Genomic DNA, 48,039 nt, shown 5'->3' with positions numbered 1-48,039 from the left:
AATCTATAGAGATCAGGGCTTTATTTGTCTATAACGTGACCATTATCCAGAGTAATTTTCTAACTGTAATGGCCGCGGTGAAATAGTACTGCGTTTCTCCATTCCATTGAGCTTAAAAGTCTCAACAGCACTGCGTAATTTTGCTGCTTGTTCACTTAACGAGTCAGCGGCTGAAGATGCCTGTTCAACCATTGCTGCGTTTTGCTGGGTGACTCCTTCCATCTGGTTTACGGCAATATTGATTTGTGCAATGCCTCGGCTTTGTTCCTCTGAAGCCAATGACACCTCATTGATCAGGTCTGACACGTTCTTAATGACGTCTTTAACATCGATAATAGAGTCCCGAACTGCGCTGGCTTGAGAGGAGCCATTTTTAACCGCCAACTGCGCATTATCTATCAGGGTTTTGATTTCTTTTGCTGCGGAAGATGAGCGTTGTGAAAGTGTTCTAACCTCACTGGCGACGACGGCAAAGCCACGGCCGTGTTCACCCGCTCGCGCGGCTTCAACGGCTGCATTCAGTGCCAAGATATTGGTTTGAAAAGCGATGCCTTCTATTAGCGTGGTGATTTCGGCAACCTTGGAGGAACCGCTGGCGATTTCCTCCATTGCTTGAATCATCCGGGAAACGGCAGCATCACCATGCTCAACCACATCATTGGCTTTTTTACCCAGTTGATTAGCTTGCATCATATTATCAACATTACTTTCCACCGTTGACGACAGTTCATGCATACTGGCGGCGGTCTGAGCAAGCGAGGAAGCCTGCTCTTCTGTTCTTGAGGAGAGGTCAATATTCGCCGATGCGATCTCGCTTGAGGATATCGCCACATTCTCGCTTGAAGCACGGACATGGCTCAACACATCAGAAAAACGCGTGATCAATGCGTTGAAGGCTTGTGCTGTTTGGCCTATCTCATCATTACGTTGTGCATCAGCTTGTTGAGTTAAATCCAGCGTTTCGCTGATGGTTGTCAATTTTGCTCGTAAATTATTCAGGTTTTGTCGAACATAGCGCAGAATCATGGTAGAGAATGTGCCTGCCAAAACCAATGCGCCAATGATGAGTCCGGTTAGCATCCATGCTGTTAAGTTAAAGTTATCACTGTTTTCTTTTTGGAGTTTCTTCGCCAAATCTAAATTATAGCGATATTGATCTTGAAATCCTTGGAATAGTGTTTTCTCTATATCGATAATGTTCCCCTGCTCCAAGGAAGAATTATCAGTAGTTGCCCCCTCTTGAATGAGTGGAGTAATGACACTGCGGTAACTATTGAAGGCTTCGATATTCTTTTTAGACAGATTCAGATCGTTGTCGTCTGAAATGTCATTTTTCATATAGTCGTTAATGCTTTTTTCTGTTTCATTTAATGCATTTACTATTTCTTGCCTTTTTTCTTTCTTCTTTTGAGGATCAGAAATGAGAATAAACTGTAGTAGATACGTTCTGGCATTGCTAATAGCGTCATTGGCAGTGTTCAGTTTGCCTATACTAGGCAACGTATTGGTCATCACGTACTCGAAGCGATCTTTTGATGAACTCAGTGCGTTCAGCCCAAATCCCCCGACACAGATCAACGCCAGAGCGAAGATGCTCATCGCCAGAACCAGTTTTTTTACAATTGTCATGTTAGAGTTCTCCGTCGGTAGATATATATTTTTTATATGACATTGAAATGTTGTCTGTTCGCCATTATCAGGCAATAACATTAAGATTACATTAATAATAACCTGAACCTCAGAAGTTGCTTGTTTTATCTGGTTATGATTATCGATCGCCTCTAAACATAAAATCATATGTGATGCTGTTGTGATGTTTTTTTATTATAATGGATGGTTTTTACTAGAATATTTAGCGTGCTATTTTATTATCGGGTTTCTGATGCATCTCATGGAGATAACGGTCACATTTTTAAAATAAATACCAACGGAATTAATAATAGCGGTGAAGTTAATAACTGTTCGGTACTTTTAAAGGGCGTTATCTGCTTAATTAGGCTGATGGAGTAAAGATGTTACTTTGTTTAAGTCCGCTGCGGAGCGTGTTTTTTGTCAATAGATGGTCATTGCGACGAGACTTCCTTACTGGCTTCCATAAAAGAAAGCGTCCCTGACGTACGTCAAGGGCGGCTGGTATGAGTATGCCATAGGAATTGACTCGCGGTGTTCTGCCGCTCGCCCTGTGGGCCGCCGTTGGCGGTCCAAAACGCCAGTCCTCGCGTTTTGTCGAACCTTGTCAAAGTTTCTCATCCGTTCCAACGATATAAAAGAAAACGCCCTTAACGTAAGTTAAGGGCGTTTTCTTTTATATGGCGGTGAGGAAGGGATTCGAACCCTTGATACGTTTTCACGTATACACACTTTCCAGGCGTGCTCCTTCAGCCTCTCGGACACCTCACCGGGGGTTGCCTACAAGGGGCAACGGGGCGCTACTATAGGGAGTCACTTAGCTCCGGTCAAGCAGTATTTAGCGCGAACGATGCGTCTGGCTAAGCATTGAACGGTAACGGATAGTCCGCGTAACGGTGTCGTTAAAATGTAGGCAAAAAGGGGGGGAATAGGCATAAAAAAACCACAGACCGTGATGGCCTGTGGTTTTTTATCAGCTGTAGGGCGATTACGCCAGCAGCGTTTTGATGTAGCTGGTCAGTGCTTCGTCTTTGCTGTTAGCAAAGAAGTATTCCTGGAATTTAGGACCAGCAACGGCGCCTTTAACCAGATCCTGATCGAGACCTTTCAGAATGGTGATCAGGTCGTTGTAGGTCACTTCTTTTACGGCATCCAGGATTTTCTTGTTACGTTGTTGAGGAACAACGCGATCGCTCGGATAGCCACGGCCGCCTTCTTCTTTGAACAACTGGGTAAACAGGTTTTCCAGATTCAGTTCAGCGCCCCAGCCAAAGCCTTTAGCGTAAGGAACGGATACGGCGTTACCGTTGTTGATCTGAGAGAACAGGTAAGCATCAGATGGGTCAACAACCAGACCACAGATTACGCCTGGGAAAGAGTTACAAGCCAGCATGGCGCCTTGGCCAGTACCGCAGCCAGTCACAACGAAATCAGCAGCGCCAGAGTTCAGCAGGATAGCAGCCAGAATACCGTTCTGGATGTAGGTCAGCTGTGCGGCATCTTCAACGGCATATTGACCGTAGTTGTGTACAGTGTGGCCCAACGGTGCAACCGCTTTGGTCAGAGACTCGGCGATGATGGCGTTTTTGGCAGCCTGGCTGTTCTCGTTAATCAGTGCAATTTTCATGTTCGTTCCTTTTCTGTGACGGACAAATACATTTTTTAAAACTGTATTTCAATTTGATGTGTGCAGTATACCGTTTCAAAAATAAAGCGCAAATCGTGGAAGCAAAGAATGCGGCATAGCCCATAGATTCAGGAAAAACACCATGAACGGAAAAGGGACAATAAAGACATAACACATTGAAAAATGGCGCTGTATTTCAGCGCCATAGGGAGTTATGCATCTGGGAAGGTTAGCGTATTGCCGGGCGCTTCTCGATTAAGATGAAGAAAATTCAGGTGGCGTTCGTACTGATCCAAAATGTCGTTAATCACCTGTTCCTTGCTGTAGTCCATCAGATCATTTCCCTGACTTCCTTCCAACAGGAAGGTTTCAAGGCGGTAATAATCCGATTTCCCCGAGCGGGCCCGGTAGGTAAACGCTGGGACGCTATAGCGCTGTGGCCAAATTTGGTAGAGGAAATTCTGCTCATCACCCAAATCCACCAACAGTTCGAGGTGATTCAGACGTTCATCTTCGACAGGCGGTAATTCGTTGACTTCAACGTTGGCACCGCGCAGGCGCAGTTCGCGCGCGACATCCTCCATGGCCGCTTTACAGACGTTATCCAGCATTTTCTGCGTATGCGTTGTGCCAGGGAAATTCATGACGCGTGAGATGCGCTGTTTCCAGTTCAGGCGATCGTCGCCTGAGATTGGCATCGGCGCCGAGGTTTGCAAGGAGCTGGCTTTACGGTAATCTTCGACCCGCAGTGATTTATATAACCCCGCCATAATAAAGAACATCACAAAGCTAAACGGCAGCCCCATGATGACCGTGGTGTTCTGTAATGCTGACACGCCGTTTGTCATCAACATACCCAGCGTCAACAGGCCAATCGCGACTGACCAAAAAATCCGTAGCCAGTTTGGCGCATCATTGTTGATGTCGCCGAGGCGAGAAGTGAAGTTGCCCAGCACCAGCGAACCGGAATCGGCAGAGGTAACATAAAACAGCAAGCCGGTAATGGTCGCGACAGACGCGCTCAGACTGAAGCCAGGATACTGTGCCAGCAGGCTGTAGAACCCACGCTCCGGGTGCTGCATGACTTCGGTCGCAAAGTCCAGATTGCCGTGGATTACCTGATAAAGTGCGCTGTTGCCAAAAATGGAGAGCCACAGCAGGGTAAAGACAAACGGGATGATCAGCGTGCCGACGACAAACTGCCGAATCGTTCTGCCGCGCGATATACGTGCCAGAAACAGCCCGACAAACGGTGCCCACGCGACCCACCACGCCCAGAAGAACAGCGTCCAGCTATTCATCCACTCGGTCGGGCGATCGAACGCAAAGCTATTGAGCGTCATACCGGTAAAACGGTTGATGTAATCCCCGACGTTCAGCACCAGCGCGTTTAGCAGAAACTCGGTATCCCCCCAGAAGAGCAGAAAGAGAATCAAACCGAGTGCAAGCAGGACGTTAAGCTCGGAAAGGAAGCGAATGCCGCGATTGACCCCAGACGTTACGGAAACGGTCGCCATGATTACGGAAAGCAGGATGAGTGAGGCCTGAACGGTAAGGTTCTCAGGAATCTGGAACAGGACTTTCAGCCCGTAATTAAGCTGAACGACGCCGATACCGAGCGTGGTGGCGATACCGAAGATGGTTCCGAGTACGGCGGCGATATCAACACTGTGTCCAATCGGACCATTGATGCGTTTACCAAAAATAGGATACAGGGCAGAGCGAATCGTCAGCGGTAAATTATACCGGTAGCTGAAGTAGCCCAAAGCGATACCCATCAGCGCGTACATTGACCAACCTGTTAGCCCGTAGTGAAACAGCGTCCAGACCATAGCCTGCCGCGCCGCTTCCATCGTTTGGCCCTGTCCTTCCGGCGGCATCATATATTGCGTAATGGGTTCCGCGACGGAAAAGAACATTAAATCGATGCCGATCCCTGCAGCAAACAGCATTGCAGCCCAGCTCATCAAGCTAAATTCAGGTTTCGACTGCTCCGGCCCGAGCTTGATCGAACCAAAGCGGGAGGAGGCGATGAAGATGACGAAAACGATGTAGAGCGTGGCGGCGAGCAGGTAGTACCAACCAAAGGTGGCTGAAACCCAGTTAAGTGCGTGGGTAATCCAGGCATTTGCCTCTTTGTTAAACAACATGGTCAGCAGCGAGAAGGTCAGGATGAGTCCCGCTGATGTGTAGAACACGACAGGATTCAGGCGATCCTGTTGGGTGGTCGTTTCTGATGCTGGCATGGTTATCCCTTGCGTTACGTGAACAGACAATCTGATTCCTCTCTCCACGAAGTGTGCTTAGCGCATACCAAGAATGGGGCGCAGGACATCCGCTGAGTACGCTTTCCGTTGAAGAAGGTCGTCAGAACAAAAAAGAAATTATTCTTTTTAAGGTGGAGTTATCGTCTGAACTCACACCATTTTTCATGATAATTGATACAGATTTTTAACCTTTCAGCAATAAAAGATATTCATTTTTTATTGAACGTTCAATCAAAAAAAAGTTTAATGGGACAAATCGGATCATGAATCATCGTCTTTTACCGTGATTCATCACGCAAAATGAAGGGAAGAAAATGAAGGGGAAGTGCAGTGCCTAAAGTGGGAATGCAGCCTATCAGACGACAACAGCTCATCGACGCGACGCTGGCAGCAATTAACGATGTGGGGATGCATGACGCCTCGATCGTACAGATTGCCCGACGTGCGGGGGTGTCGAATGGGATCATCAGCCATTACTTCCGCGATAAAAATGGCTTACTGGAAGCGACGATGCGCTATCTGATTAGTCATCTGGGGCTGGCGGTGAAATCAAGATTGCTGAGCCTGACAGACAACACGCCTCGTGCGCGTTTGCGGGCGATTGTTCAGGGCAATTTTGATGATAGTCAGACGAATAGCGCGGCGATGAAAACCTGGCTGGCGTTTTGGGCCAGTAGCCTGCATTCCCCCATGCTCCATCGGCTACAGCAGGTTAACGATAGGCGGCTTTACTCCAACCTGTGCGTCGAGTTTAGCCATTGCTTGCCGAAAGATAACGCACGTATTGCGGCAAAAGGGTTGGCAGGCTTGATCGATGGACTGTGGCTGCGCGGTGCGCTAAGTCATGACGCCTTCAACCGCGAAGAAGCGCTGAGCATTGCCTACGACTATATCGAGCAGCAGCTCACTCGCACGTAATCCTTCCTTATCGCTTTGCTTTTTCTTTTTCTGCCCGGAACGTGTGTCCGGGCAGCCATCAGACAGGAGAATTTATGTCTCGCTACGGTTTACAACAGCTTTATATCAACGGCACATATGTCGATAGCACGGGTGACGATACGTTTGATGCGATAAACCCCGCGAATGGAGACATCATCGCCCAGCTTCAGTCAGCCACTGCCGCTGATGTTGACCGAGCGGTTAGCGCAGCAACCGCAGGGCAGAAAATATGGGCGGCCATGACAGCGATGGAGCGCTCGCGTATTTTACGCCGTGCTGTCGATATCCTGCGTGAGCGCAATGATGAACTCGCATTGCTTGAAACGCACGACACCGGCAAGCCGCTCTCAGAAACGCGCACCGTCGATATCGTGACCGGTGCGGATGTTCTGGAATATTACGCGGGGTTGGTTCCCATGCTCGAAGGGCAGCAGATCCCCCTACGTGATACTTCGTTCGCCTATACCCGCCGGGAACCGCTTGGCGTGGTCGCTGGCATCGGTGCCTGGAACTATCCCATTCAGATCGCATTGTGGAAATCGGCCCCTGCACTGGCGGCGGGCAATGCGATGATCTTCAAGCCCAGTGAGGTCACGTCGCTTACCGCGCTGAAGCTGGCAGAAATCTATACCGAGGCTGGGTTACCGGCGGGCGTATTCACTGTGCTGACGGGTGCGGGACAATCCGTTGGTCAGGCGCTGACCATGCATCCCGGTATTGCCAAAGTCTCTTTCACGGGAGGGATCGCCAGCGGGAAAACGGTAATGGCCAATGCCGCAGGTTCGACCCTGAAAGAGGTCACGATGGAGTTGGGTGGAAAATCGCCGTTGATCATTTTCGCTGATGCCGATCTGGATAAGGCGGCGGATATCGCCATGATGGCGAATTTCTTCAGCTCAGGGCAGGTGTGTACTAACGGTACGCGCGTCTTTGTTCCACAGGCATTGCAGACGCAGTTTGAGGAAAAAATTCTGGCGCGCGTTCAGCGCATCCGTATCGGTGACCCGACTGACGAGCAGGTGAATTTTGGTCCGCTGATCAGCTTCCCGCACAGAGAATCCGTACTGCGTTACATCGAAAGTGGAAAACGCGAAGGCGCTCGCGTGCTGGTGGGTGGCGAACCGATGGCTGACGAGAAATATGCACAAGGCGCATACGTTGCCCCTACGGTGTTCACGGATTGCCGGGACGATATGAAGATTGTGCGGGAAGAAATCTTTGGCCCGGTCATGAGCATTCTGACGTATCAGGATGAGGATGAAGTCATCCGTCGCGCCAATGATAGCGAGTATGGGCTGGCGGCCGGCATCGTGACCTGCGATCTGAATCGGGCACATCGGGTTATTCATCAGCTTGAGGCTGGGATTTGCTGGATCAACACCTGGGGGGAATCCCCGGCTGAAATGCCTGTGGGCGGCTACAAACATTCGGGTGTCGGACGTGAAAACGGCATAACAACATTGGAACACTATACGCAAATCAAGTCTGTACAGGTTGAACTGGGTGAATTCCGCTCGGTATTTTAAACGAAGGGGAGAAAGCCTAATGGAATATGATTACATCATTATCGGAGCCGGTTCTGCCGGCAATGTGCTGGCAACGCGTCTCACAGAAGAAAGCGACGTCAGCGTGCTGCTGCTCGAAGCCGGTGGCCCGGACTATCGGTTGGATTTTCGCACGCAAATGCCTGCGGCACTCGCTTTCCCACTACAGGGGAAGCGTTATAACTGGGCGTATGAGACTGACCCAGAACCTCATATGAATAACCGCCGTATGGAATGCGGTCGTGGCAAAGGGCTGGGTGGCTCATCACTGATTAACGGCATGTGCTACATCCGTGGCAATGCGATGGATTTTGATAACTGGGCGACGATGCCCGGTCTGGAAGACTGGAGTTACCTTGATTGTCTGCCGTATTTCCGCAAAGCGGAAACGCGGGATGTAGGATCGAATGACTATCATGGCGCGACGGGCCCTGTGTCGGTGACCACGCCGAAGATGGGAAACAACGAACTGTTTCACGCTATGGTTGAAGCGGGCGTACAAGCCGGTTATCCACGTACGGACGATCTTAACGGCTATCAGCAGGAAGGGTTTGGGCCGATGGACAGGACCGTTACGCCGAAGGGGCGTCGCGCCAGTACCGCCCGAGGCTATCTGGATCAGGCGAAAGGTCGTAAAAATCTGACCATCGTGACGTATGCCTTAACCGACAGGATTCTCTTTGACGGAAAACGTGCCGTCGGCGTCGCTTACTTTAAAGGCGAAAGTGCGCAGACGGCGAAGGCTCGTCGCGAGGTGCTGCTATGTGCCGGTGCGATCGCCTCGCCGCAGATCCTGCAACGCTCTGGCGTGGGGCCGAAAGCGCTGCTTCAGGCGCTCGATATTCCAGTCGTGCACGCGTTGCCCGGCGTCGGCGAGAATTTGCAGGACCATCTGGAAATGTATTTGCAATACGCCTGCAAAGAACCGGTGTCGCTGTATCCAGCGCTACAGTGGTTTAATCAGCCGAAAATCGGGGCGGAATGGTTGTTCAACGGCACAGGCATTGGTGCGAGTAACCAGTTTGAAGCGGGGGGGTTTATTCGTAGCAGTGATGAATTCGCCTGGCCGAACATTCAATACCATTTTCTCCCTGTCGCGATTAACTACAACGGCAGTAACGCGGTAAAAGAGCATGGGTTTCAGGCGCATGTGGGCTCCATGCGCTCACTTAGCCGAGGGCGTGTGCAGGTGCGTTCCAAAGACGCCCGTGAGCACCCCAGCATCCTGTTCAACTATATGTCGACAGAACAGGATTGGCAGGAGTTTCGCGATGCAATCCGCATTACGCGTGAAATCATGGCGCAGCCTGCGCTGGATAAATACCGTGGTCGAGAAATCAGTCCCGGGCTGGAGGTGCAGACCGATGAGGAACTGGATGAATTTATCCGTACCCACGCTGAGACGGCATTCCATCCCTCTTGTTCCTGTAAGATGGGAGAGGACGAGATGGCGGTGGTTGATGGGCAAGGTCGGGTCCACGGGATGGAAGGGCTGCGCGTAGTGGATGCCTCCATTATGCCGCAGATTATTACTGGTAACCTGAACGCGACAACCATCATGATTGCCGAGAAGATTGCCGACCGAATCCGCCGTCGCCAGCCGCTGCCGCGCAGCAAAGCGCGCTACTATGTGTCCGGAAATACCCCGGTGAGAAAAGCACCGCTAAAACCAGCCTCGTAACGTTCTCCGCATAGCCAGATGGACCGCCCAGAAAGGGCGGTCCATACTTTTCATTGCTATACACAATCTGACAAACAAACGCCTTCCGCACCATTACTATGGGTGATAACACCATCAGTGATGTCACTTTTCCTCGAGGAATGAAAATGAATAATTGGCTGCAACAGATTCAGGGCTTATTAAACTCCGGTAGCAAGCAGGGAAATCATCATCAAGGGGGTAAAAACGGCAATTTGGGCGACATGCTGAAGCCCGCGGCGCTGGGCGGTTTGGCTGGCGTCTTGTTGTCGAATAAATCCACTCGGAAGATCATGGGCTCATTGGGTAAAAATGCGTTGATCATTGGCGGCAGCGCCGCGGCGGGTGTGGTGTTGTGGAACCAGTACAAGAAACGCGTTCGCGACACGCATCAGGACGATCCTCAGTTTGGTACTCAGTCCTCAGCCGACAATATTCGCGCCCGTCGTCTGATTCAGGCTCTGGTTTTTGCTGCTAAAAGTGACGGCCATATTGATGCTACAGAGAAACAGCGTATCGATGAGAACATTCAGCAACTGCAACTGGGCAGTGAAGCACATCGTTGGGTGCAGGAAGCCATAGAACAACCGCTTGACCCGGTTCTGCTGGCTAAAGACGTGAAGAATGAGGAAGAGGCGCTTGAGATCTACTTCCTGAGCTGTGCGGTTATTGACGTCGATCACTTCATGGAGAAAAGCTATCTGGATGCGTTAGCGACCGAATTGAAGATACCGCAAGATGTACGGCAGTCGATCACCAATGAGCTGACAAGCCCGTCATGATAGGGCGAGTGATTTAAGTCAGGGTGAGAGCGCGTCGAAGAGATAAAATGGATAACGCGGGCGAAAGGTGTTTCGCCCGCAGTGCTATCTGACGCTTAGAAAGAGCTGGTGTCTTTGAACAGACCCACTTTCAGTTCGTCAGCGGTATAGATTTGCTGACCGTCAACCAGTACTTCGCCATCAGCAATCCCCATCACCAGACGGCGATTGATCACACGTTTGAAGTGAATGCGATAAGTCACTTTCTTCGCCGTCGGCAGCACTTGTCCAGTGAATTTGACTTCACCCACGCCGAGTGCGCGGCCTTTACCTTCGCCACCTAACCAGCCCAGATAGAAGCCGACGAGCTGCCACATAGCATCCAGACCGAGGCAACCTGGCATCACTGGATCGCCGATGAAATGGCAACCGAAGAACCACAGGTCAGGCGTGATATCCAATTCGGCTTCCACATAGCCTTTGCCATACTTACCGCCGTCTTCTGTCATCTTAACGACGCGGTCCATCATGAGCATGTTAGGGGCGGGTAACTGAGGGCCTTGCGGGCCAAACAGCTCACCACGACTGGAGGCAAGGAGGTCTTCTTTTGTATAGGATTCGCGTTTATCTACCATGGTCTCTGTAAGCCTTATTTTAATGAAGCACGCAGGTTAGCGTACACCTGTACGCTGGGCAAGTCTGTTGCGTCTGGTTGAACCAGTTGGTTTAACGGAAAAACCAAGGGAAACGTCTGCGTTCCTGTGGTGCAAGTTGTCCAATTCGCTCGCGAATCGCGGTCAGCAGATTTGGCTGTTGCTCATCGTCATACGCGAAGTTGGTCAATAATGACAACGCTTCTGGCGCAGCTTCCACTGGGAAAAGATGGAATTTTCCTTCGCGTACGGCTTCAACGACATCTTCCTGTAAACAGAGATGGCGTAGGTTAGCCGCAGGTAAAATCACGCCCTGTGTTCCCGTCAATCCGCGACGCTGGCAGACCTCAAAGAAACCTTCGATCTTCTCATTTACGCCGCCAATTGGCTGCACACGACCAAACTGATCGACGGAACCTGTCACGGCGAACTGTTGATTGATTGGTCGCAAGGAGAGGGCGCTGACTAACGCACACAGTTCTGCCAGAGAGGCACTGTCACCGTCAACTTCGCTGTATGATTGCTCGAAGACCATGGAAGCGGAGAAGGGAAGCTGTTGATCGAGCTCCAGCTCCGTAATCAGGAACGCCTGCATGATCATCATGCCCTTCGCGTGCAAATTGCCAGCCAGTTCGGCTTTGCGCTCGACGTCGGTGAATTCACCGTCGCCAGCATGAACGACACAGCTGATACGCGCTGGTTCGCCAAAGGCAACAGGGTAGCCAGGGAATTCGAGTACGGACAGGCCGTTAACCTGGCCGACGACTTCGCCTTCCGTTTCGATCAGGATCTGGCCTAATTCGATTTCATCCTGCATGCGCTCACGAAGGTAGCCTTCACGCCATTGACGAGCGGCAACGGCATCAACCAGCGCCTGCTCCGTGATCTGACCATCTCTGGCATACAGCGAAGCATATTTTAACTGACTGGTTAACCAGCGTGGGCATAATGGCAAATTGCCCTGATCGCCGCTGTAGCGTACTGCAACGTTTACTAAGGCTGGCCAAGCATCGGCGTCCAGTAGCGGCAGTTGATTCTCGCTGCATAGTGCATTGATGTAGGCGCACCAGCGGGCCATGTCATCCGTTTCAATCAACTGTAATTGCGCTTCAAATTCGCCGTAAATCGCGTGCTCGCCTAATTCCGGCTCCATATCATGAATATCAGCCAGACTCTCGCGGTCACCGAGAATAATCAGGCGAATATCAAGCGGCATCGGTGGCACATCAACGGGCAGTGGCTTGCGCTCATCTGGTGATAACCAACGATAGAGTCCATCAGCCATAATCTGCTTCAGACGCAGCCACATTAAGGGCTGGGCCAACAGTGCTCTGGCCGAGAGGATCAGCGTACCGCCATTAACCTGATGAATCAGTCCTGGATGCAGCGTGATTTCATCGTGGAAACTGCGCACACAGCCGAAGAGTTGCTCAGGTTCGATCCATTCCTGATAGCCACAGGACTGCTGTGCGGCAAAATTATCCGCAGGGTGTGTGGCTGGCTCGACCCGGATGTGACGACCCTCAATGATATATTTACTGCCATGTATCGCCCCGGAGTCTGGCCTGATTGCGCTTAGCGCACGGGCGATCAATGCCATATATTCATCGTTTTCCTGCGCTTTCAACAGCATAAAGCGGGAAGGAGATCGAGGGTGGCAAAAGAGCGTCAGACTGTCTGACAGACGCGACTGAATAGCGGAGAATTCAGCAGGAGCAAGCTGAGCTGCCTGAGTGAATAGCGTTTGATAAGGCGTATTATTGGGCAGTAAATGCTGCCATGAGAGTCGGTTACTGGTCAAAGTATCAATGTAATCGTCTAATGGAAAAGCGTGATTATACAAGAATAATGTCGAGTGCGCATAAGGAGAGTCATCTCTCCGTCATCTTTAACAGACTGAAGCCCGAACGGCGTTGAGCTGATTGTCTTAAAAGCTGTCAAAAAACCGCCAGAAAGCGGTCAAAATCAGGGAAAACTGTTATGCTGAAAGTAACGTTACGCGGTCACTGAAGAATTTAATATGAAATATCAACAACTAGAAAATCTTGAGTGCGGGTGGAAATGGAAGTACCTGGTGAAAAAACATCGGGAGGGAGAAGAGATCACGCGCTTTCTGGAGCAAAGTGCCGCGGACGAAGCGGTACAGACATTGCTTAAAATGGAAAACCAGCCAGTGAAAGTGTTGGAGTGGATTGCGCAATGTATGAATCCCACCTTAGAAAATCGGATGAAGCAGACGATCCGTGCACGGCGTAAACGTCATTTCAATGCAGAACACCAACATACGCGCAAGAAATCGATCGATCTGGAATATTTGGTCTGGCATCGTCTTGCGGCTCTGGCCCAAAGACGTGGTGTGACCTTGTCAGAAACGATTGTGCAGCTGATTGAAGATGCTGAGCATAAAGAGAAATACGCCAGCCAGATGTCGTTGCTCAAGCAGGATCTCAAAGCCATTCTGAATAACGACGAGATGTGACCGGGCTTGTTCATTTATCTTGCCGATAGCGATAAGCAGGCATAAAAAACGCGAGGGGCGTTTTTCAACGTTGCGCAGCAACGTTAGGGTAGCGGACAACGATGTCGAGCATAAAAAAACCTCGCCGGAGCGAGGTTTTTTTCGTTAATAACTTAAGCCTGAGGCTGAGTTACAACGTCTTTGATGCCTTTAACTTCGATCTCTACGCGACGATCTGGTGCCAGGCAGTCGATCAGCGCAGCACGAGGTTTCACGTTGTCACAGGTAGAACCGGTAACAGGGTGAGATTTACCCTGGCCACGAGCAGAGATTTTGTTCGCAGGGATACCTTTAGAAACCAGGTAATCCACGACGCTCTGTGCACGTTTTTCAGACAGGGCTTGGTTGTATTGGTCTGAACCTAAACGGTCAGTGAAGCCTAGAACAACAACAGAACCATCTTTCGGATCCAGAGAGCTCAGCTGAGTGTACAGTTGATCCAGTGATTGCTGGCCTTCTGCTTTCAGCGTTGCTTTGTTGAAGTTGAACAGGACGTCAGATTTCAGCGTGAAACGCTTGGTTTCAACAACTGGAGCCGGAGCTGGGGTTGGGGCCGGAGCAACAACTGGCGCTACTACACGGTCATCTTGGCCGAAACGGTAAGACAGGCCAACGCTCATCAGCAGGTTGTCTGGACGGGCACCAACGGTACCTGCATCACCAATGTTGCTTACCCATTGGTAGTCAACACGTGCAGCCCAGTTTTTGTCGATAGCGTATTCAACACCGATCGCAGCCAGCGGAGAAACGCCAGTGTCGTCATTGTTGATGTCGCCGCCGTTGATGGCCGCGTGGCTGTCTGCGCGCCATACGATGCCGCCCAGACGGCTATAAACGTCCAGATCAGGCATAACAGGGTAGCTCAGTTTAGCAGCCAGTTGGATGCCCTGTGCCTTGAAGCTCGCGCTGTCTGCTGCGTTAGCAGTAGAACCTGCATACTTCATGCGGCCCAGCCAGTCGTAGCCCAGTTCAAAGCCCAGGTACGGGTTGGCTTGATAACCAACAAATGCACCAGCGCCTAACTTGCTTTTGATCGGGTTGTTAACGATACCGGTGTAACCATTGCCGTAGAAACCCGTATCGTGGAATTGAGACACACCCAGTTTACCACCGGTGTACCAGGTATTGTCTTTAGGAGCTGCTTGCGCGACGGTCGCGAAGCTAGCCAGTGCCACTGCAACTGCGATAGCTGTTTTTTTCATTTTACGCCTCATTATCATCCAAATCGGTAATTAACCTGATGGGCTAATAAACCTTTGGTTAAAATCCTTTGGTTGGAGACTTTGCCCTTATTTATGACTCACTGTCAGTCAACTGACGTTATAAAAGAGCAACTCCAGCGAGTTAAAGTCTACAACGTGATGAGAAAGTTACAAGTATGATGTGATTTGCGTCATAAGAAAACCGCACGATTCATACATACTTGCTAACAAATGGTAGATGCTTTTGACAGATCTTACGCCTTTTAGCTGTATTAAATATACCCAAAAAGCCCGCAGAATACCGCTCTGCGGCGATCTCTATAGCACATAACCAGATAGGGCTGAGAAAATTCTTAATTTACTTAATGATACAATGTCGAATGAATTTTAAGGCTGGGAAATAGTCTATAGGCGTCACCGCCAGTACTTTCTGGCCGCATAATAAAGCCGTATGTATTTCCTGCCTGTGCGGCGTGGCGTAGCCGAACCTTCTCTTCTTCCGTTAATTCGTGCGGTAACCAGCACAACACTGCGCTGTAGTTTCCTGTCAGCAGAGCTCTCTCCATGGCATCAACCGTAAACAGCGGATTGATATGGTGAAGTTGCACCATTTTATCCAGCGGTAACCCAGATTGCTGTACCCAGGGACGGCTCAATTTTTGCTGAGGAGAAAGCCATAGCAACCAACGGGATTGCGTACCTAACTGCTGTAAGAGCGGTAATAGCAGGTGTGTGACTATGGGCTGATCGGCGTTGTACACGATTTCGCTGATAATTCCGCCCGCGCTGCCTGAGGTTTCCGCAGCATGCTGACTCGCAGAAAACGATGACGACTGAACGTTGTGAGAGCTGATTGATTGCGTACGCATAATGAGTGCTACCCATAGTGTTACTGTATGAACATACAGTATCTACTGTGTGCGTGAAAATCAACCTGATTTTTTGAAAGCGCTTCGCATATTCCTTATGCAAGAGACAGTAAACACATTTACTGTTTGAAGCCGCATCGGGGCTGTGTTTAATTATTTGTTCCTGCTACAGATATTTTTAATTGTTCAGGAAGAGATCATTTCAATACTAAGGATTATGGCAATGAAGCAATTATGCAAAAAAAGGATTTTGCAATCTCAGCATTCTTTTTCATCTTTGGGGGACATCACTTCACGTTCCCAATTCGGTGGCTACAGCATCGCAGCAAATAAAACGATTTTTGGACTGGTGTCGGAAGGGGAGCTTTATCTTCGCGCCAGTAAGAAAGATGAAAGATATTTTCAGCAGCGCGATATGCCTCATCTGATTTATACCAAACGCGGGATGCCGTTACCGCTGAACTACTTCCTTGTCGATGAAGCATTGTGGCAAGAACCGCAAACGCTATTATATTTTGCCCGACTGGCGTTGGCCGGTGCGCAGCATGATCAGGCTCTCAAATGTACGAGCGGGCGTTTAAAAGATCTCCCGAATCTTAACCACGATATTGAACGACTATTGTGGAAAGCGGGGATAAGGAATGTTGATGAATTACAGCATTATGGCGCTAAAAATAGCTATCTCGAATTGCGGAAGGTTCGCGCTAATCTGAGTGTCAACGTGCTCTTGGCGCTTGCCGGTGCCATTTGCGGCACGCATCAGGCGGCACTTCCTCGTGGTATCCGCAATGAATTGTTGGAATGGTATAAGAACAATGCGGTCTCCAAAGGATCAAAACACTAAAAAATACGCGCTATTTTCACTGTGTAATCATGTCATTTTTTAGCTGTACGAGTTCAGGCAGGAGACCGAGCAGCAGGCCGATTTGCTGAATAATTAAGGATTCTTTACTGTCCGACTCGGGTGAAAGGGATTGAATGCTGGCAGTAATAGTTTTCAATCCCTGATTGATTCGCAAACTTTCCTCTTCGCTACAGTGTAGCGCGTCATCAACATGGCAAACGGCATCATCCAGCAACTGTAGCGTTTCCGATGAGGTAATTTTCCCGCGGTGTGCGCCGAGCGTTGAAATGTAGCTTAACAACGTATGATTCAGACACATGAAGCGAAATGCGCTGTCTAATTTGTTTCGGGTCGCATGGGGTTCTGAAGACATATTCGATACGACGGACGCCAGTTCTGCATCGCAGTTATGCGCATCTCGGCGGGCAATGCGATAAGGCAGGCTATTATCTTTCCCCTGATGATATTGCACCATAATCGCATCAAGATAACGGCAATTGGCGTCCAATGTCTTATTGATAACGGTTGGCAGGCCGCGAAAACGCCAGTCTGGCCAGATAAAACTGACCGCAGCCCATGCGATGGCACACCCCAGCAAGGTATCGATAATACGTGGCACCGCGACTTCAAAACCTTCGCCCAACAGATTGAAACAAAGCAGGACAAGCAGCGTAATAAACATAGTTGCGTGTGCGTACTGTACGTTGCGAAAGGCGAAAAACAGTACGCCGCTAATGACGATTAACGTGAGCTGTCCTTCTAGTGAAGGGACGAAATATAAGACTGGCAAGCCGAGTAAAATACCGGTCAATGTGCCAATAATCCTCAACGTCAGCCGTCGTCGGGTGGCGTTATAGTTGGGCTGACAAACAAACAGGCTGGTCAGCAGAATCCAGTAACCGTGCTGCATCCCCGTGACCTGAATCAACGCGTAGCCGCTACACAGCAGTACGGACATACGAATAGCATGACGGAACAGCGCCGACTGGGGTGTCAGGTGGCGGCTAATGCGCAAGCGGATGTCGCTCCATCCCGTGATTTTGTCATCTGCCAGCGTGTTTTCCGGGTTATTTTCTTGCTCAATGGCCTGTTCGGATTCGATCGTTGCCAACTGGGCATCAATCGCGCGCAGGTTATTTAATAAATAAGTGAGCGCTTTGATTTGCGCAGCGTCTGCCATGTTGTTGGCCGCGATGCGCGCAATAGCGGATTCAAGATGCACGAAAGCTCGCTCAAGGCGGCTGTCATGCTGATATTTTTGCTGCAGCAGAATGGATTGCGACAGCTGCTGACAGGCTTTGGCCTGCATGCTCAGCAGGCGTTGAAAGCGGAACAAGACGTCGCTATAGCGCAGCTTTTCGCGCAGTTGCGGATAGTAAACATGCGACGAACTGGCCCGTTCGTGAATATCCTGAGCGACAAAATAGTAGTGCAGCGTTTGACGCGTCCCGCGTTGTCCGCGATCGCCACGCAGACGCGTTAACAGCGAGGACTTGGTCTGGTTGAGTATCGCAACCAGCTGGCTGTTTGCCATCGCGACATCAATCAAGGGTTTGTCGGTTTCTTCTTCAATATCGGGGTCGAATAGGTTGGCTTTTGCATCCAGATAGCGAGCCAACTGCTGATAACACTGTGCGAGATTGTCCTGTAACGGGCGGATAGGGAATATCAGATGGTCGAACAGCGTAAGCAGGTTGTACCACGATGCCCCGATCAGCAGCATGATGGGCTGCTGATACCAGTTGTCGTAAAGAGAGATTCCCAGCATGGTGTAAATCGCAATCAGCAGTGCGCCGAAGGCGATAGTCGCATAGCGCTGTCCTAATGCGCCGAGCAGAATAAAGCCGCAGGTCGATATAGCCAGACCAAACCCGAATAGCCAGGGATAGGGAAAAAGCAGTTCGATCGAGATGGAGGCGACAAAAAAACAGGCCAACGTAATGAACAGATTACGCAGACGTCCGGTGAGGCGATCGTCAAGGTCAGTGAGGGCGGCCGCGACGACGCCAAGCGTAACGGGAATAGTCGATGTTGGCTGGCCGAGCCACCAGGGAACTGCCGCCGCACCGCTGAGCGCAATGAGGATACGAATGGTGTACAGCCAACTGCTGTTGTACACATAGCGACGAATTCCCGGGGCAAAGGTGAGCAACGTAATATCCTTAGATGCCGTTAGCGAAAGTGGCGGCGGGCATTGTTTTCCCGCGCAGCCTGTGCAAGTTCGACGGAAACCACGCGACGCCCTACTGGCCACAGCGCGATGGCAGCAATTTTAAAATTGGCGATGCCAACAGGAATGCCAATGATCGTAATACACTGCGCGATACCGGTAATGATGTGCGACAGGCAAAGCCACCAGCCAAAGAAAATAAACCAGAAGATATTCAGCAGAGAACCGCCGGCGTTGAGAATCGTGCTCTTTTCATCCGGGCGTAGCTCATCAACATGGATAGCCTCATTGCCATAAGGCAAGAGCGACAGCTTAGTGATTTCCCAACATGAGCGTGTGAGCGGTAAGGTAAAAATCAACAGCACGCTGACAACAGTCGCCAGAAGCCAGGCTAGTGTGGTGAAGAAACCACCTAATACGAAGTTAAGGATATTCAACACAGTGCGCATAGTCTCTCCTGTACTTGTAAGGTAACCCGATAGAGTAACCAAACTTGCTGATGGTAAAAGAATTATCACATTAAGCATCAGGATATCCTAACCTGTTTTTAAGGCTAGAGCGTGAAGTCCGATAACGGGTAAACTAGGAACAGATAAACGACAAAGAATGGACGAATAACCTCTCACATAGTCATGGCGCGAACATCATGGAACTGAAATCTACCTCGTTAGGTAAACATCTGGCCCAGCATCCTTACAACCGGGTGCGGTTACTGAATGCCGGTGTCGAAGTGAGTGGCGATAAACATCAATACCTGATCCCCTTTAATCAGCTGCTGGGTATTCACTGTAAAAGAGGGCTGGTCTGGGGAGAGCTGGAATTTGAACTACCTGCCGGGAAAGTGGTGCGCTTGCACGGAACAGAGTGGCAGGAAACGCAGGCTTTTTACCGCCATCTGTTTAAATCCTGGCTTGATTGGAGTGAGGAGATGAGTCTGATTAGCGCGGAGGTTTTACAGCGCCAAACGGACAGCATTCAAACACTGACGCAGCAGGATAAATGGTTTAGCCGACAGGCGCTGTCAACGTTGCAGAAGGCCGTCCGCGACTCTCTGGAAGCGCTGCCTTTGCCTGTTTCCAGACTTGAAACCTTTGACAACTGCCGTGATAACTACCGGGACTGCCTGCGCTGGCTTGAGCAGGGCGATGAGATGCGCACTGCGGTGAATCAGGCCTGGATGGATCGCACGTTGGCGGCAGAACAGCCTTTCTTTGAAACGGTGGAGAGTTCGCCATTAAACGTGTCGCAGAGTAAAGCTGTAATCAATGGCGAAGAGGGCGTACTGGTGCTGGCGGGCGCAGGTAGCGGGAAAACCTCAGTGCTGGTGGCCCGAGCGGCGTGGTTAATGCATCGGCAGGAGGCCACACCCGATCAAATTTTGCTACTGGCGTTTGGTCGTAAAGCGGCAGAAGAGATGAACGAGCGCATTCAGGAACGACTCCACACAGATGAGATTCAGGCCAAGACGTTCCATGCGCTGGCATTGCACATCATTCAGCAGGCTAGCCGCAAGGCACCGATGATAAGCCAGTTGGAAAGCGATGCGAAACAGCGTCGGGCACTGCTGATTTCTCACTGGCAGCAGCAGTGTGCCGAGAAAAAAACGCAGGCTAACGGGTGGCGGCGCTGGTTAATAGAAGAGCTGGAGTGGGATGTGCCAGAAGGCGACTTCTGGCATGACTCGAAGCTGGCGGGTCGACTGGCCGGGCGACTGGAGCGCTGGTTAGGGTTGATGCGTATGCACGGCGGTAGCCAGAGCGACATGGTTGAGCAGGCACCAGAATCCATTCGGACCGAATTTCAGCAGCGTGTTCGCCTGATGGCGCCACTGTTGAAAGCCTGGAAAAAGGCACTTAAGGATGAAAACGCGGTCGATTTCTCCGGCCTCATCCATCAGGCCGTAAACCTGCTGGATAAAGGGCGTTTTGTTAGCCCCTGGAAACACATTCTGGTGGACGAATTCCAGGATATTTCGCCACAGCGTGCGAACCTGCTGGCAGCACTGCGTCGACAGAATAGCCGTACCTGTCTTTTTGCTGTAGGGGATGACTGGCAGGCAATTTACCGCTTTAGCGGTGCTGAACTGACGTTGACGACGGGCTTTGAAGAGCATTTCGGCGTAGGTGAGCAGTGCGCGCTGGATACTACCTATCGTTTTAATGAGCGTATTGGTGAAATTGCCAACACGTTCATACAGCAAAATCCTTATCAGTTGAAGAAACCGCTTAATAGCCTGAGTAAGGGGGATAAAAAAGCGGTGACGATCCTACCTCAGGAGCAGCTTGAGCCACTTTTGGATAAATTGAGCGGTTTTGTGAAAGCGGATGAGCGCATTCTCGTGCTTGCCCGCTACCATCATTTACGTCCTGCTATTTTGGATAAGGCAGCGACCAAATGGCCGAATTTGCACATTGATTTCATGACCGTACATGCCAGTAAAGGGCAGCAGGCGGAGTACGTCATCATTGTGGGTATGCATGAAGGGAAAGACGGCTTCCCAGCGCCGGCAAGAGAATCTGTGATTGAGGCGGTACTGTTACCTGAACCGGAAGATTTCCCCGATGCGGAAGAACGTCGCCTACTGTATGTGGCGTTGACGAGAGCGAAACATCGCGTCTGGTTGCTACAGGATGTGGCGAATCCATCGGTGTTTATTGAACATCTTCATCGCTTAGGCGTACCGACGCAGCGTAAGCCGGGATAACGAAAAGCAAAAGTAGATAAGCGGTGCAGCAGAGACCAGCGTCGACGGTGTGGCACGCCGCTGGTCCATGGTGATGCGCAGCTACTATTTCAGGCGGTCTTGCAGATAGCGCTGATAATCAGGGATGGTTATCTGTACGGATTCTTTAAATAGCGCAGAGTTTACCAGGAAATCCGCTGTTGCACGGTTGGTGGCTACGGGAATGTTCCAAACGGTCGCCAGCCTCAGCAGTGCCTTTACATCAGGATCGTGTGGTACAGCGTTAAGTGGATCCCAAAAGAAGATCATCAAATCGATTTTTCCTTCGGAAATGAGGGCACCAACCTGTTGATCCCCTCCCATTGGCCCGCTCAGCATGCTTTTTACGGGCAGACCCGTATTTAACTGAATCAGGTTCCCGGTGGTTCCGGTGGCGTAAAGCGTGTGCTCTTTGAGTTGTTCTTTATTCGTACCAACCCAATCCAACAGGGATTGTTTACAGTGGTCGTGTGCTACCAGCGCAATATGTTTTTGCGCGGCGATGGTACGGGTGGTGAACTCCATGGTTACGTCCTTCAATCTGGTGTAGTAAAGCTGACGCTAGGGTACAGACAGATTACGGAAGCGCTGTTTCGGTGCAAAGCGATAAAAGCAGGAAAAGGCGAACGGGTATCAAAAATCTGATGCAACTGCGCGTAAAATCACCAGGTTACGGATTCATTCAGCGCGGTCGCAAAGCCCGCAACAGAAGCCCCTTTCGCCGCCGCATTGTACTCCGACATTTTTCGTTCTATATCGAGTGGCTCATTGTCAGCGATGACAAGCGCATCGGTACGCACGGGGATTGCCTGATTTTTTTCATCAAGCAATTGATATTGAGGCTGGGCAGTGAAATTCTTGCGATCTTCAAGGGTGTGTAACGGCGGTAGTTTAAACGATACCGATGCCACTTTTTCCGTGTTAAACGTCGCAATAAACGTGGAAGGAAAATAGGTGACTGGCGCACCGGTTTGGGCATCAATGGTATCGACAACTTTGAACAGAATCTGGTGTTGTCCACTGCCAAGTTCGAGACTATCGGCACCTTTTAGCAACGAGCCTGACATTCTTTGCCCGTCAACCATCAGGAGATCGATTTTCTGATCTAATTTCAACGTTGTTGCCGCAATTGCTGAGGGACTGAAACCTGCAATAAAAAGGCAGACAGTGATGAAGCCGAATTTCATAGTTTTCCCAAATGGTACGTAATCTGGATATTGTTGAGGAATTGTCTGAATGTGTCAAAGGTTTCAATTTGAAACAGGCTGTTATGGCATTTTTCGTTCTACACGATACAGACGTCGGGCTTTTAAGCCATTTTCTGCGATTCGTAGAATGTGCGATACACTGTAATAAATCACGCAAGAGAGGCTGAATAGCATGAATGACAGTGATATTGAATCTGTACTGAAAACGGTCAAAACCATTGCACTCGTGGGAGCTAGCGATAATCCGTCCCGCCCGAGTTATGGTGTGATGGCGTATTTGCTTGAGCAGGGATACGACGTTATTCCCGTGAGCCCCAAATTGGCCGGGCATACGCTTTTGGGCCAAAAAGCGTATGCCAACGTGGCGGATATTCCTAAACCGGTTGATATGGTTGATGTCTTTCGCCAGCCGGAAGCGGCTTATGAGATCGCCAAAGAGGCCATCGCCATTGGCGCTAGCGTTCTATGGCTACAGATTGGCGTTATTAATGAGCAAGCGGCAATTTTGGCTCATGATGCCGGACTGAAAGTCGTAATGGATCGTTGCCCGAAAATTGAAATCCCACGGCTGGGTCTGGGTAAATAAGAGCCTGGGGAAATCAGTCACAGGTGCTGGGCGATGTTGAATATCACAACATCGCCAATGTCTGCCGTCGAGAAAAGCTAATGGCGTAGCTGTGGCGCGCGGCGCTGAATGACCTCGGCCAGTTCGTTGAGTGAAGGATGATCGTGTTCAGAAAGCTCTTCCTTCATCAACTGCGCTTCTGCCAGATAAGTATGTATCGGTTGGCCTTCGTCATCTTCCATCACAACGTGATACCACGGTTCTGAACGCGGCGTGTCATTGCCGCTAATTTCTTCCCAGGTGGGCGTTTCTAATGAATATTCGGGATCGATGTCGATAACGACCCCTGGAAACCCCAGCAGCTTATGACGAATCTGTTGTCCGATGCCAAATTTACAGATGATCATATAACCCCCTGGAAATAGATTACACTTTCTACTCACTGCGGATGACGTGGAGGAAGGCAACCGCATCTGATAACGCCTTTTAGCGTACAGCGTTTTTCAAGCGATGTGTTCGTTGATGAATCACCGACTGAACACATTATTAACAGTATGGTGTAGATTTTTAGAAGATACAGCCCTGCTCATGAAATGTTGTTTAGCTTCTTGGGGGGAAAGGGGGAAGAATATGGCAAAAATAGCGACTGTCGCCTATGTCTATGGCATGGTTCAGGGAGTCGGGTTTCGCTACAGCACGCAGCATCAGGCCGTGCGACTAGGGCTCAATGGGTATGCGCGCAATTGTGATGATGGCAGCGTGGAAGTGGTGGCAAACGGCGAACCTCATGCGGTAGAGGCGTTGATTGAGTGGCTGAAGCAAGGTGGCCCACGAAGCGCCAGAGTGGATAAGGTGCTTATTGAGCCACATGGTAAGACGGACTATGAAGGCTTTACGATCCGCTATTGAAACCGGGTGATGCTAGATGCATTTTACCGGTTTGGGCAAGCCAGCAATTTTAGTTGCCTGCTTTGCTGGTCCTTTTGGAAACAGTTTATACAGGTAGCGGCTATTTCCTTTCTCTTCACCGTACTTTTGCGCCATCGCTTTAACCAGCATGCGTATAGCGGGTGACGTATTAAATTCCTGATAAAAATTCCGCACAAACCGGACGACTTCCCAATGCGGTTCAGTCAGCGCGATACCTTCCTGTTCTGCTAACACGTGAGCCAACGCTTCACTCCACTCGGTGCTATCCATTAGATAACCTTGCGCGTCTGTTGCGATGGTGCGCCCTTCAAACTCCAACATCTTCTCTCCGCATGCAATAGATCTGCCCGCAGTTTAACAAATTTTTCTGTCTGCGCCGGAATAAAAAAAGCCCCAACAGGGGCTTTCTCGGTGTGGCGATAAGCGAAACTTAGTCGTTACGCATAATGCCCAGAATGCTCAACAGGCTAACGAAGATATTGTATATCGCGACATACAGGCTAACTGTTGCTCGGATGTAGTTGGTTTCGCCACCGTGGATGATGTTACTGGTTTCCCACAGGATGGCACCCGCAGAGAACAGAATAAACAGGGCACTGATCGCCAGATGTAATGCCGGAATCTGCAAGAACAGATTGGCGATGACGGCAACAATCAGAACCACGAATCCTGCCATCATCATGCCTGACAGGAAGGACATATCCTTACGTGTCGTTAAGACATAGGCTGAACAGCAGAAGAACACCAGTGCCGTGCCGCCCAGAGCCAGCATGACAATGTCGCCTGCGCCGGAGGAAATCAGCGAGCTTAAAATCGGGCCCAGTGTATAACCCATAAATCCGGTCAGGGCGAACGCAGCCAGAATACCCGCAGGGCTGTTTGCCAGCTTGTGCGTCAGGAACATCAGGCCATAAAACCCAACCAGCATCAGAATCAAGCCTGGGGCAGGCAGGTTAAGTACGGTACTTGCCGTTGCGGTAACGGCGGAAAAGCCCAGCGTCAGCGACAGCAGGAAATAGGTGTTGCGCAGCACTTTGTGCGTGCTGAGTAGCGAGCTTTCTCGGGTAGAAGAAACAACAATACGATCCATATCAGCGACTCTCTCTTCAGGGTGCTATTATCCAATGTCAAAGAGTAAATAGTTACATGACGTTATTAAAGGTGGTTTACCCTTCTTTACGCTGTAAATTTTCCATCCTCCGGGCCTGTGCTCGTGTTTTGTTCTGCCATTTGTAAGGTGCTGGAGATAATTTGCGCCATTTTATCTGCTGCGTGACGGTTTTACGTTCAAACGCGCTGCGTTAGATTGTTTTTCAGGCAATTGAGCACTGTGGTGCTTTACAAGATCTCATTCACTGTTTATAGTTCGCGTCATTGCGGAGGAGTGGCCGAGTGGTTGAAGGCACCGGTCTTGAAAACCGGCGACGCGAAAGTGTTCTAGAGTTCGAATCTCTACTCCTCCGCCACAAAATTCAACGGGTTAGCTTAGGCTAGCCCGTTTTCGTTTTTGCTATCTAAACCAACAAGTGTTTTTACCTTGCATCGCTGATGCGGCTATTGTCCGTAACGACATTCATATTGAATCAGTGTGAGCGTGTAGCGACGCTGCGGTGCGAATTTTTCCCTTAGATAATTCATTCAGAAATGAATATTAACGATTGGTAAAATAAATAGGTATCGCGCTCTTCGTCATCAATAAATCAATAGCTGCTGGTCAGAAATAATAACGACATAAATATCTATGCTATTTATCGCGAACATATCCATAGCAGCGGTATGCATTAAATAGAATTCTGGCCGAGAAAGCATAAACGTTACCGAAAACGATAGAGTAGTGCCTGAACGTGGATTAAATCAGGAAGTCGTCCTGAGTTTTATAAACCACCAACTCCAGCAATGCGCGATATTTCTCCTGAAAAGCGGCATTGGCTTCTGTTTCAATCTTGTGAACTAATTTCGCGATGATGGCTTTGTTACTGACGGAATGGCCGGATTGAATGATCTCTTCGACAATGTTACCGAGCATTTCCATGTCGCTGATCCGAGAGTCAAGGCTGAGAGCGTCAGATATCGGGAGTTTATTTTGGGGAACCTCTGAATGCATTGCTTTTCCTCCCTTGCCTTGTGCGTTTTCTGACGAGATTAATGCACGCCTTAACAGACAGCACGAATGTGCTGTCCGCAAGACATGAATAAATGGTTAGTTAACTTTAGTCGATCATACGCATAAAACCAGCCGATAAGCTAAATAAACACGGCGTGACCCGGCGATGCTTATGAACGCGAAAGGATGACGCCGATCAATGGTCAGGCGAATAAATATGAATTTATCGTTCCTCACCAATATTATGTCTGAAATAATTATGTGAGACGCATAACTTCAATAAGTTAAACATGACGAGATGAAAGGAGGCAGGGAAAAACATTCACTGAACATAAAGACTATTAATGCATTTTGATTACGTCCTATAAGATTTTTATCTGTACCAAAAGATGACATTTTTCCGTGTTACATGTCTTTTATCAATCAATGTCATTTTGTCAAAAAATGTGCGTTTATCAGAAAATGTCTTGTTATCAAAAACGTCTTTTTATCAAAAGAGTGCCGTAGTTTACCTGGAGTGTTGGCATGCAAAAGATCAGAGCAAAAGCAGTTTGTCTTTTCCGAAACAATGGCAAGATTCTGTTAGCAGAAGGGTATGACCCTATAAAAGATGAGCATTATGTATTGCCGCTCGGTGGTGGCGTCGACTTTGGCGAATTGTCGCAGGCGGCAGCGGAAAGGGAAGTTCAGGAGGAGATTAGTGCAGCCACCAAGGACTTTTTGCTGCTGGGTGTTTCAGAGAATATTTTTTCCTACAATGGCAAACCTGGGCATGAGATTGTCTTTGTTTATGAGGCTCGCTTTCAGGATGAGTCGCTTTATCAGCAGGATATTATCCATGGTATAGAGACAAATGGTATGCCGATTGTTACCCGCTGGTTTGATATTGATCTACTGCGCTCAGGGGAAATCAAATTTTATCCTCATGGTATAGTGGACATGATCTAGCCAGCCTGGCTGGAGTGACGACAGGCCGTTGCCTCCATGAGGATAATGAGTGCCGATGTTAAGTGCCAAAATAAGGAAAAAAGATGCAGGTTTTGGTCGTGATTGATATGCAGAATGCGGTGTTTGCAACGCCAAGAGCGCGGCAGGCGCAGACGGTCGCATTGATAAACCAGCTTTCAGGCGCAGCAGATCGGACGATTTTCATTCAGCATGAAGAAGAGGGCATGTTGTCTGGCAGCGAGGGATGGCAGTTATTACCTGAGTTGAACCAGCCAGAAGGATGTTTGTCCATCACCAAAACGGCGTGCGATGCATTCTACCGTACGCCGTTAGCCGATGTGCTGGCGGAACTGGGGGTTGACCACCTGACGATTTGCGGATGTGCGACGGATTATTGCGTTGATGCAACGATTAAAAATGCGGCCAGTCGAGGCTATGCGTTGACGATCGCCGCCGATGCACACACGACAGCCAATCGCGGCAAGCTGAAGGCAGAACAATTAATCACACATTACAACGACGTGTGGCGGAATTTTATTATTCCAGGCAACACGATTACGGTAGAAACAACGGAGCACATCGTTGCTTCATGGAAGATGAGTCGCTAGTCCTATGTTGACGATTATTTCTGTCAGACAGCGTCCTGAATACAAGGAAAGGGCGATTCATTATTTCCAACGCCACTGGGCGTCCGACGAGACGCTGATGCTTTACGAAGACTGTATCAACCACTGCATTGGTGCCGAAAATCCATTGCCTGATTGGTATTTGCTGGAAAAGGACGGGAATATTATTGGTGGTGTTGGATTAATTACCAATGATTTCATCAGCCGTATGGATCTTTATCCCTGGCTGTGTGCCCTTTATGTTGAAGAGAATCATCGCGGTAATGGGTATGCGGGGCAATTGATTGAACACCTTGCTCAGGAAACTCGCCGTGCTGGTTTTTCTACTCTGCATTTATGCACCGAACTGCTCGGTTTTTATGAACAGCATGATTTCCACTTTACTGGAATGGGTTATCACCCTTGGGGTGAATCGTCACGTATCTATTCGCGGTCGCTTTAAAGACGCGCAGGTGGTGAGCTAACGGCATCTGACTGGTTAAAAATAACGGGCAACATGTGTAAAAGTGAACGGGATCATATTCTGCTGACGCTGGGCAGACTACGCTTCTTACATACTGACAGGTAATCAGTTATCCACGCAGGGGAGAGGTGATTATGTACACGAGCATCCTGGTGCCAGTAGATATAGAACAAGATGAACTCACTAAGCACGCGATTACACATGCAGTCAGGTTGGCCAAAATGTCAGGTGCCGCTATACACCTCTTTCATTCCCTCCCGGATGCATCGGCGTTCTTATCTGCATACTCTTTTGGCATAAAAGAGTTTGAGAATGAGGCGGTAGTGAAAGCGAATGACAAGCTCAAATCACTGATGAAAGCGATCGATCTGCCAGCATCGCGTTTGTCATGCAGCGTCAGTTTTGGTTCGGCCAGAGACGAAGTGTTAGCGCTGGCGGAGGAGATGAATGCGGATTTGATCGTAATCGGTTCGCGGCGGCCAGATGTGAAAACCTATCTGCTTGGCTCAAATGCCGCAGCTATCGTTCGCCATGCGAAAATGTCCGTATTAGTTGTTCGTTAGTTTTTTGGTATAACGCAACTGCCGCATTGGGATTTGGCGATGAGGCAGTTGCGGTGCTACGCATCAGCGCGGCGATCGCAGTATTCAACACGTTTGATTAACTGCTCTATCTCACGATCGGAAAAAACTTCGATACCGTGGTGACGCAGCAGCTCTGCGGTAACGCCGCTTCCCGCCGTTTGTGAACCATCAAAGTGCCCACTGTATATAATGCGGCTGCCGCAAGATGGACTCCCTTCCGTGAGGAGCGCGAAGCGGCAGTTATGCTGTTGTGCCATATGTAGTGCTAGCCAGGCACCCAGAATATAACGTTCGGTCACATCGCCGCCAGTTGCTTCGACAACCTTGGCACCTGCTGTGATGACTGAAGTGCTGCCAGAGGCCGGAATAATTTCCGCTGAAGGCCTGGGGGTTGGGAAACCCGCCGCCAGCTCCGGGCAAAATGTAATCAGTCTTGCCTGTTGGCGCCACTGGGCAAGATAGTCGCCAACCGATTTCTTTTCGGTGCCGTTATAGCGGACGGGAAAGCCAGACAGACAGGCGCTGATCAGAATGTTACTCATTGTGGGACAATCTCTCTAAAAGGCGCGAATAGGCGCTCCTGTGCTGATTCAGCAGACAGGTTATCTGGAAGAGAAGCGGCGCTTCAAAAAAGGGAGAACAGCAGGACAACAGGAAAGCTAAGCGGCCAGGTTAGGCCGATAATTAACGAGGCAAAGAATCGGATGAATAGGGATTTATCTTTACTTAACAAGAACGTTACGACCAAGGCTATGACAAAACCGATCGTGTAGGTAAGTTTGATGAGTTCCCATAGGGAGTGATGTGGCACGTTTGTTTCCTTTTATCCTCGGAGCGCCTGCATTTTATGTTGTTAATATTTTATGATCAATTTTTTAACCCATAATGGGTAGCTCGAAGGCCGCGTTCTGCGGTGCGTATTTTGTACTACAGTTATTATCCTCTGGCTAAAATGAGACCTTCGGTATGAAAACGACGCTGTCTGTTGTGATGGTGTGTGCTGTGGCTCTGCTTTCTTTTTCTACGCTTAGTATGGCGAAAACCCCCAGGATTTCTGATGAGCAGATCAAAGAACGGATCATTCAGGAATCAATTTCTTCTTATTTTGGTCATTGTCCTTGTCCTTATAATTCAGCGCGTAATGGCAGCAAGTGTGGCAAACGTAGCGCATGGAACCGGGCGGGGGGAGATTCGCCGATCTGTTACAAAGACGAAGTGACCCGGAAAATGATTGATGGCTGGAGAATGAGAAACGGGAATATGTAATATTCAGCAGGGAAATAAAAATATCGGAATAATAATCTCTTTGCTAAGAAATTAATTACACTATTTTTGTGACAGAAATATTAAATTTTTATTTCAGTATGGACATTGCTGGCTGGCTGTCATAGCTTACTATTTTACCCCATGAGAAAGGTAATAAAATGAGTGAGATATCTAGCCTGTCCCTGAAAATTTCCCCAGAGCTGAAAGAAAAAATCAAAGCGGCTGCCCTGGAAAACGAAGTCTCTATCAGTGCAGAAGTCAGCGCTCGGTTACTGAGGAGTTTTGATGAAAGCTATCAGGCTTCTGAGCTGGTTGACAGTCAGGGCACCGAAGAAGTCGGTGCAGAAGCGCCGTTAACGCAGAAAGAGCTAAAGAAAGTTCGGGAATTGTTGAAAGGTAAATCCAAGGCGACTTCCAAGAAAAAGTAATGGAATGTGGCTCTGAATCTTTGATTGATTCAAAAAACAAATAGCAAAATTAAATCACCCAGGCGCGTTGATGAAACTGCGTCTGGGTGAGTCTTTCTTGTCCAAAGGCACACAGCTTGTATCGAGCGCGGGAAGTGACTAAAAGCGCGTTAGAGCACGCTATTCACCTCATTCCCTCTATTTCTACTTCCTATTTTCGACATAATATAAACACAGACAATATTTATTTAAATATATAACAAATTGTTATTATTTATTTTCTGGTTTATTGTTACATCCTGAATACCATATTCATTTCGCCTAAAAATTACATATCTTATAAATAGATAGATTGTAAAAAAATGATCGATTAAATAGATATTAATACCATAAGTTAGAAAATATAAAGATTATCTACAAAAGGCCGATACCGCCTTCGGTGTCAGGAAAATTTGTTCTGCTGTGTATTTGTTTCTTGCCGCTGCTATTAAACCATAATTTTAGTGACGGTAATTCTCCTGGGTTTAACGCGATAGGGGAATGTAGCGAGCCAGGTCATGGTACGGGGAAATGCGGTGAAAGATGAGGTGTAAAGGATGACGTTTTTTCGGCTGCCAGCATGTGTAGAGGTCTGGTATCGCACGCCGTATCTGGTTAGACCAATTCGACCGTGCCACCATGAATATGGTTTGATAAGCATGTCTACCTACATATTGTTTATGTTTCTCACCAGGGCATATAAATGATCTGTCCAGAGATGTGTATTTTTTGTTATGAAAAAGAGTATTGGAGCTATCTGTATTTATTGAATAAATATTAATTTTTTAATTACATATTTTTATACAGATAGAGAAAATTAATTAAGGAGATGTTAATGAGTTTATCCAACTGGCGTATAGGATATCGATTAGGGGCAGGGTTTTCTTTTCTGGTATTGATGCTTTTGGTAATCGGCAGCGTTGCTATTTCAAAATTAAGTGACTTTCACGAAAAGATGGATGAGATTGTTTCGAAAAATTATCCACTGACCGTCAAAAGTAATAAGTTAATTGATGAGCTGAATGGCTATCTCAATAATCAGCAACTGTTGCTATTGCTTAAATCAGAAAGTGAAATCAATAAACAGTTGGCGCTGAACAAAGAGCGTTCAGGGAGAATATCTGAACTCATGGAGTATCTGAACCAGTCCGTCAATGACGATAAATCTGTTGCGGTACTGCGTGATATTGGCGACATTCGACGCGATTTTCTTGCTTCAGCGAACAAACTCTCTTCACTGATCTCGGCAGGGAACACGGAAGCTGCTGCCGAAGAATACTTCAACGTTACGCGTGTTACTCAGGCAAAATACACCAGCAAGGTCAACGAATTCATCGATATACAGGATGATAAGATGTCATCCTCAGCGCAAGCAGTGGGAGAAAGCTATAAAAATGCGCTGATGGTCCTCGCCACGATCATTATCATCAGTGCGCTGGCTGGGTTGATTATTGCCTCACTGATTACCCGTAGCGTAACCCAACCGCTACAGGAAGCGCTGGGTGTTGCCGAAAATGTCGCGAAAGGCGATCTGACCTCTGAGATTTATACCGATCGTAAAGATGAAACAGGCCAACTGTTATCTGCCTTGAATAATATGAACAGCAGTCTACGGCAGATTGTTAGCCAAGTGCGCGATGGCGCAGAAACGATCTCCAGCGCTGCATCGCAAATTGCAGCAGGGAATCAGGATCTATCTGCCAGAACGGAAGAGCAGGCAAGCTCGCTGGAAGAAACGGCGTCATCGATGGAACAACTGACGTCGACGATCAGAAATACTGCCGATAATACGACGCAGGCGACAGATCTTGCGGCCAGCGCGTCTGAAACAGTGAAGAAAAGCGGTGCCATGATGGAAACGGTCACGCAGGAAATGCGCGGCATCCGTGATTCGTCACAGCGGATGGCGGAAATTATCGGCGTGATTGACGGTATTGCATTCCAGACTAACATTTTGGCGCTGAATGCGGCTGTTGAAGCGGCGCGCGCCGGTGAACAGGGCAGAGGATTTGCCGTTGTCGCCAGTGAGGTTCGTGCGCTGGCTCAGCGAAGCGCTACGGCGGCAAAAGAAATCAAAGAGTTGATCGATGACTCGTTCAAGAAAGTGCAAGACGGCATGGGGCTGGTAGAAGAAACTGGCGTGACGATGAACTCGCTGGTGACGAATGTGCAAGGTGTTACGGGAATCATCAGCGAAATTGCGCAGGCCAGCCGTGAGCAAAGCGATGGCATCAACCAGATCAACCTGGCTGTTGGACAAATTGATACGACAACCCAGCAAAACGCCGCGTTGGTTGAAGAATCCGCTGCCGCTGCGCTCTCTTTACAGGATCAGGCAAATAGCCTCGCGCGTACGGTCAGCGTATTCAACCTTGGTTCATCGTACAAAAGTGCGGCGTTAAATAGAAAAACGGAAACGCCGGCGCTGGCTGCACCAAAAAATAACCGTGCAGAAAAAACCACTGTCAAAGGTGAGTTAGCAGACTGGACGACGTTCTAACGTCTGCCGTTAAACGGTATTACTGATTGGCCGCCATGGTGTTGCACAATTGTGTTGCATAAATTGTGTCGCACAATGGCGGATTTTTTATTGTCGTGTTGGATGATGAGGTCAGTGTAGCAATCAGCTTTTGACAATAGCCTGCTTGGGGTGAGCCATATACCACCGAACCGTGTCAATCAGCAGGAAGATGAGCAGACTGCTCCCCATGACCGGTAAACTCACCGCCAGTAGCAGTGTGATAAGCGCAATGAGCACACGCTGAAAGACAGGAACCACTAACCATGCCGCCGTCAGCGTGTTGACCGGATTCTCGCCATGACGAGATTTTGGACGGCGTATCCACCACATCCGATAACCCCACACGATCATTGCACAGAGTCCAAGCCCAAACGCCGCGAGGATGAGTTGGTTTGGCAACCCGAATAGCACGCCCATGTGTGCATCCACGCCCCAACGAGTGAGCTTGGCGGCCAGCGGGAAGGTGCTGAAATCGGTTTTGTCTACAATCTCCAGCGTATCAGGATTTACCGACACGGCATCAACCTGCGTTGGCCAGGCGCGGTCGATCTCCGTGACAGTCCAGGCGCGGTGCGGTTGAGTGGCGGGGCGAATTTCGATTTTATTGGCATCAATTCCGGCACGACGGGCGGCAGCCAGCACCTCGTCAAATAACGCAGGTGAAGAGGCTGCGACATTCCCCATCGGCATTGACGCATGGTGTTCTGCGTGCTCATCCGTAGCCATCGTCATATCGTGACCGTGCATCGTGTCGTGATGAGACATGGGGGCAGGCAACTGAGTTTTTACTGATGGGGTTTGCCATCCTAGCGCGGTACGGGCGACAGAAATGTTGCTTCCCGCCCACTGTGACCAGGTTAATCCCGTCGCGGAGAAAAAGAGCAAGCCAAGCACAAGGCTTAACCCCATCGTGGCATGCCAGTGACGCAGGCGCTGCGTCTTCGCTACCGTTGACCGGCTATTTTTCAATTTCCGCCGTTTAGCCGCTGACGACTGATGGCGAGTGGACCACCAGATGACTATGCCGCCTAGCGCCGCAACCCACAGCCATGACGCCGCCAGTTCACTGTAATTACGTCCGATATCGCCTAACAGTAAACCGCGGTGCAGGTAATCAAGCCAGGTACGGAATGGCAGGATGCCGCTGGTGCCGTAAACAATCTCACTGCCGCGATTTTCCAGCGAGACGGGATCGATGAAAACGGCGCGACTTTCCGATGGCCCTAGTTCCGGTAAGGCAAACATCACGCGAGTGGTTTCTCCGGCGGCAGGAGCAGGGCGTATCGCCAGTAATTTTGCATCCTGGTGGTGAACGAGCCCCGCCTGTGCGGCACGGATTTGTTCAGCCAGCGAATGTGGCGTGCCCTGGCTTTCGGTAAACAACTGGTGTGAATACAGCCGATTTTCAATCTGGGGTGTCAGGACATACAGCGTTCCTGTCAGGGCTGCGATAAAAATAAAAGGACCGACAAAAATACCGATATAAAAATGCAGCCGGATGAACAGAGCGACGATCGCGGCACGTGGCGATACGTTGTCTACTGCGTGTTGATCCGACGTGGTTTCCCCGGCTGAGCGCGTACCGGAGGCGGCAGCAGTGGCTGATGCCTGATTAGGGTGTGACATAAAACCCTCTGAAATCATTTAGTAAAAAAATGATCAAACGCTACACCTGAAAGGGTATAGCGCGATGCGTGATAAATGCACATGGCATGATGATGCATGATTCAGAAAGGTGGGGCGCGCACCACTGGGGAAGCGTAACGTTCGGGAAGGACAATACGGGAGATAAAATGAATAACCAGCGCTTCAGATAAAGACGCGGTCAGTATGGGGTTGGGAGATCCTGCTGCGAATAGCGCTGGCGTATACGAAAAGAGTACACAGTAACCGCAAGCGGCATGATCCATCATCATCGACGGCGATGAAGGAGAATGGTGTGATGGCGTTGCGTGGTGCCCGGACATCGCGTGTCCGGTATGCGGTTGCTCCGCTAGGTTGCCGCTGTGGCTGGTGTGCGCTGTTGCACTATTGTCATGGCGCTCATCTTCATGGTGTCCATGTTCATGAAAGCGATGCTCACGCTCGTGAAGCACCAGTGTTTGTGAAATCACTGGAGCAATGAAGATGGTCAAAATAGCGAAGATGCCGACCCAGGCTGGGAAACTTCGCCGTCGTAGCGCGGACAAAAGCATAGCAGTCTTAATTCAACAATACCGGGTTCAGTCAGGGAGTGTACTTTACTTGTCCCTGCATTGTTACACAAATGTTTATACCGATAGACCTCAGGCAACATGCGAACCGATGCCAATATTCATTCCTGTGCTGATCGGTGGCGAGCCAGAAAATTGCACGGGCGTAAACGGAATAATCCTACGCACGCATCGGTCGATATTCGCTATAGTCCGTGGCTGTTTTCCACTTTTACCACCCGGTTTATCATGCTTTAGCGTTCTCGTTGTTTAAACGCTGACCTATTATGATGAACAATATCTTTATCAAGTTGTCGGAAAGCTAACTTATCCATTAATATGGATTTTAGTTGATTGAAGCACACGAACAGGGGGAGCTGTGCTGGATAATAAATTTGGGTTTAAACAGCGGGTTGCTAGCCTTCGCTGGCTGTCCGCCGCCGTTATGCTGTCTGTAAGTGCAGTGCCAGCGTGGGCATTCTCTATTGATGATGTGGCGCAGCAGGCTGAAAAGCTGGCTGGAAAAGGTTTTGAAGCGCCGAAAAGTAATCTTCCTGCGCAATTCCGTGATATGAAATTTGCGGACTACCAGCAAATTCGTTTCAATAACGACAAATCATACTGGAATAATGTACAGACGCCTTTCAAACTCCAGTTTTACCATCAGGGCATGTATTTCGATACCCCGGTGAAAATTAATGAAGTGACGGCGACAACGGTTGATGAGATTAAATACTCTTCTGAGTATTTTGATTTTGGTTCCGTCAACCACGATCCTGAAACGGTTAAAAATCTCGGCTTTGCCGGTTTTAAAGTTCTCTATCCGATCAATAAAGCCGATAAGAACGATGAAATTGTCAGTATGCTGGGTGCCAGCTATTTCCGTGTGGTAGGTAAAGGCCAGATTTATGGCTTATCTGCGCGTGGTTTGGCGATCGATACAGCGTTGCCTTCTGGTGAAGAGTTCCCACGTTTCCGTGAGTTCTGGATTGAACGTCCAAAACCAAATGATAAACACCTGGTGATTTATGCACTGTTGGATTCTCCACGTGCCGCAGGAGCTTATCGGTTTACCGTTTACCCAGGGCGTGACAGCGTCGTAGACGTTCAGGCTAAAGTCTTCCTGCGCGATAAAGTGGGCAAGTTGGGTATCGCTCCGCTGACCAGTATGTATCTGTTCGGGCCGAACCAGCCGTCGCCGACGCTGAACTACCGTCCAGCACTGAATGACTCTAACGGTCTGTCAATTCATGCCGGTAATGGCGAATGGATTTGGCGTCCGCTGAATAATCCTAAGCACCTGTCCGTGAGCACTTACGCGATAGAAAATCCGAAAGGGTTTGGTCTGCTGCAACGCGGCCGTGATTTTACTGCTTATGAAGATCTCGACGATCGTTACGATCTGCGCCCAAGCGGCTGGGTTGAACCGAAAGGCGAGTGGGGTAAAGGAAAAGTCGAGCTGGTTGAAATCCCTACCGCGGATGAAACCAACGACAACATCGTTGCTTTCTGGACGCCTGATGTGTTGCCAGAAACGGGCAAACCGCTGGATATTAAATATCGTCTGCACTTCACGCGCGACGAAGATCAACTGCATTCCCCGAACATTGCCTATGTTCAACAGACTCGCCGTTCTGCCGGTGATGTTAAACAATCTAACCTGATCCGCCAGCCTGACGGCACGATCGCGTATATTGTGGATTTTGTTGGACCGAATTTAAAAGAGCTGGATGAGAGCACTCCGGTGGCCTCTCAGGTCAGCATTGGTGATAACGGCGAGATTGTAGAAAATAATGTTCGCTATAACCCAGTAACTCATGGCTGGCGTCTGACGCTGCGTTTGCGTGTGAAAGATGCGAAACAGCCGACTGAAATGAGAGCTGCATTGGTTAATGGCGAGACGACATTGACTGAAACCTGGAGCAATCAGCTGCCTGCTAATGAATAAGTCAACTTCTTCTCTCGATTATATTGAGAAACTACCTCTGCCTGCCGAGCAGGCAGAGGTTCTTCGCGAAAAATTACCGCAAGCGGCCTGGAACGATCAGGCCGTTTTGCATCAGACCTTATCTGAAAATAGCCAGTCTGAAGGTCATCAGGTTAATGTTCAGGCCGAAGACGATGCTGCGCTGCATTCCGTGCAGGCACGTCTTGAAATGGCCTGGGAAGATGGCCTGGATAACGGTAAGCAACTCGGCACTGACAGAGAAGGGCGGACGGCATTAAAAGCGATGCCCGTTATTACTCGCGCTTCTATGTTCCCGGACGTCTGGCGGACGAATCCATTGGTTCGTTGGTGGGAAAGTCTGTTGGGCCGTACTGTGCCGCCTCGCCCTCATTACAGCCCGGAAGAGAAAATTTCCGAAAACCGCTGGCGTCTGGTGGGGACAATCCGCCGCTATATTCTGCTGGCGTTAACGCTGTTTCAGACGGCGATCGCAACCTGGTACATGAAAACCATCCTGCCTTATCAGGGATGGGCGCTCATCAATCCGTTTGAAATGGCAGGGCAACCGTGGACGCGCTCGCTAATGCAGCTGCTTCCTTATGTGTTGCAAAGCGGCATACTGGTTCTGTTTGCCGTGCTGTTCTGCTGGGTATCGGCTGGGTTCTGGACCGCACTGATGGGGTTCCTGCAACTGCTGATTGGTCGAGATAAATACAGCATCTCTTCCACGACGGTGGGTAATGAACCGCTGAATCCAGAACATCGCACGGCGTTAATCATGCCGATTTGTAACGAAGACGTAGAACGCGTGTTTGCGGGACTGCGTGCGACGTATGAATCAGTTGAAGCGACGGGCAATCTTGAGCATTTTGATATTTACGTTCTGAGCGACAGTAACGATCCCGATATCTGCGTGGCAGAGCAAAAAGCCTGGATGGAGCTGTGCCGTGATGTCGGCGGAGCAGGGCGTATTTTCTATCGCCGTCGCCGTCGCCGCGTTAAACGTAAAAGCGGCAATATCGATGACTTCTGCCGCCGCTGGGGCAACCAGTACAGCTACATGGTCATTCTGGATGCCGATAGCGTCATGAGCGGTGAATGCTTGACGTCTCTGGTCAGGCTGATGGAAGCGAACCCGAACGCCGGTATCATCCAGTCGTCACCGAAAGCGTCAGGTATGGATACGCTATATGCACGCTGCCAGCAGTTTGCGACGCGTGTTTACGGCCCGCTGTTCACCGCTGGCCTGCACTTCTGGCAACTGGGTGAATCACATTACTGGGGACATAACGCGATTATCCGCGTGAAACCGTTCATCGAGCACTGTGCTTTGGCACCGCTGCCGGGTGAAGGGTCGTTTGCTGGTGCGATTCTTTCTCACGACTTCGTCGAAGCGGCGCTGATGCGTCGCGCAGGATGGGGGGTGTGGATCGCCTACGATCTGCCGGGAAGTTATGAAGAGCTGCCGCCTAACCTGCTGGATGAGCTGAAACGTGACCGCCGCTGGTGCCATGGTAACCTGATGAACTTCCGGTTGTTCCTGGTCAAAGGTATGCATCCGGTTCACCGCGCTGTTTTCCTTACCGGCGTAATGTCTTATCTGTCGGCACCGCTGTGGTTTATGTTCCTGATGCTCTCTACGGCGTTGCAGGTTGTGCATACGCTTATGGAGCCCCAGTACTTCCTGCAGCCCCGGCAGCTGTTCCCCGTCTGGCCACAGTGGCGGCCGGAACTGGCTATCGCACTGTTCTCGACGACGTTGGTTTTGCTGTTCTTGCCAAAACTGTTGAGCGTAATTCTGGTGTGGGCGAAAGGCGCAAGAGAGTACGGCGGTGCTTTCCGGGTATTTCTTTCATTGCTGCTGGAAATGCTGTTCTCGGTCTTGCTGGCACCGGTTCGTATGCTGTTCCACACGGTGTTTGTTGTTAGTGCGTTTCTCGGCTGGTCGGTACAGTGGAATTCTCCGCAGCGTGACGACGATGCAACCCCGTGGAGCGAAGCATTCGTGCGCCACGGCTCCCAGTTGATTCTGGGGCTGGTCTGGGCGATTGGTATGGCATGGTTGGATCTGCGCTTCCTGTGGTGGCTGGCTCCAATTGTCTTCTCGCTGATTTTGTCGCCGTTTGTTTCGGTTTACTCGAGCCGCGCGTCATTGGGGCTGGGCTGTAAACGTGCCAAGTTGCTGATGATACCGGAAGAGTTTAATCCGCCGCGTGAATTGGTCGCGACCGACGAATATTGCCGACTGAACCATCAGCGTAGGTTGGATAGCGGGTTTATGCAGGCCGTCTTCGATCCGTCAATTAACGCCCTTGCCAGCGCAATGGCGACGGCGCGCCATCGCTTCAGTCGGGCGATTGAAGACGTGCGTGAGAAGAATGTGCGTGAGGCCTTGAGTCGCAAGCCGGAAGAGGTGAGCAATAATCAGCGTCTGGCACTGCTTAGCGATCCTGTGACGATATCGCGTTTGCATTACCATGTGTGGCAAAAACCGGAAGCGTATGCTGCGTGGGTTGAGTCTTACCAGAAACTTCCCGCACCTCATATCAAAAGCTAACGTCGCGTTGGCGTGAAAGATAAAGCAACGGCGATCAATCGCCGTTGCTTTTTTTTCGTCTGTCACAAGGTGCCGCAGCTCCTGCAATGCGCAACCGGTACTGAAAGGCGTTCGTTAATAAAGGGACAGTTCGCCTTCCGGGCGGGTTTTGAAACGGCGGTGCAGCCACATATATTGATCCCGTGCGAGCAGAATATTCTGTTCAACGACGGTGTTCATCCAAACGGCTGTTGCGGTTTCGTTATCTACAGGTGCACCCTGTTCTGCAGGTTGGATCAGCAGTTCATAGCCTTTTCCGTCAGGCAGACGACGTGGAACAAAAGGAACGACGGCAGGGCGCGCGGTCTTTATCAACATATAGCTACCGCGGGTTGTTGCCGCTTTCTCTACGGCAAACAGAGGGGCGAATACGCTGCTTTGTGGGCCGTAATCGTGATCGGGTGCATACCAGATGATCTCTCCCTGTTTGAGTGCGCGAATCATCCCTTTGAGATCTTTACGATCCAGCATGGATTTATTGGACCGCATCCTTCCCCACGTCTGTAACCAGTCAATCAGCTTGTTATCATTCGGGCGGTACACCCCGATCCCTGGATTGTGTATGCCAAAGATGCGAGCACCCAATTCCAGCGTCAGGAAATGCAGACCAATGAGCAGCACGCCTTGCTGCTTTTCCGGCACAGGGCGAATATGTTCAAGGCCAGTCACCGTAAACCAGCGTTCGATACGCCAGTCTGGCCAAAACCAGGCCATACCGGTTTCAATTACGCCCATGCCGACAGATTCAAAATTTTTCCTGACTAATGCATCACGCTCAGCCTGCGACATCTCGGGGAAGCACAGTTCGAGGTTACGGGCGGCAACGTTGACGCGCTTTGGCAATAGACGCAGAGCCAAATGACCAAGTGCGGTACCGATACGATACAGAACGGGATAGGGAAGCAAAACGATGAGGTAAAGGATGCCGATGCCCAACCAGGTGAGCCAGTAGCGCGGATGTAGCAATGAACGATTAAAAGAAGGGATTTGTGTCATGGCCTCAGTATCAATATTTTGGTGCTGGTCAGCACGCGAACCGTTAAAAAAACGAGTTAATGGTTAACTGCAAGATAGATTATTACGGCGCTTTGCCAATAACACAAATTACCGCCGCGTTATTGACTGATTTTTATGCAAAAAACAGCCTTGATCCTATCATTTTCAAAGAATGAGTTTTGACCTTTGGTGGCATGACGCGTGGCGAGGTAGGGAAGTGGCGACCCAGATAGGACCGCCTGACACAGCGTATTTACACCGCTATTGTTTGAAGATGCCTCTGGCGTAGCGTGGTTCACTACGCCAGTACTGTGCGGGGGCGGATACCTGCGCGCCCAGCCTGGCGGCCGCATGCCATGGCCAACGGGGATCGAAAAGGATGGCGCGAGCCAGCCCGATAGCGTCTGCCTCACCGGTTGCGACGATCGCTTCTGCCTGTTCCGGCTCGGTTATCAGCCCAACGGCGATGGTGGTGATGCCAACCTCTTGTTTAATCCGCTGCGCATACGGTACCTGATAATTAGGCGCAGGGTGGATTTGTTGCAACGGCGACAGTCCGCCACTGGATACGTGGATGAAATCACAGCCTAATTCGTGCAGCGCTTGACTAAGCTGTACAGACTGCTCCAGATCCCAACCGCCCTCAACGCCATCTGTCGCAGAAATGCGTACGCCAACGGCTTTATGCGCAGGGAAAACCTCGCGTATTGCGCGGTAAATCTCAACGACCAGACGCATCCGGTTCTGAAGTGAACCTCCGTAGTTATCTGTGCGCTGATTTGTCAGCGGTGAAAGGAACTGATGCAGCAAATAGCCGTGAGCAGCATGAATTTCTATCAGGTCAAAGCCCAGACGATCCGCACGTTTAGCAGACGAAACGAATGAATCAATTAACGCGCGGATGTGTTGTTCTGACATCGCCAGCGGCACAGCATCGCTGTCATTATAAGGGATCGCTGATGGTGCAATAGTCTGCCAGCCTCCCTGTTCCGGGCGCAAAAATGCTCGTCCGCTCCACGGAACACCCGTTGAGGCTTTACGACCGGCGTGCCCTAATTGTATGCCGAGAGGCATGGCAGAATAGGTTTTGACCGCGTTAACCGCGCCAGCAAGGGCCTGTTCTGTCACATCATCCCACAAGCCAAGGTCGTGTGGGGAAATCCGGCCTTCTGGAGAAACCGCGGTAGCCTCGATAATGAGTAATCCTGCTCCGGAATGTGACAGGTTGCCTAAATGCATGATATGCCAGGCTGTCGCCTTGCCGTCCTCAGCCGAATACTGACACATAGGGGCAATGATGATTCGGTTAGGCAGTTCGAGTTTACCAAGAGATACGGGGGAGAAAAGCTGACTCATAATGACAAATCCTTCGATGATGATACTTCATGAAAGCGAAAATGAATCCCAGAGGTCATTGGTTTACGGTAGATCACTCTTTGTCGTCGCGCTATTCATTTCATGCCCTGACAGCCTCAACGCTATCAGGTATGATGCCGGGCGATTCAATGTGTCGGGCTATGGCTCGATGATGAACGTCACACGCTAACCTCAATGAAGACAGGAACGTACACCATGCCAGTGTTACATAACCGGATTTCTAATGAGGAACTGAAGGCGCGTATGCTTGCGGAAACCGAGCCGCGTACCACAGTTTCCTTCTATAAATATTTCACCATTGACGATCCAAAAGCCTTTCGCGATAGTCTGTATATTCAGCTTGAGCAATGTCAGGTCTTCGGTCGTATTTACATTGCGACTGAGGGGATTAACGCCCAAATCAGCGTGCCCAATAATCAGTTCGAGGCCTTTAAGGCGGTATTGTTCAGTGCGCACCCGGCGCTCGATCAGATTCGCTTAAATATCGCTCTGGAAGATGACGGGAAATCATTCTGGGTATTGCGTATGAAAGTACGTGAACGGATTGTCGCTGATGGGATTGACGATCCAACATTTAACCCAGCGAATGTCGGACAATACCTGAAAGCCGATCAGGTTAATGCGATGGCTGACGATCCTGACACCGTGTTCGTCGATATGCGTAACCATTACGAATATGAAGTCGGGCATTTCGAGAACGCACTGGAAGTGCCGTCGGATACGTTTCGTGAGCAGTTGCCGATGGCGGTTGAAATGCTGGATGAGGCGCGCGACAAAAATATTGTCATGTACTGCACGGGCGGTATTCGCTGCGAGAAGGCCAGCGCCTACATGTTGCACCACGGCTTTAAGAACGTGTATCACGTAGAGGGCGGTATTATTGAATATACGCGCCAGGCTAAAGCTCAGGGACTACCGCTGAAGTTTATCGGCAAGAATTTCGTGTTTGACGAACGAATGGGAGAGCGCATTTCTGATGACGTCATTGCGCATTGCCATCAGTGCGGGGCGTCGTGTGATAGCCACACTAACTGCCGTAATGAAGGGTGCCATCTTCTGTTTATCCAGTGTCCTTCCTGCGCTGCAAAATACGAAGGCTGCTGTAGCACGCAGTGTCAGGATGAAACGAAGCTGCCGCTGGAGGAGCAAAGAGCGATACGCAGCGGACGTGAAAATGGAATGAAAATCTTCAATAAATCCAAAGGATTATTGCAGTCAACGCTGCACATTCCGGCTCCTGTCGCGAAAGACAAGGCTGAATAATTAGCGGCTAATCGCGTAATATAAAAAGCCCTTTCCAAAGGAAAGGGCTTTTGCTGTTAATGCGTGGTGTCGCCTTACTTCTGGCGAACGCCTTCAACGGCAATAATCAGTTCTACATCCTGCGAAGCTGGACCTAAATCGGTCGTAATGTTGAAGTCTTTCAGCTTGATAGTGCCTTCGGCTTGAAACCCTGCACGATAGTTACCCCACGGGTCATCGCCCTGACCGATGAGTTTGGCATCGAGCTTAACAGGCTTGGTGACGCCGTTTAAGGTCAGGTTGCCGGTAATATCGTAATCTTCGCCGTCTTTCTTCACTTCCGTTGAGGTAAACGTTGCCTGCGGATGCTTGGTAACGTTTAAAAATTCTGCGCTGCGTAGGTGCTTGTCACGCTCAGCGTGGTTAGTGTCAACGCTGTTAGTGTTGATAGTGACATTTACTTTATCTGCTGATGGGTTTTTCTCATCAAAGGTAAAGGCGCCATCGAAGTCGTTAAAGCTGCCGTAAAGCCAGCTGTAACCGAGGTGTTTAATGCGGAATTCAATAAACGCGTGCTGGCCTTCTTTATCGAACTTGTACTCTGCCGCCAGTGCAGAACCAGCAGAGGCAAGCATGGATACTGCAGTCAGGCTCAGTAGTGTTTTCTTCAGCATTGGTATTTCTCCATAAATCCAGAAAGTTAAGGAACGTTGCGACCCAACATCCGTTTCAACGTGTTATCACCATCTATAAAGTGGTGTTTTAATGCGGCTAAACCGTGCAGCGCTGATAAGGCAACCACCGCCCATGCAAGATAAAGATGCACGTCGCCTGCTATATCGGCCTGATCCGTCAAGCCGCTGACAATGGCCGGAATAGAAAACCAGCCAAAAACTGAGATGGAATGCCCTTCGGCAGTGGAAATGAGATATCCACTAATAAGAATGGCGAAAAGAATGACATAAAGCGCAATATGAGCCAGCGTCGCGCTGACGCGGGTCAATGTGGAGTAGCTTTTTAATGGTGGAGGAGGGGGGGAAATAAACCGCCACACCACGCGAAAAATTAAGATAGCGAAGAATAGTACGCCAATCGCCTTATGGATTTCTGGGGCACGGTGGTACCAAATATTGTAGTAGCCTAATGTGACCATCCATAGGCCTAAAGCGAACATGCCATAAACGGTTAACGCTGCAATCCAGTGCAAAAGAATGCTGATATGGCCATAACGAGAAGAGGTATTACGCCAAAGCATGGTGATAGCTCCTTATCAGATCGGTAACATGTCAATCCGGCGAAAATTTAACAGGAAGAAACATAAAATCAATATAAACTTTCAAATTGTAACATTATCATAAACATGAGCAGTTTTTTTGAATTTAAATTCATAATTTATTCAGTTTGGTTATGGAAGTTCTTTAATAGAAATAGCTATTTCTGATACCTGTCTTCAGGTGAGAATGAATAAAGATGGCAGAGAAATAAATGATTCATGCTACAAAGAGACTCTATTAGTTGAATAATGATGCAGCAGGTGATTATTAGTATAAAGGCTGGCGAGCAGGAATTAATTTATTGATGGATATAAAAGAAATGAGAATAACCCTAAAATAACAACACCGCCTTATTGGCGGTGTTGTTATTTTAAGCAAAAATGATGGGTATTGAATATAATATTAATAACGTTATCAATTACTAATGTTTCCGATAATCACTGACGTCACAATCTGTTGATTCGATTTTTGCAATACCGGCTTCGAGTATGTGTATCAACTGCCGTGCAACATCGGTCGTTAGCCAAAGCGTCCGGTCTACATGTGCTTCATCTGGTGCTTGGTCCGAGGTGGATAAGTAGTGCAAACGGATCATCATGGCGTCATAACTGTCAACGGTGCTGATGTCCCAACCTACAAGAGGATGTGTCTGAATAACTTCATTTTTTCTATCCATAAATACCCCTTATTGACTAGTTACTAACATGAGTGACTAACGAGGCTTCAGGTGGCTCATTATTTTTAAATGAGCATTATCAGTATACTGCTGCTTATTTAATTTATGGGAAATATTTTCAGTTTTTCGTAAAAAATATTACACAGACGGTATGGAGAAAGGGGTAAGCGATGCGTCAGATAAAATATCGGGACGAATTGGCTTTCATCCCGAAGGTGTGGTTAGCAGGAGCAGCAGGACATTATTCCACACCAGATCCCGCATTTTTCTCCAATGCGGCAGCAAGTCGGGCAAGGTATTTTTTCATCGCGGGATCTCGATTTTCATTTTGAGATTCGAGCGTCAGGTTATGAACCATCAGTGTGTTTGCTTTCTCATCGAGGCAGAATGCCAGAGACGAAAAGGCGAGTTCCAGAGCATCGATTTTGCGTTGTTGCTCGCCAATCAGCTCCAGCAGTTCCCCGAATGTCATTGCCTCTTCTGGTTTTTCTACCGTCATAACAGATACCCTCGGTCATAGCACATGGCGAAATGCCGCTTCAAACTGCCATTACAGCCTATATCTTCGTTATCTTTCAAGCTTTAGATTACTCTGCCGTAAACCAGTCGTCGGCGCTTTCCCACGTTTCCTGCAAGATTTCAGAGATACGATCTTTGTCATCTTTGCCTGCACCCATGACCGTCAGGTTATTTGCGGATGCATAACGAACCTGAATGGGCGTATCGGGGTAAATTTTGTGAATACGCTTTTCCAGCTCATGCCTGAGTGCTTCAATCGCACCGGCGGGTAAAGGCGTTGTCTTTGCAAGAGTGATTTCTACGCGCATGGTGACCTCCAAATTTTAAACTGTTTATTTATACAGTTATTGCAAGTGGAGAACAAGACGCGCAATAAAATTTAGCCCATCGGCATAATGCGGATGGGCTTGTCGATTAACGGACTGACCAGTTAAGGCTTTGTCCAGCCAGGAAGGGGATTAGCGACTCGTCGCCGAGAGAGATTTCTTCCGGGAACGTGACCGTTTCACGGTAAAGCTCAATCCAACTGTCGTTCACCGGCAGACCATAAAAACGTGGGCCGTTCAGGGAGCAGAATGCTTCGAGTTTATCAAGCGCGTTCATTTCTTCAAAAACGGTGGCGTAGGTACTTAATGCCGCCTGGGCATTAAACACGCCAGCGCAGCCACAGCTGGATTCTTTCCTGTGTTTTGCGTGAGGAGCGGAGTCAGTACCGAGGAAAAGGCGGTCACAGCCGCTGGCTACGGCTTCGCGTAGCGCCTGCTGATGCGTATTACGTTTTAAGATAGGTAGACAATACAGGTGAGGGCGAACGCCGCCAACCAGCATATGATTGCGGTTAAACATCAGGTGCTGCGGTGTAATGGTTGCAGCGAGATAATCGTTACCTTCAACAACGTACTGCGCGGCTTCTTTCGTCGTAATGTGCTCAAGGACAACCTTCAGTTCAGGGAATTGTTGGCGCAATGGTTCCAGTACCGTTTCGATGAAGCGCGCTTCCCGATCGAAAATATCCACGGCAGAGTCGGTAACTTCACCGTGGATGAGTAACGGCATACCCATTTTTTGCATTTTCTCCAGAATGCCGGAGATATTGGCGACGCTGGTAACCCCATGGCTGGAATTCGTTGTGGCGTTGGCCGGGTATAATTTGGCAGCAGTAAAGACGCCTTGCTCAAAACCACTCACGATTTCATTGGCATCAAGCGCATCGGTCAGGTAGCACGTCATCAGCGGGTGAAAGTCATCACCCTGCGGAACCGCGGCTAAAATACGTTGGCGATACGCGATAGCGCTGGCCACGGTAGTAATCGGCGGCGTCAGGTTAGGCATAACAATCGCACGGCCAAAGAAACGGCTGGTATAGGGGAGAACGGTTTCCAGCATCCGATCGTCACGCAGGTGAATGTGCCAATCGTCAGGGCGACGGATTTTAAGAATTGTGGGCTGTGCGGTCATGGAATTGCGCTCCGGCGGTCAGTAGAAAAACATCGTCTTTCGGTTGGTTTTGGGACTGATACGGCGGGGGATAAGGATAAGCGTAAAGCCATTCGAATGCATCCGTTTGTTGATGAATGCTTGAAATTAGCCGTCGATTGGCATCTGATAGCATTATACTCGTCATACTTCAAGTTGCATGTGCGTTGGCAACGTTTAGTCACCCGAATCACTTACTTGAGTAAGCTCATCGGGATTCCTTCTCTTGCCGCCTGCCTGAAACTCGAATTATTTAGAGTAAATATTTTCATTGATAAATAAGGGATGTATATGGAAATTCGTATTGTCGCCACTATTCAGGCAAAAGCAGAGTTCATTGCAGACGTTACCGCAACGCTAAAGCGCGTGGTGGCGCCTAGCCGACAGGAAGCGGGTAATGTGCAGTACGATCTGCATGAAGTCGTAGATAAAGCCGGTTCGTTTGTGTTCTTCGAGCGTTGGAAAGATCGAGAGGCTTTGACATCACATGAGCAGAGCGATCACTTCAAGAACCTGCTTGCTGAACTGGATGGCAAAACGGACAGCGTAGATATCAAGCTATTGCATTTTTTAGGCTAACAATAGTTTGTGCATAAAAAAACACCCGCCAATTGCGGGTGTTTGTCTATAGATGTCAG

General features: G+C 49.4%; 47 protein-coding genes and 2 tRNA genes. 21 read left to right on the top strand and 28 right to left on the bottom strand.

Annotated elements, in window-relative coordinates; genetic code table 11:
- Window positions 1–42: 42 nt before the first annotated feature.
- The 4 genes from WCT94_RS07335 to WCT94_RS07320 form a co-directional block, all read right to left on the bottom strand.
- Complete coding sequence (locus WCT94_RS07335) at window positions 43–1,629, bottom strand: methyl-accepting chemotaxis protein (protein ID WP_336868847.1); 1,587 nt, start codon at window positions 1,627–1,629, stop codon at window positions 43–45.
- A gap of 681 nt (window positions 1,630–2,310) precedes the next feature.
- Window positions 2,311–2,400 (bottom strand) — tRNA-Ser (locus tag WCT94_RS07330).
- A 217-nt stretch (window positions 2,401–2,617) separates the two neighbouring features.
- Window positions 2,618–3,256, bottom strand: coding sequence for an RpiB/LacA/LacB family sugar-phosphate isomerase (locus WCT94_RS07325; RefSeq protein ID WP_271877441.1), 639 nt, complete (start codon window positions 3,254–3,256; stop codon window positions 2,618–2,620).
- A 212-nt stretch (window positions 3,257–3,468) separates the two neighbouring features.
- A complete protein-coding gene (locus WCT94_RS07320) occupies window positions 3,469–5,502 on the bottom strand; it encodes a choline transporter (protein WP_336868845.1) in 2,034 nt (677 codons plus the stop codon).
- A gap of 351 nt (window positions 5,503–5,853) precedes the next feature.
- Here WCT94_RS07320 and betI point away from each other — a divergent pair, with 351 nt between their 5' ends.
- From betI to WCT94_RS07300, 4 genes are all read left to right on the top strand, one after another.
- Entirely contained in the window at window positions 5,854–6,441 is a 588-nt protein-coding gene (gene betI, locus WCT94_RS07315) for a transcriptional regulator BetI (RefSeq protein ID WP_336868844.1), read from the top strand.
- Between the two features lie 74 nt (window positions 6,442–6,515).
- Window positions 6,516–7,988, top strand: a complete 1,473-nt coding sequence (gene betB / locus WCT94_RS07310; protein ID WP_336868843.1) for a betaine-aldehyde dehydrogenase — start codon at window positions 6,516–6,518, stop codon at window positions 7,986–7,988.
- A 19-nt stretch (window positions 7,989–8,007) separates the two neighbouring features.
- Window positions 8,008–9,687, top strand: coding sequence for a choline dehydrogenase (gene betA, locus WCT94_RS07305; RefSeq protein ID WP_336868841.1), 1,680 nt, complete (start codon window positions 8,008–8,010; stop codon window positions 9,685–9,687).
- A 146-nt stretch (window positions 9,688–9,833) separates the two neighbouring features.
- A complete protein-coding gene (locus tag WCT94_RS07300; RefSeq protein ID WP_336868840.1) occupies window positions 9,834–10,487 on the top strand; it encodes a tellurite resistance TerB family protein in 654 nt (217 codons plus the stop codon).
- 95 nt (window positions 10,488–10,582) lie between these two features.
- Here the strand turns inward: WCT94_RS07300 and fabA are convergent, their stop codons facing one another.
- Together fabA and WCT94_RS07290 are read right to left on the bottom strand one after the other, a co-directional pair.
- Window positions 10,583–11,101 carry a bifunctional 3-hydroxydecanoyl-ACP dehydratase/trans-2-decenoyl-ACP isomerase gene (gene fabA, locus WCT94_RS07295; protein ID WP_005970620.1) on the bottom strand — a complete coding sequence of 173 codons (519 nt, stop codon included), beginning with the start codon at window positions 11,099–11,101 and terminating at the stop codon, window positions 10,583–10,585.
- A gap of 91 nt (window positions 11,102–11,192) precedes the next feature.
- On the bottom strand, window positions 11,193–12,962 hold the full coding sequence (locus tag WCT94_RS07290) for a Lon protease family protein (RefSeq protein WP_336868837.1): 1,770 nt from the start codon (window positions 12,960–12,962) through the stop codon (window positions 11,193–11,195).
- A gap of 177 nt (window positions 12,963–13,139) precedes the next feature.
- Here WCT94_RS07290 and matP point away from each other — a divergent pair, with 177 nt between their 5' ends.
- Window positions 13,140–13,598 (top strand): macrodomain Ter protein MatP, encoded by a 459-nt coding sequence (gene matP, locus WCT94_RS07285; protein WP_336868835.1) that lies wholly within the window; start codon window positions 13,140–13,142, stop codon window positions 13,596–13,598.
- Between the two features lie 152 nt (window positions 13,599–13,750).
- Here matP and ompA read toward each other — a convergent pair whose 3' ends face one another.
- Both ompA and sulA read right to left on the bottom strand, forming a co-directional pair.
- Entirely contained in the window at window positions 13,751–14,839 is a 1,089-nt protein-coding gene (gene ompA / locus WCT94_RS07280; RefSeq protein ID WP_336868833.1) for a porin OmpA, read from the bottom strand.
- Window positions 14,840–15,201: 362 nt separating this feature from the next.
- Entirely contained in the window at window positions 15,202–15,708 is a 507-nt protein-coding gene (sulA, locus tag WCT94_RS07275) for an SOS-induced cell division inhibitor SulA (protein ID WP_336868831.1), read from the bottom strand.
- A gap of 223 nt (window positions 15,709–15,931) precedes the next feature.
- On the opposite strand from sulA, the gene WCT94_RS07270 reads away from it, so the two are divergent.
- A complete protein-coding gene (locus WCT94_RS07270; RefSeq protein ID WP_182100050.1) occupies window positions 15,932–16,552 on the top strand; it encodes a TfoX/Sxy family DNA transformation protein in 621 nt (206 codons plus the stop codon).
- A 16-nt stretch (window positions 16,553–16,568) separates the two neighbouring features.
- Here the strand turns inward: WCT94_RS07270 and yccS are convergent, their stop codons facing one another.
- Together yccS and WCT94_RS07260 are read right to left on the bottom strand one after the other, a co-directional pair.
- A complete protein-coding gene (gene yccS / locus WCT94_RS07265) occupies window positions 16,569–18,704 on the bottom strand; it encodes a YccS family putative transporter (RefSeq protein ID WP_336868829.1) in 2,136 nt (711 codons plus the stop codon).
- A gap of 20 nt (window positions 18,705–18,724) precedes the next feature.
- Entirely contained in the window at window positions 18,725–19,171 is a 447-nt protein-coding gene (locus WCT94_RS07260) for a YccF domain-containing protein (protein WP_225085049.1), read from the bottom strand.
- 197 nt (window positions 19,172–19,368) lie between these two features.
- On the opposite strand from WCT94_RS07260, the gene helD reads away from it, so the two are divergent.
- The gene (gene helD / locus WCT94_RS07255; RefSeq protein WP_336868827.1) at window positions 19,369–21,426 is read left to right on the top strand and encodes a DNA helicase IV; all 2,058 of its coding nucleotides are present in this window, start codon (window positions 19,369–19,371) and stop codon (window positions 21,424–21,426) included.
- A gap of 84 nt (window positions 21,427–21,510) precedes the next feature.
- On the opposite strand, the gene WCT94_RS07250 is transcribed toward helD, so the two are convergent.
- Both WCT94_RS07250 and WCT94_RS07245 read right to left on the bottom strand, forming a co-directional pair.
- Window positions 21,511–21,969 (bottom strand): methylglyoxal synthase, encoded by a 459-nt coding sequence (locus WCT94_RS07250; RefSeq protein ID WP_225085047.1) that lies wholly within the window; start codon window positions 21,967–21,969, stop codon window positions 21,511–21,513.
- A 137-nt stretch (window positions 21,970–22,106) separates the two neighbouring features.
- Complete coding sequence (locus WCT94_RS07245; protein ID WP_336868824.1) at window positions 22,107–22,631, bottom strand: DUF2057 family protein; 525 nt, start codon at window positions 22,629–22,631, stop codon at window positions 22,107–22,109.
- 193 nt (window positions 22,632–22,824) lie between these two features.
- Here WCT94_RS07245 and WCT94_RS07240 point away from each other — a divergent pair, with 193 nt between their 5' ends.
- Complete coding sequence (locus WCT94_RS07240; protein WP_336868822.1) at window positions 22,825–23,238, top strand: CoA-binding protein; 414 nt, start codon at window positions 22,825–22,827, stop codon at window positions 23,236–23,238.
- 77 nt (window positions 23,239–23,315) lie between these two features.
- On the opposite strand, the gene hspQ is transcribed toward WCT94_RS07240, so the two are convergent.
- Entirely contained in the window at window positions 23,316–23,624 is a 309-nt protein-coding gene (gene hspQ / locus WCT94_RS07235) for a heat shock protein HspQ (protein ID WP_336868820.1), read from the bottom strand.
- Between the two features lie 223 nt (window positions 23,625–23,847).
- Here hspQ and yccX point away from each other — a divergent pair, with 223 nt between their 5' ends.
- Window positions 23,848–24,126 (top strand): acylphosphatase, encoded by a 279-nt coding sequence (gene yccX / locus WCT94_RS07230; protein WP_336868819.1) that lies wholly within the window; start codon window positions 23,848–23,850, stop codon window positions 24,124–24,126.
- 12 nt (window positions 24,127–24,138) lie between these two features.
- Here yccX and tusE read toward each other — a convergent pair whose 3' ends face one another.
- Window positions 24,139–24,468, bottom strand: a complete 330-nt coding sequence (gene tusE, locus WCT94_RS07225) for a sulfurtransferase TusE (RefSeq protein ID WP_336868818.1) — start codon at window positions 24,466–24,468, stop codon at window positions 24,139–24,141.
- 109 nt (window positions 24,469–24,577) lie between these two features.
- On the bottom strand, window positions 24,578–25,237 hold the full coding sequence (gene yccA, locus WCT94_RS07220) for an FtsH protease modulator YccA (protein WP_107167731.1): 660 nt from the start codon (window positions 25,235–25,237) through the stop codon (window positions 24,578–24,580).
- 288 nt (window positions 25,238–25,525) lie between these two features.
- On the opposite strand from yccA, the gene WCT94_RS07215 reads away from it, so the two are divergent.
- Window positions 25,526–25,613 (top strand) — tRNA-Ser (locus tag WCT94_RS07215).
- Between the two features lie 383 nt (window positions 25,614–25,996).
- Here WCT94_RS07215 and WCT94_RS07210 read toward each other — a convergent pair.
- A complete protein-coding gene (locus WCT94_RS07210) occupies window positions 25,997–26,179 on the bottom strand; it encodes a biofilm/acid-resistance regulator YmgB/AriR (RefSeq protein ID WP_255433945.1) in 183 nt (60 codons plus the stop codon).
- Between the two features lie 597 nt (window positions 26,180–26,776).
- Here WCT94_RS07210 and WCT94_RS07205 point away from each other — a divergent pair.
- From WCT94_RS07205 to WCT94_RS07190, 4 genes are all read left to right on the top strand, one after another.
- The gene (locus WCT94_RS07205) at window positions 26,777–27,199 is read left to right on the top strand and encodes an NUDIX hydrolase (protein WP_336868814.1); all 423 of its coding nucleotides are present in this window, start codon (window positions 26,777–26,779) and stop codon (window positions 27,197–27,199) included.
- Between the two features lie 83 nt (window positions 27,200–27,282).
- On the top strand, window positions 27,283–27,807 hold the full coding sequence (locus tag WCT94_RS07200) for an isochorismatase family protein (RefSeq protein WP_336868813.1): 525 nt from the start codon (window positions 27,283–27,285) through the stop codon (window positions 27,805–27,807).
- A 4-nt stretch (window positions 27,808–27,811) separates the two neighbouring features.
- Window positions 27,812–28,267, top strand: coding sequence for a GNAT family N-acetyltransferase (locus WCT94_RS07195; protein WP_336868812.1), 456 nt, complete (start codon window positions 27,812–27,814; stop codon window positions 28,265–28,267).
- Between the two features lie 155 nt (window positions 28,268–28,422).
- Window positions 28,423–28,851 (top strand): universal stress protein, encoded by a 429-nt coding sequence (locus WCT94_RS07190; protein ID WP_319848156.1) that lies wholly within the window; start codon window positions 28,423–28,425, stop codon window positions 28,849–28,851.
- A gap of 56 nt (window positions 28,852–28,907) precedes the next feature.
- On the opposite strand, the gene WCT94_RS07185 is transcribed toward WCT94_RS07190, so the two are convergent.
- Window positions 28,908–29,414, bottom strand: a complete 507-nt coding sequence (locus WCT94_RS07185; RefSeq protein WP_336868810.1) for a DUF523 domain-containing protein — start codon at window positions 29,412–29,414, stop codon at window positions 28,908–28,910.
- An 83-nt stretch (window positions 29,415–29,497) separates the two neighbouring features.
- Entirely contained in the window at window positions 29,498–29,683 is a 186-nt protein-coding gene (locus WCT94_RS07180; RefSeq protein WP_336868808.1) for a GhoT/OrtT family toxin, read from the bottom strand.
- A gap of 155 nt (window positions 29,684–29,838) precedes the next feature.
- Here WCT94_RS07180 and WCT94_RS07175 point away from each other — a divergent pair, with 155 nt between their 5' ends.
- From WCT94_RS07175 to WCT94_RS07165, 3 genes are all read left to right on the top strand, one after another.
- Window positions 29,839–30,138, top strand: coding sequence for a hypothetical protein (locus tag WCT94_RS07175; protein WP_336868807.1), 300 nt, complete (start codon window positions 29,839–29,841; stop codon window positions 30,136–30,138).
- A gap of 158 nt (window positions 30,139–30,296) precedes the next feature.
- The gene (locus WCT94_RS07170; RefSeq protein WP_336868805.1) at window positions 30,297–30,566 is read left to right on the top strand and encodes a hypothetical protein; all 270 of its coding nucleotides are present in this window, start codon (window positions 30,297–30,299) and stop codon (window positions 30,564–30,566) included.
- Between the two features lie 853 nt (window positions 30,567–31,419).
- Window positions 31,420–33,084, top strand: a complete 1,665-nt coding sequence (locus WCT94_RS07165) for a methyl-accepting chemotaxis protein (protein ID WP_336868804.1) — start codon at window positions 31,420–31,422, stop codon at window positions 33,082–33,084.
- Between the two features lie 123 nt (window positions 33,085–33,207).
- Here WCT94_RS07165 and WCT94_RS07160 read toward each other — a convergent pair whose 3' ends face one another.
- Together WCT94_RS07160 and WCT94_RS07155 are read right to left on the bottom strand one after the other, a co-directional pair.
- The gene (locus WCT94_RS07160) at window positions 33,208–34,731 is read right to left on the bottom strand and encodes a PepSY-associated TM helix domain-containing protein (protein WP_336868802.1); all 1,524 of its coding nucleotides are present in this window, start codon (window positions 34,729–34,731) and stop codon (window positions 33,208–33,210) included.
- 101 nt (window positions 34,732–34,832) lie between these two features.
- On the bottom strand, window positions 34,833–35,300 hold the full coding sequence (locus tag WCT94_RS07155; protein ID WP_336868801.1) for a DUF2946 domain-containing protein: 468 nt from the start codon (window positions 35,298–35,300) through the stop codon (window positions 34,833–34,835).
- A gap of 442 nt (window positions 35,301–35,742) precedes the next feature.
- Between WCT94_RS07155 and WCT94_RS07150 the strand changes: the two genes are divergently transcribed.
- The gene (locus WCT94_RS07150; protein WP_336868864.1) at window positions 35,743–37,245 is read left to right on the top strand and encodes a glucan biosynthesis protein G; all 1,503 of its coding nucleotides are present in this window, start codon (window positions 35,743–35,745) and stop codon (window positions 37,243–37,245) included.
- Entirely contained in the window at window positions 37,238–39,802 is a 2,565-nt protein-coding gene (gene mdoH, locus WCT94_RS07145) for a glucans biosynthesis glucosyltransferase MdoH (protein WP_336868799.1), read from the top strand. Before WCT94_RS07150 ends, mdoH begins: the two co-directional genes overlap by 8 nt.
- Before the next feature lie 114 nt (window positions 39,803–39,916).
- Here the strand turns inward: mdoH and WCT94_RS07140 are convergent, their stop codons facing one another.
- Both WCT94_RS07140 and WCT94_RS07135 read right to left on the bottom strand, forming a co-directional pair.
- Entirely contained in the window at window positions 39,917–40,837 is a 921-nt protein-coding gene (locus WCT94_RS07140) for a Kdo(2)-lipid IV(A) acyltransferase (protein ID WP_336868798.1), read from the bottom strand.
- Between the two features lie 261 nt (window positions 40,838–41,098).
- Window positions 41,099–42,193 carry an NADH:flavin oxidoreductase/NADH oxidase gene (locus WCT94_RS07135; RefSeq protein WP_336868796.1) on the bottom strand — a complete coding sequence of 365 codons (1,095 nt, stop codon included), beginning with the start codon at window positions 42,191–42,193 and terminating at the stop codon, window positions 41,099–41,101.
- 216 nt (window positions 42,194–42,409) lie between these two features.
- On the opposite strand from WCT94_RS07135, the gene trhO reads away from it, so the two are divergent.
- Window positions 42,410–43,477: an oxygen-dependent tRNA uridine(34) hydroxylase TrhO gene (trhO, locus tag WCT94_RS07130; RefSeq protein ID WP_336868794.1), complete on the top strand. Its 1,068-nt coding sequence runs from the start codon at window positions 42,410–42,412 to the stop codon at window positions 43,475–43,477.
- Between the two features lie 74 nt (window positions 43,478–43,551).
- Here the strand turns inward: trhO and WCT94_RS07125 are convergent, their stop codons facing one another.
- From WCT94_RS07125 to pyrC, 6 genes are all read right to left on the bottom strand, one after another.
- Window positions 43,552–44,127 (bottom strand): YceI family protein, encoded by a 576-nt coding sequence (locus WCT94_RS07125; RefSeq protein ID WP_161503050.1) that lies wholly within the window; start codon window positions 44,125–44,127, stop codon window positions 43,552–43,554.
- Between the two features lie 29 nt (window positions 44,128–44,156).
- Complete coding sequence (locus tag WCT94_RS07120) at window positions 44,157–44,711, bottom strand: cytochrome b (protein WP_039471531.1); 555 nt, start codon at window positions 44,709–44,711, stop codon at window positions 44,157–44,159.
- A gap of 440 nt (window positions 44,712–45,151) precedes the next feature.
- Window positions 45,152–45,406 (bottom strand): biofilm formation regulator BssS, encoded by a 255-nt coding sequence (gene bssS / locus WCT94_RS07115; RefSeq protein WP_005970542.1) that lies wholly within the window; start codon window positions 45,404–45,406, stop codon window positions 45,152–45,154.
- Between the two features lie 241 nt (window positions 45,407–45,647).
- Window positions 45,648–45,905 (bottom strand): hypothetical protein, encoded by a 258-nt coding sequence (locus tag WCT94_RS07110; RefSeq protein ID WP_336868793.1) that lies wholly within the window; start codon window positions 45,903–45,905, stop codon window positions 45,648–45,650.
- An 88-nt stretch (window positions 45,906–45,993) separates the two neighbouring features.
- A complete protein-coding gene (gene dinI / locus WCT94_RS07105; RefSeq protein WP_263057608.1) occupies window positions 45,994–46,233 on the bottom strand; it encodes a DNA damage-inducible protein I in 240 nt (79 codons plus the stop codon).
- 106 nt (window positions 46,234–46,339) lie between these two features.
- Window positions 46,340–47,383, bottom strand: a complete 1,044-nt coding sequence (gene pyrC / locus WCT94_RS07100) for a dihydroorotase (protein WP_336868792.1) — start codon at window positions 47,381–47,383, stop codon at window positions 46,340–46,342.
- Window positions 47,384–47,692: 309 nt separating this feature from the next.
- Here pyrC and WCT94_RS07095 point away from each other — a divergent pair, with 309 nt between their 5' ends.
- Complete coding sequence (locus WCT94_RS07095) at window positions 47,693–47,980, top strand: putative quinol monooxygenase (RefSeq protein WP_336868790.1); 288 nt, start codon at window positions 47,693–47,695, stop codon at window positions 47,978–47,980.
- Window positions 47,981–48,039: the final 59 nt, after the last annotated feature.

The organism is Pectobacterium sp. 1950-15 (assembly GCF_037136835.1).
Lineage (GTDB): Bacteria > Pseudomonadota > Gammaproteobacteria > Enterobacterales > Enterobacteriaceae > Pectobacterium.
Note: the sequence above shows the minus strand (reverse complement) of the source record. Positions and strands in the feature narration are given on the sequence as shown.

What these genes read in the sequence shown, in the direction of transcription:
- WCT94_RS07335 (WP_336868847.1), bottom strand. Translation starts at nt 1,629, where the DNA reads ATGACAATTGTAAAAAAACTGGTTCTGGCGATGAGCATCTTCGCTCTG.
- WCT94_RS07325 (WP_271877441.1), bottom strand. Translation starts at nt 3,256, where the DNA reads ATGAAAATTGCACTGATTAACGAGAACAGCCAGGCTGCCAAAAACGCC.
- WCT94_RS07320 (WP_336868845.1), bottom strand. Translation starts at nt 5,502, where the DNA reads ATGCCAGCATCAGAAACGACCACCCAACAGGATCGCCTGAATCCTGTC.
- betB (WP_336868843.1), top strand. Translation starts at nt 6,516, where the DNA reads ATGTCTCGCTACGGTTTACAACAGCTTTATATCAACGGCACATATGTC.
- betA (WP_336868841.1), top strand. Translation starts at nt 8,008, where the DNA reads ATGGAATATGATTACATCATTATCGGAGCCGGTTCTGCCGGCAATGTG.
- WCT94_RS07300 (WP_336868840.1), top strand. Translation starts at nt 9,834, where the DNA reads ATGAATAATTGGCTGCAACAGATTCAGGGCTTATTAAACTCCGGTAGC.
- fabA (WP_005970620.1), bottom strand. Translation starts at nt 11,101, where the DNA reads ATGGTAGATAAACGCGAATCCTATACAAAAGAAGACCTCCTTGCCTCC.
- matP (WP_336868835.1), top strand. Translation starts at nt 13,140, where the DNA reads ATGAAATATCAACAACTAGAAAATCTTGAGTGCGGGTGGAAATGGAAG.
- ompA (WP_336868833.1), bottom strand. Translation starts at nt 14,839, where the DNA reads ATGAAAAAAACAGCTATCGCAGTTGCAGTGGCACTGGCTAGCTTCGCG.
- sulA (WP_336868831.1), bottom strand. Translation starts at nt 15,708, where the DNA reads ATGCGTACGCAATCAATCAGCTCTCACAACGTTCAGTCGTCATCGTTT.
- WCT94_RS07270 (WP_182100050.1), top strand. Translation starts at nt 15,932, where the DNA reads ATGAAGCAATTATGCAAAAAAAGGATTTTGCAATCTCAGCATTCTTTT.
- WCT94_RS07260 (WP_225085049.1), bottom strand. Translation starts at nt 19,171, where the DNA reads ATGCGCACTGTGTTGAATATCCTTAACTTCGTATTAGGTGGTTTCTTC.
- helD (WP_336868827.1), top strand. Translation starts at nt 19,369, where the DNA reads ATGGAACTGAAATCTACCTCGTTAGGTAAACATCTGGCCCAGCATCCT.
- WCT94_RS07250 (WP_225085047.1), bottom strand. Translation starts at nt 21,969, where the DNA reads ATGGAGTTCACCACCCGTACCATCGCCGCGCAAAAACATATTGCGCTG.
- WCT94_RS07245 (WP_336868824.1), bottom strand. Translation starts at nt 22,631, where the DNA reads ATGAAATTCGGCTTCATCACTGTCTGCCTTTTTATTGCAGGTTTCAGT.
- WCT94_RS07240 (WP_336868822.1), top strand. Translation starts at nt 22,825, where the DNA reads ATGAATGACAGTGATATTGAATCTGTACTGAAAACGGTCAAAACCATT.
- hspQ (WP_336868820.1), bottom strand. Translation starts at nt 23,624, where the DNA reads ATGATCATCTGTAAATTTGGCATCGGACAACAGATTCGTCATAAGCTG.
- yccX (WP_336868819.1), top strand. Translation starts at nt 23,848, where the DNA reads ATGGCAAAAATAGCGACTGTCGCCTATGTCTATGGCATGGTTCAGGGA.
- tusE (WP_336868818.1), bottom strand. Translation starts at nt 24,468, where the DNA reads ATGTTGGAGTTTGAAGGGCGCACCATCGCAACAGACGCGCAAGGTTAT.
- yccA (WP_107167731.1), bottom strand. Translation starts at nt 25,237, where the DNA reads ATGGATCGTATTGTTGTTTCTTCTACCCGAGAAAGCTCGCTACTCAGC.
- WCT94_RS07210 (WP_255433945.1), bottom strand. Translation starts at nt 26,179, where the DNA reads ATGGAAATGCTCGGTAACATTGTCGAAGAGATCATTCAATCCGGCCAT.
- WCT94_RS07205 (WP_336868814.1), top strand. Translation starts at nt 26,777, where the DNA reads ATGCAAAAGATCAGAGCAAAAGCAGTTTGTCTTTTCCGAAACAATGGC.
- WCT94_RS07200 (WP_336868813.1), top strand. Translation starts at nt 27,283, where the DNA reads ATGCAGGTTTTGGTCGTGATTGATATGCAGAATGCGGTGTTTGCAACG.
- WCT94_RS07195 (WP_336868812.1), top strand. Translation starts at nt 27,812, where the DNA reads ATGTTGACGATTATTTCTGTCAGACAGCGTCCTGAATACAAGGAAAGG.
- WCT94_RS07190 (WP_319848156.1), top strand. Translation starts at nt 28,423, where the DNA reads ATGTACACGAGCATCCTGGTGCCAGTAGATATAGAACAAGATGAACTC.
- WCT94_RS07185 (WP_336868810.1), bottom strand. Translation starts at nt 29,414, where the DNA reads ATGAGTAACATTCTGATCAGCGCCTGTCTGTCTGGCTTTCCCGTCCGC.
- WCT94_RS07175 (WP_336868807.1), top strand. Translation starts at nt 29,839, where the DNA reads ATGAAAACGACGCTGTCTGTTGTGATGGTGTGTGCTGTGGCTCTGCTT.
- WCT94_RS07170 (WP_336868805.1), top strand. Translation starts at nt 30,297, where the DNA reads ATGAGTGAGATATCTAGCCTGTCCCTGAAAATTTCCCCAGAGCTGAAA.
- WCT94_RS07165 (WP_336868804.1), top strand. Translation starts at nt 31,420, where the DNA reads ATGAGTTTATCCAACTGGCGTATAGGATATCGATTAGGGGCAGGGTTT.
- WCT94_RS07160 (WP_336868802.1), bottom strand. Translation starts at nt 34,731, where the DNA reads ATGTCACACCCTAATCAGGCATCAGCCACTGCTGCCGCCTCCGGTACG.
- WCT94_RS07155 (WP_336868801.1), bottom strand. Translation starts at nt 35,300, where the DNA reads ATGCTTTTGTCCGCGCTACGACGGCGAAGTTTCCCAGCCTGGGTCGGC.
- WCT94_RS07150 (WP_336868864.1), top strand. Translation starts at nt 35,743, where the DNA reads ATGCTGTCTGTAAGTGCAGTGCCAGCGTGGGCATTCTCTATTGATGAT.
- mdoH (WP_336868799.1), top strand. Translation starts at nt 37,238, where the DNA reads ATGAATAAGTCAACTTCTTCTCTCGATTATATTGAGAAACTACCTCTG.
- WCT94_RS07140 (WP_336868798.1), bottom strand. Translation starts at nt 40,837, where the DNA reads ATGACACAAATCCCTTCTTTTAATCGTTCATTGCTACATCCGCGCTAC.
- WCT94_RS07135 (WP_336868796.1), bottom strand. Translation starts at nt 42,193, where the DNA reads ATGAGTCAGCTTTTCTCCCCCGTATCTCTTGGTAAACTCGAACTGCCT.
- trhO (WP_336868794.1), top strand. Translation starts at nt 42,410, where the DNA reads ATGCCAGTGTTACATAACCGGATTTCTAATGAGGAACTGAAGGCGCGT.
- WCT94_RS07120 (WP_039471531.1), bottom strand. Translation starts at nt 44,711, where the DNA reads ATGCTTTGGCGTAATACCTCTTCTCGTTATGGCCATATCAGCATTCTT.
- bssS (WP_005970542.1), bottom strand. Translation starts at nt 45,406, where the DNA reads ATGGATAGAAAAAATGAAGTTATTCAGACACATCCTCTTGTAGGTTGG.
- WCT94_RS07110 (WP_336868793.1), bottom strand. Translation starts at nt 45,905, where the DNA reads ATGACGGTAGAAAAACCAGAAGAGGCAATGACATTCGGGGAACTGCTG.
- dinI (WP_263057608.1), bottom strand. Translation starts at nt 46,233, where the DNA reads ATGCGCGTAGAAATCACTCTTGCAAAGACAACGCCTTTACCCGCCGGT.
- pyrC (WP_336868792.1), bottom strand. Translation starts at nt 47,383, where the DNA reads ATGACCGCACAGCCCACAATTCTTAAAATCCGTCGCCCTGACGATTGG.
- WCT94_RS07095 (WP_336868790.1), top strand. Translation starts at nt 47,693, where the DNA reads ATGGAAATTCGTATTGTCGCCACTATTCAGGCAAAAGCAGAGTTCATT.